Origin of the sequence: Streptomyces sp. NPDC056361 (assembly GCF_042262805.1) — a bacterium.
Lineage (GTDB): Bacteria > Actinomycetota > Actinomycetes > Streptomycetales > Streptomycetaceae > Streptomyces.
In genome coordinates, this window is record NZ_JBHJQI010000022.1 from 1 (window position 1) to 55,441 (window position 55,441).

Consider the following 55,441-nt stretch of genomic DNA (forward strand, 5'->3'; position numbering starts at 1 on the left):
CTCCCCGTGGGGCCCGGAGGCCGCGCTGCTGCCCGGGGCCACGGGCGCCGCGACGGGCGCGGTGACCGAGGCCGTGCGCGGTCTCACGCCGCTGCCGGCCCGTCCTCCGGGGCGGCGGGCGCACGCCCGGGTGCGGGCGCCCCGCGCGGGCGGCGACCGGACGCAGGGGCGCGGGTTCCTGGCGAAGGCCGCCGCGGTGACCGCCGCGCTGACGGCGCTCGGGGCGCTGCTGGGGCTCGTACGGGACCAGATCCTGGCGGGGTACTTCGGGGCGGGGGCCGAGACCGACGCGTTCCTGGTGGCGTGGACGGTGCCGGAGTTCGCGTCGACGCTGCTGATCGAGGACGCGATGGCGCTGATCCTGGTGCCGGCGTTCTCCCGTGCCCTGGCCCGGCGTTCGGGGGGCCCGTTCGGCGACCCGGTGCGGGCGCTCGTGCGGGGCACGCTGCCCCGGCTGACCCTGGCCGTGGGGGCCGCCGCCGCGCTCCTCGTCGTGGCGGCGCCGCTGCTGGTGTCGGCGCTCGCGCCGGGGCTGCCCGATCCGGGGCTCGCGGTCGACTGCACGCGGCTCACCGGGACGTGCGTGCTGTCGTTCGCGCTGGTGGGGTACTGCTCGGCCGCGCTGCGCGCGCACGGCTGCTTCGTGCCCCCGGCGACCATCTACGTGGCGTACAACGTCGGCATCATCGGCACGATCCTGCTGCTGCGCCAGCCGTGGGGGGTGCGCTCCGCCGCCGCCGGGGTCGCGGTCGGCGGCGTGCTGATGGTCCTCGTGCAGGCGCCGTCGCTGCTGCGCGAGCTGCGGGTCCGTCCGGTGCCGATGCGGGAGCCCGGGGCGCTCGCGTCCGGCGACTCGGGCGAGGGCCGGATCGTGCTGCTCGGTCTGATCGCGCCCGTCGTCGCGTTCTCGCTGTGCCGCCAGTCCCAGACCCTGATCGAGCGCTTCCTCGCGTCCCCGCTGCCCGCCGGCGCCATCTCGCATCTGAACTACGCGCAGAAGGTCGCCCAGATGCCGATGATCCTGTCCCTGATGCTGTGCACGGTCAGCTTCCCGGTGGTGGCCCGCGCGCTCGCCGCGGGCGACACCGAGGCGGCCCGCCGCCGGGTCGAGCGGGATCTGCTGATGGCCGCCGTCGTGGTGCTCGCCGGCGCCTCCACGGTGATCGCCGCCGCCCCCCGGATCGTCGAACTCCTCTTCGAGCGAGGAGAGTTCGGCGCCGCCGACACCACGTCCACCGCCGCCGTCATGCGGGTCTACGCGCTCGGGCTGCTCGGCCAGACGATGGTCGGCGCCCTCGTCCGCTGCTACTTCTCCGCCGCCCGCCCGCTCTGGTACCCGGCCGCCTCCATGGCCGCGGGCCTCGCCACGACCGCCGCCGCGGGCGTCCCCGGCGCCCACTACTGGGGTGCGGTGGGCATCGCCGCCGCCAACGCCCTCGGGATCACCCTGACCGCCGTCCTGCTGCTGCGCGGCGCCCACCGGCAGGCCGTCCCGGTCCGCGTCGACCGGCTCGGCGAGGGTCTTCTCCGGCTCGCCGCCGCCGGCGCGTGGGCCACCGGCGTCGGCTGGCTCTGCCAGCTCGCGATCGGCCCCGCCGCCCTCGCCGTCGCCGCCGCCTGCCTGGCCGTCTGCGGCGTCTTCCTGCTCTTCCTCGCCTGCGCCCCCAAGGCGCCCGAGATTCCGCCCCTGCCCCGCTCCGCCTCCCGGAGGACCCCCCATGCCCGCCGCCACCGCGCTGCGCCGTCTGCTGCCGAAGCCGCCCCTGTGGGTGAAGCCGCCCCTGTGGGTGGCGATGTACCACTCGATCACGGACGCCGGTGACGACCCGTACCGGGTGACCGTCTCCCCCGTGCGCTTCGCCCGGCAACTGCACTGGCTGGGCGACCGGGGGCTGCGCGGGGTCTCGGTGCGGGAGCTGCTCGCCGCCACCGCCGCCGGGCGCGCCAAGGGCCTCGTCGGCCTCACCTTCGACGACGGGTACGCGGACTTCCTCGACTCGGCGCTGCCGTTGCTGCGCCGGCACGGCTTCACGGCGACGGTCTACGTCCTGCCGGGCCGGCTCGGCGGCGAGAACGGCTGGGACGCCGCCGGGCCGCGCAAGTCGCTGCTGACCGAGGACGAGATCCTGCGGATCGCCGACGCCGGCATGGAGATCGGCTCGCACGGCCTGACGCACGTCTCCCTCACCGAGGCCGACGACGCGGTGCTCGCCGCCGAGACCCGCCGGAGCCGCGAGCTCCTGGAGGAGATGACCGGCGCGCCGGTGGAGGGCTTCTGCTACCCGTACGGGCAGGTCGACCCGCGCGCTATCCACGCCGTGCGCAAGGCCGGATACCGCTACGCCTGCGCGATCGACCCGGGCCGGCACACCGGGACGTACGCCCTGCCCCGCGTCCACATCGGCGAGGACGACACCTCGTTGCGGCTCACCGCCAAGCGCGTCCTGCACCCGCTGCGCCGCCGCCACCCCGCCGACCTGGTCCCCGCCCGGCAGGACCCCACCGCGGTCGGTGCGCGGTGAAGGTCCTGCACGTCATCACCGGGCTCGGCATCGGCGGCGCCGAGCAGCAGCTGCGGCTGCTGCTCCGCCACCTCCCGGTCAGCAGCGGGGTGGTGACGCTCACCAACCCCGGCGCGGTCGCCGCGGGCATCGAGGCGGACGGCACCCCCGTCACCCATCTGGGCATGACCGGGAACCGCGACCTCGGGGCGCTGCCCCGGCTCGCCCGCATCGTCCGCCAGGGCCGCTACGACCTCGTCCACACCCACCTGTACCGGGCGTGCGTGTACGGCAGGACGGCGGCCAGGATCGCCGGGGTCCGCCGGGTGATCGCCACCGAGCACTCGCTCGGCGAGACGCAGATCGAGGGCCGGCCGCTCTCCGCGGGCACCCGCGCCCTGTACCTCGCGTCCGAGCGGCTCGGCACGTCCACGGTCGCCGTCTCGCCCAGCGTGGCCCGCCGACTGGCCGACTGGGGCGTGCCCCGGGACCGCATCCGGGTGGTGCCCAACGGCATCGAGACGGACCGCTTCGCCTTCGACGCGGGCGCCCGCCGCCTCGCCCGGCGCGCCCTCGGCATCCCCGAGGACGCCTATGTGGTGGGCGGGGTGGGGCGGCTCACGCCGGGGAAGCGGTTCGACCGACTGGTGCGGGCGGTGGCGTCGGTGCCGGAGGCGCGGCTGCTGCTCGTCGGCGAGGGCGGGCACCGGGCGGAGCTGCTGCGGGTGGCGGGCGAGTGCGGGGCCGCCGCCCGGGTGCTGCTCGCCGGGGCCTGCGCGGACCCGCCGACCGCCGCCTCGACCGGCCCCTCGCTGCCCGGGCTGCTCGCCGCGATGGACGTCTTCGTGTCGACCTCCCCCGACGAGACGTTCGGGCTCGCCGTCGTCGAGGCGCTCGCCGCCGGCCTGCCCGTGCTGTACGTGGCCTGCCCGGCGATCGACGACCTGCCGCCGGACGCGGCACCGGGCGCGCGCCGGATCGGCGAGTCCGTGCCCGAGCTGATCTCCGCGCTGCGCGGCATCCGCGACGCCCGGCTCGCCCGGCTGCCCGCGCCGGCGGCCGCCCGCCACTACGACATCGCGCACAGCGCCCGGCAGTTGATGTCCCTCTACGACCAGTCCGTCCACGGCACCCCCTCCCCCGCGAAGTGAGAGAGCCCGCACCCATGAAGACCAACCCACCCCGTTCCTTCCTCCCCGGCGGCCTGCGGTCCCCCGGCCGCTGGGCGGTCCTGCCCGCCGCCGTCCTCGCCGGGGCGGCCCTCGGCGGCGGCTACGGGGTCCTGAAGGCCCCGCAGTACGCGGCGACCAGCTACGTCATCGTCGTACCGGCCGAGAAGTCGGACCCGGCGGCGGCGCTCGGCTTCGCCCAGGCGTACGGACGGGTCGCCACCGACATCGCGGTGACCGGCGACGCCCAGGTGTGGGCCGGGGTCACCGCCGACACCCTGCGCAGGAACGTGCAGGCGGCGACCTCCCCGGACGCCCCGATGATCTCGATCACGGCCCGCGCCGAGCAGCCCTCGAAGGCGGTGTCCATGGCCGACGGCGTGGCCCGGGCACTGGTCCTGAACAGCACGCACGTCGCGGGCAGCACCGGCGTGAAGGTCGTCCAGTTCTCCCGCGCCACCAAGCCCATCGCCCCGGTCTCCCCCTCCGCGCCGCTCTCCGCGCTCGTCGGCGGCTGTGCGGGCGGACTCCTGGGCGGTCTGGTCCTCCTGGTCCGCCCGAAGCGCGGCGCCACCCGCGGCGAGGCGCGGCACTCCCGCCAGGCCCCCGTCGCGTCCGCCCCGGTGCCCGCCCCGGCGGCCGCCACGCACCAGCCGGAGGCGGTGTGACCCCGAGAGCCCTGCGGACCGAGGTCTGCCGCGACGAGGAGGCCTTCGGCCGCCTGACGGCCGAGTGGACGGCCTTGTACGGCCGCTGCTCCTCGGCGACCCCCTTCCAGTCCCACTCCTGGCTGCACTCCTGGTGGCTCTCGTACGGCCGTCCCGGCGCGCTGCGGGTGGTGCTCGTACGGCGGGACGACGGCGGACTCGTCGCCGCCGCACCCCTGATGCGGGCCCGCGGACCGCTGCCCGTCCTCACCCAGCTCGGCGGCACCATCACCGACTTCACGGACGTCCTCCTCGACGACGACTGCCCCGAGGCCGTGCCGGCCCTGGCCCGCGGGCTCGCCCGGGCCGCCCGGGGCGCGGTCATCGACCTGCGGGAGGTGCGGCCCGGGGCGGCCAGCGAACGCGTCTTCGCGCACTGGCGCGGACCGCGCCGGCGGCTGCCCGACTCGCTGTGCCTGGAGCTGCCCGCCGTCCCCATGGAAGGGCTGCTCGAACGGATCCCCTCCGGGAAGGCCCAGCGGGTCCGCGCCAAGCTCCGCAAGCTGGACGCTCTCGGCATCGACACCCACATCGTCACCGGGGAGGAGGTCCCGGCCGCCCTCGACCGGCTCCTCACGCTCCACCGGCTCCAGTGGCAGGGCCGCGGGGTGACCGCCGAGCACACCAGCAGCCGGTTCGCCCAACACCTCACCCGGGCCGTGCGACCCATGGTCGAGCGCGGCGACGCGATGGTCACCGAGTTCCGGCTCGCCGGGGACGTGGTCGCCGCCGACCTCACCCTCATGTCCCCGCGGCTCGCCGGCGGCTACCTGTACGGCGCCGACCCGGCCCTGCGCGCCCGCAAGGTCGACGTCGCCGCCATGCTCCTCCGCCACGGCGCCGCCGAGACGAGCGCCGGCGGCCGCACCACCCTCAGCATGCTGCGGGGCAGCGAGTCGTACAAGCAGCACTGGCGCCCCGAGCCCGTACGCAACCGGCGCCTCCTCCTCACCGGCCGCGGCACGGCCCCGCTGCTCTGGCTCCGCGCCGGCGCCGCCGACGCCCGCCGCTGGGCCGCCGGACAGGCCCGCAGCCACGCCTGGATCCGCCGCGCCCTCGACCGGCTCCCCGGCCGTGCGCCGCACGGCGGCGGCGGATGAGCTCCACCACCGCCGTGCGCTCCGGTCAGAAGGGCCAGACCCCCTTCAGCGCGTCCTTCCAGTCGAGATCGGCCTCGTCCTTCCACGAGCCCTCCGGCACACAGACCGGCCCACCGATCCAACCCTCCAACCACGAACCGAGGTTCACGGTCCAGCAGGTCGGCTTGGGCTCGGGCTTCGGTTCCGGCTTGGGCTCGGGCTTGGGTTCCGGCTTCGGCTCGGGCTTGGGCTCGGGCTTGGGTTCCGGCTTCGGTTCCGGCTTGGGTTCCGGCTTCGGCTCGGGCTTGGGCTCGGGCTTGGGCTCGGGCTTGGGCTCGGGCTTCGGTTCCGGCTTGGGCTCAGGCTTCGGCTCGGGCTTGGGTTCCGGCTTCGGTTCCGGCTTGGGCTCAGGCTTCGGCTCGGGCTTGGGTTCCGGCTTCGGTTCCGGCTTGGGCTCAGGCTTCGGCTCAGGGACCGTCGGGTCAGTCGGGTCCACCGGATCGGTCGGGTCCGTCGGGTCCGTCGGGTCCGTCGGGTCCACCGGATCGGTCGGGTCCACCGGATCCGTCGGGAGTTCCGGTTCGGTCGCTCCGTACAGCATCTGGCGGAAGACGAGCGAGGACTGCGGATTGTCGTCGCATTGCCAGACGCCGTGCGGGCAGTAATCGGTGATCGTGTGGTACAGCGGTTTGTGCTGCCGCATCCATTCCAGCATGCGCCGCATGTAGGTGGGGTTGTCGCCGTTCCGGAAGAGCCCCCATTCGGGATAGGAGATCTGCTTTCCGTGCTCGGCGGCGAAATCGACCTGCTTCTGGAGTCCGTAGGGCTCGCTGACGTGCTGGTCGAAGCTCATTCCCGGGGGCTGGTCGTACGAGTCCATGCCGATGATGTCGACGACGTCGTCACCCGGGTAGCACTCGGTCCACGGGATCGCGTCGCGGCCGCGGCTCGGGTTGAAGTCGAAGCGGAACTCCTGGCCCGGTACGGACCGCATCGTGGCGACGATCCGGTTCCAGTACTTCTTCCAGGCGGTGGGGTCGGGGGCGCACCGGTGGGTGTAGGTGGTGCCGTTCATCTCCCAGCCGAGGACGACGACGGTGTCGGCGGCGTTCAGTCCGACGAGCCGTTCGGCGAGGGTCTTGAAGTGGTGGTCGTAGTAGCCGGCGGCGCCGAGCTGGAGCTGGCGGCGGACCTCGTGGTCGGAGACGCCGGCCTCGTTCCGTTCGAGCATGGGCACGTTGAGGACGAAGAGGCGGTCGGCCTTCTCGTTGCGCCAGTCGGCCCAGGCGTCGAGGAAGCCGGGGGGCCCCTCGATGCTGCTCCACCGCTCGCCGGGGAGGTAGGTGTGGCCGACGCGGAGTTCGTGGCCGCCGAGCCACCGCTGCAGCTGCCCGATGCGGGCGACCCCGAGCGCGCCCGAGTCGAGGAAGGCCCCCATGGCGCCGGCGAGCGTCGGCGTGGGGTCCTTCGCCGTGGCGGAGTCGGCGGCGCGGGCGGGGGACGAGAGGACGACTGAGCCCGTGGCGAGGAGACCGGCGGTGAACACCCCCAGCCACGCTCTCGAGGTTCTCCGGTATGCAGCTGCCATGGTTGCTCCTTAGCGCCGTTCGCTTTTTGATGATCCGTCAATCCGATGTTCCGAAAGTATTCCTAATGAGCCGACCGTGAACTCGGCTTCCCTCTGATCGGTAGTCCATTAGAGGATTTCATCGCCCAGTTGGGGCACCCGAGAGGAAGGGCATGCCGTGCTGCGCCAGAGTTTCGACACCCGTGTCCCCGCCGTCCTGGTGCGGCTCGACCGGAATCCCTTTCATCACGGCACCCTCGGCGCCGCGCGCTCGCTGGGACGGGCGGGAATTCCGGTCCATGCCGTCATCGAATCGAGCACCAGTCCGGTCACCCGCTCCCGCTATCTCCGTTCGGCCCGGGCCCGCCCCGTGGCGACCTCCGCCGCCGAGCTGGCGGGGCTGCTGAAGCGGATGGCCGGCGAGATCACCGACAGCCCGTCAGAACCCGTACTGCCCGTGCCGCTGGACGACGTCAGCGCCCTCGCGCTGGCCCGCCACCGCGACGAACTCGGCCCGCGCTTCCTGCTGCCCGAGCAGACCGAGCGGCAGTTGCTCCGGGTCGCGGACAAGGGGGCGCTCGCCGAGACCTGTGCGGCCCTGGGCCTGCCGCACCCGCGGACCGAACTGCCCGCCGGCGCCGACGAGGCCGCCGCCATGGCGTGGTCGCTCGGCCTGCCGGTGATCGCCAAGTGGAGCCGGCCGTGGCTGCTGCCGGCCGGCGGCGGGCTGCGCAGCACCACGATCGTGCGGTCGCTGGCGGAGGTACGGGAGCTGTACGCCCGCACCCCGGAGGCGGGCAGCCGGCTGCTGCTCCAGGAACTCCTCCCGGCGGGCCGCGACCTGGACTGGTTCTTCCACGGGTACGTGGACTCCGGGGGCCGCTGCACGACCGGGGCGTCGGGCCGCAAGGAGCGGTCCTGGCCGGACGGGGCGGGACTCACCGCCGTGGGCCGCTGGGCGGTGAACCCGGCCGTCGAGCGGACCGCCCGCGAGCTCCTCGACGCGCTCGGCTACCGGGGCGTGTGCGATCTGGACTTCCGGCTCGACCGGGCGACCGGCGCGTACCACCTGCTCGACTTCAACCCCCGGCCCGGCGCCCAGTTCCGGCTGTTCGCCGACGCGGACGGCCTGGACGTGGTCCGGGCGCTCCACCTCGACCTCACCGGGCGTCCGGTGCCGCCGCACACCCCCGCGTACGGCCGCCGGTTCCTGGTCGAGAACTACACGGTGCTCTCGCTCCTGGCCTCGCCGCACCGCCGGTACGCGGCCGAGCCGGGGGCCGCGCGGCAGCGGACCGAGTTCGCCTGGTGGGCGGCCGACGACCCGGGGCCCGCGCTCTCCATGGGCCGCGCCTGGGCCGCCCACCTGCTGCGCAGGGCGCTGACCGCGCTCCGCGGCCTGTTCGGGGCGGGACGTACTCCTCCGCCGGGCACCGCGTCGGCGCCGGCGCCCCGCGCCTCCTCCCACCAGCTCACCCCACGATGAAGGCGGAAGGCACGATGTCGAAGTCGTCGAAGCCGATGTACGACCTGGTGGTCGTCGGGGCCGGACCCTACGGTCTGTCCGTGGCCGCGCACGCGGCGGCCCGCGGACTGGACCTCCGGACCTTCGGCCGCTCGATGGAGTCCTGGCACGCCATGCCCTCGGGCATGTTCCTGAAGTCGGAGCCGTGGGCCTCCCACCTCTCCGACCCGGGGGGCGCGTACGGACTCGACGCCTACGCCGCCACCCGGGGCGTCCGCGCCACCCACGGCGTGCCGCTGCCGGTCGACTTCTTCGCCGCGTACGGCGACTGGTTCGCCCGGCAGGCCGTGCCGGCGCTCGACGAGCGCCTGATCGCGTCGGTGGCCCCCGGCCCCGGTGGGTTCGAACTGCGGACCGAGGACGGCGAGGCCCTCCGCGCCCGGACGGTGGCGCTCGCCGTCGGCGTCCTGCCGTTCATGGAGATCCCCGGCCCGCTGCGCGGACTCCCCCGGCGGTACGTCACCCACTCCAGCCACCACGGCGAACTCGACGGCTTCGCCGGCCGGGACGTCACGGTCGTCGGGGCCGGCCAGGCCGCCCTGGAGACCGCCGCGCTCCTCACGGAGCGGGGCGCCGCCACCGTGCGGATCGTCGCCCGCGCGGACCGGCTGCGCTGGAACACCCTGCCCCCGGCCCTCGACCGCGGACTGTGGCCCTCGCTGCGCGCCCCGCACACGGGCCTCGGCTGCGGCTGGAAGAACAAGCTGTACGCGGACACCCCGGGCGTCTTCCGGCGACTGCCGGCCGCCACCCGCGAGCGGATCTTCGACTCGGCGCTCGGGCCGGCGGGCGCCTGGTGGCTCCGCGAGCGGTTCGCGGCGATCGGGGACGTACGCCTCGGGCAGCGGATCACCTCGGCCGCGGTGACCGGCGACGAGCGGCTGCGGATCGACGTCGCCGGGCCCGAGGGGACGACGGTCCTGGAGACCGACCACGTCGTCGCGGCCACCGGCTTCACCCCCAGCCTGGACCGGGCCGGCGTGCTCTCCCCCGCGCTGCGCGGCGCCCTGCGCACGGTCGGCGCGGGCGGCGCGCCGGAGGTCGGCGGCCTCTTCGAGTCGTCGTGGCCCGGCCTCTTCCTCGCCGGACTGCTCACCGCCCCTTCGTACGGCCCGTCGATGCGGTTCGTCCTCGGCGCCGAGTACACGGCGGGGCGCCTGGTGAAGGGCGTGCGGCAGCGGCTGCGGACGGGTGCCCCGGGCGGGGCGGTGGGCCTGCCGCGTACGGGCGGGAAGGCGCCGGTCACGGCATGACCGAGGGCCGGCCCCGGGGAGCGGACGCTCTCCGGGGCCGACCCCGTGCCTGCGCGGTGCCGTGGGGTCAGGCGTTGACGCAGATGTTGCCGGCGGCCGGGTTCAGCGCGCCGATGACGTTCACGCTGTTGCCGCAGACGTTGATCGGGATGTGGATCGGGACCTGGACGACGTTGCCGGACAGGACACCCGGCGAACCGATCGCCACACCGTGCGCGTCCGCGTCCGCGAAGGCCGGCGACGCCGCACCCATGGCCATGACGATTCCGGCGATGACGGCCGCAGCCTTCTTACAGTTCATTTCGTCTGGATCCTTTCTTCGGCGGAATGCATTTCCGCAGCACACAAGACAACGAACACACCTCGAAAAGGAAACCGAAACGTCGGGGGAGTTTCCTCTTTCACCCCATTGCCCGCACGAACAGGGCCGGAGGGGAACGTCACCGTTCCCTCCGGCCCTGTTTCGCGCGATGCGGATCAGCCGTTGTAGGCACCGTTGCCAGAGAGCACCGGGATGTCCTCGACGATGTGCGACAGCGGCTCGTCGCCCTTGGCCTGGGTCGAGTTCTCGGCGCACTGCTGGTTCTGCGGGGAGGACAGGACGTTGATGTCCTGGACCGCGACCGGGACGAGGATGCCGACGACCGAGCCGACGTTGCCCTTGACCGGGGCACCGAGGCAGAGCTTGTTCAGCGAGCCCTGGACGGCCGAGAACTGCGGGCTCATGTCACCGGTGGTCTTCGAGTTGCCGAAGGACTGGTGCGCGCCGTTGCCCGAGAGCGAGGTCGTGCCGCCGTCGTCGGCGATGGCGAGCGCCGGGGAGGCCGCCGCAGCAGAAGCGCCGACAACAGAGGCCGTAACAGCCGCAGCCGCCATAATCTTCTTGATCACGGTGATTCCGTTCCTGTTCCCACCAATCGACCTGATTGATGCGACGGGATCAACTGCGCCCGGTGGCTTTGGTTCCGGCACTTCACCCGTTCGACTGGGCCCGCGTTTCGCGCTGCCGAGTGCGCTCCGCCAAGGGGGTGACACCGCGGAACCCTTGCGTCCGGGGGCAGTTGATCAGGCAGCTCCCTGCACGGAGCCGGTTCTAGAAGGGAACTCCCGTGATCAAGAAGGTTATGGCCACTGCGGCCGCAGCCGTCTCCATCGTCGGCGCCACCGCCGCCGTGGCCTCCCCCGCGCTCGCCATCGCCAACGACGGCGGCACCACGTCGCTCTCGGGCAACGGCGCGCACCAGGAGTACGGCAACTCCGCCACCTACGGCAACATGAGCCCGCAGTTCGCACTCGTCCAGGGCTCCCTGAACAAGCCGTGCGTGGGCCTGCCGGCCAAGGTCAACGCCGGTTCGCTGATCGGTGCCATCCCGATCGCGGTCCAGGACATCAACGTCCTGTCCTCCCCGCAGAACCAGCAGTGCACCGAGAACTCCACGCAGGCCAAGGGTGACGAGGCGCTCTCGCACATCCTGGACGACATCCCGGTCCTGTCGGGCAACGGCGTCGGCAACAACTGACGTTCCGCGCTTCGCGCGTCGGCGTTCACACGTCAGGGGCCGCCCTCCGGGGCGGCCCCTTTCGCGCTGTCACCAGGTCGGCCACACCGGCGCGGCCATCAGGCGCTCCCACTCGCGGTCCGGCACGCCGGGGACCGTGCGCCCCGCCTGCGTCCACTGGGCCACCAGGGCGGAATACACCGGGAATGGCGTGCGGTCGGGAGGGGGTGCCTCACTCACATATCGGCTCTTCGGAATGAAGGCCATCCGTTCCCATTTTCCGGGATCCGGCGCCATCTTCGCTCCTTCCGCTGCGATTCCCGCATCATTCCACAGGCGCCGCAGGAGAGTGATTCGCCCTGTTCATGTCGCGTCGCGTACCTGTGTGCGAGCGGGGTCGAAATAGCGTGCGGGCATGAAATTCCCGCGTTCCCGGGGGCTGCGCCGCGCACTGCTCGCCTCGGCGGCCCTCACGGCTCTCGCCGCGCTCGCGCCCGGCGCCCTCGCCGTCGTCCCGTCCGACCTGCCCTCCCCCGAGCAGGGGCTGAACCTCCTGGTCGTCGGCATCGACAGCCGCAAGGGCGTCACCGAGGAGGAGAAGGAACGCTTCCGCCTGGGCGGGCAGGAGTGCGACTGCACCGACGTGATCATGCTGGTGCACGTGTCCGCGGCGAACGACCGGGTCAGCGTCGTGAGCCTGCCGCGCGACTCACTCGCCGCCTTCCCCGACCAGCACCGCGACCGGCGGACCGGAAAGCTGCACGCCGCCCACCCCGCGAAGATCAACAACGCCTGGGCGGAGGGCGGCCCCGCCTTCACGGTGCAGACCGTCGAGTCGATGACCGGGCTGCCCGTCCACCGCTACCTGGAGATCGACTTCCGGCGCTTCATGGACACCGTCGACCGCGTCGACGGCGGAGTCCCCGTCTGTACGGTCGAGCCGCTCGAGGACCCGGTCACCGGCATCGACCTGCAGCCCGGTACCAAGCGGGTCGCCGGCGGCGAGGCGCTCCAGTACGTGCGGTCGCGGCGGGCCGACGGGCAGATGGACTTCGGGCGGATCCAGAAGCAGCAGAAGTTCGTGGTGAACACCCTGGAGCGGCTCCGCGAGGGCGTCCTGGACGACCCGGCGGCGTTGGAGGCGTTCGCCGGGACCCTGCGCGGCACCGCCGCCGTCGAGCGGGGCGTCTCGACGAGGGAGCTGCTGACGCTCGCCGCCCGTCTGAAGGACCTGCCTCCGGACCGGATGGAGTTCTCGACCGTGCCCGTACGGGGTTTCAACCCGGACATCGCCGGGGTCGGGTCGACGCTCGCGTGGGACGAGGAAGGGGCCGCGGAGGTCTTCGGGCGGCTGCGCGAGGACCGTCCGCTGCCCGCGGCCGGGGCCGTGGCGCCGAGCGAGATCCCGGTGGGCGCGTACCGGCCCGCGCCGGGTTCCTCGCTCATCTGCCCGTAGTCCGTCCGGTGGACTTGCCGGAACCTCCGGGCCACCGACCAGTTGATCAGCACGGCTCGCCACTCAGCGGGCCAGGATCCGAAAGGCCTGAACAATGAAGAAGCTCTTGGCGACGGCTGCTGTGGCCGCGTCCGTTCTCGGCGCGACGGCGGCGGGTGCCGGTCAGGCGCTGGCGATCGCCGACGACGGCGGCACCACCTCGCTGTCGGGCAACGGCGCCCACCAGGAGTTCGGCAACTCCAGCACCCACGGCGACATGAGCCCGCAGTTCGCGCTCGTCCAGGGCTCCCTGAACAAGCCGTGCGTGGGCCTGCCGGCCAAGGTCAACGCCGGTTCGCTGATCGGCCTGATCCCGATCGCGGTCCAGGACGTCAACGTCCTGTCCTCCCCGCAGAACCAGCAGTGCACCGAGAACTCCACCCAGGCCAAGGGTGACGAGCCGCTGTCGCACATCCTCAGCGACATCCCCGTGCTGTCCGGCAACGGCGCCGGCAACAGCTGAGCAACGCCGCTCGGCGACGGTGCGGCCCCGCCGCCCCTCCTCGGAGGGGTGGCGGGGCCGTCCCCGTTCCGCGCCGGGGTCAGAGCGCCCGGCGCAGTTCGGCCGGGTCCGTGACCGGGGCGTCGCAGGTGAAGTGACGGCAGACGTACGCGGCGGGTCGTCCGGCCACCAGCGGACGGTCCTTCAGGAGCGGGAACTCCTCGCTGTCGGGGGTGCCGGTGGCGACGACCGCGCCGGGGGCGGTGGCCAGGAGCGCGGTACGGCGCAGCTCCTGGAAGGCCTCGTCGCCGGGGGCGCCGACCACCGCGATCTCGCGGGGCCCGTCGAGGAGGGCCTCGGCGACGGCGAGTCCCCAGCCGATGAAGCGGGGCGCGCGCGGGCCGAGGGCCTTGACGACGCCGAGCGCTCCTTCGGCGGCGGCGCGGTGGGCCTCGGAGCCGGTCTGCGCCGCGTAGGAGAGCAGTGCTCCGGCGGCGGCGGTCCAGCCGGACGGGGTGGCGTTGTCGGTGGGGTCCTGGGGGCGCCGGATGAGGGCCTCGGCGTCGTGGGCCGTGTCGTACAGCGCGCCGCCCTCGGCGACGAAGCGGTCGAGGACGAGGTCCAGGAGGAAGCCGGCGAACTCCAGCCAGGCGCCTTCGCCGGTGACGGCGGCGAGGGCGAGGAACCCCTCGGCGACGTCGGCGTAGTCCTCCAGGACCCCGGCGTTGGTGCCGGCCCGGCCGTCCTTCGAGGTGCGGGTGAGCCGGGCCTGCTCGTCCATGTGGACCCGGACGAGCAGGTCGGCGGCCTCGGTGGCGCGCTCGACGAGGTCGGGGCGGTCGAAGAGGGCGCCGGTCTCGGCGAGGGCGGCGATGGCGAGGCCGTTCCAGGCGGCGACGACCTTGTCGTCGCGGCCGGGGCGGGCGCGCTCCTCGCGGGCGGCGAGGAGCCGGGCCGCGATCGACGCGATCCGGTCGGCGTCGGCCGGGCCCGCCTCCTGGGGGAGCTGGAGGACGGAGCTGCCGTGCTCGAAGGTGCCGTCCTCGGTGACGCCGTAGTGGGCGGCGGCGAGGGCGGCGTCGTCCGCGCCGAGGACCTCGGCGAGCTGCCCGGGGGTCCACACGTAGTAGGCGCCCTCGACGTGCTTGCCGGTGCCGTCGTCAGAGTCGGCGTCGAGGGCGGAGGCGAAGCCGCCCTCGGGGGTGCGGAGTTCGCGGACGAGGAAGTCGGCGGTCTCCAGGGCGACCCGGCGGGCCAGGTCGCTGCCGGTGGCCTTCCACAGGTGGGCGTAGGCGCGGCAGAGCAGGGCGTTGTCGTACAGCATCTTCTCGAAGTGGGGGACGACCCAGGCGCGGTCGACGGCGTAGCGGGCGAAGCCGCCGCCGAGCTGGTCGTAGATGCCGCCGCGGGCCATCGCCTCGCAGGTGTCGACGGCCATCTGGAGGGCGCCCTCGGAGCCCGTACGGGCGTGGTGGCGGAGCAGGAACTCCAGGGCCATCGACGGCGGGAACTTGGGGGCGCCGCCGAAGCCGCCGCGGGTGGCGTCGTACTCGCGGGTGAGGCCGAGGAGGGCCTGGGCGAGCTCCTCCTCGCCGGGGACGCCGTCGCCGCCGTAGGCGAGGGAGCGGCCGGCGAGGTCCTTGACGATCCGGTCGGCGACCTCGCCGACCTCCTCGCGGCGGCCGGTCCAGGCGTCCCGGACGCCTTCGAGGACCTCGGGGAAGGAGGGCATGCCGTGGCGGGGCTCGGGCGGGAAGTACGTACCGAAGTAGAAGGGGGCGGCGTCGGGGGTGAGGAAGACGGTCATCGGCCAGCCGCCCTGGCCGGTGGCGGCCTGGACGGCCTCCATGTAGACGGCGTCGACGTCGGGGCGTTCCTCGCGGTCGACCTTGACCGCGACGAAGTGCTCGTTGACCAGGGCGGCGGTGGCGTCGTCCTCGAAGGACTCGTGCGCCATGACGTGACACCAGTGGCAGGAGCTGTACCCGACGCTGAGCAGGACGGGGACGTCGCGGCGACGGGCCTCCTCGAAGGCCTCGGCCGACCACGGCCACCAGTCGACCGGGTTGTCGGCGTGCTGCAGGAGGTACGGGGAGGTCTCATGGGCCAGTCGGTTCGGCATGGGCCCATCCTGCCGCAGCCGTCTCCTCCTTTCTCCGCTCTCTCGCGCCGACGCGCGCCGCGCAGGACACTGGGCCCGGACGACTCGGGGCCGGGTTCGCCGGCGCGCGCGGAGGGGGACGCACATGCGGGAGAGTCATCGGGCCGTGGCCGAGCGGCTGTTGGAGCGGCTGGTCGCGGAGGAGATACGGGGCTCGGGCGGGCGGGCCGGCGTCCTGCCGTCCGCCGAGGTGCTGCTCGCGCGGGGCCGGGCGGCGCTGGAGTCGATGGCGGCGGACGCGGCGGCGGAGTACGCGGCGTTCCTGGCGGCCCTGGAGGCCTCGGAGGTGCCGACGGGGACGCCGGGTGTCGGGCGGCGGCGGTGGGCGGATCGTTTCACCGGGCCCGCGGTGAGCGCTCCGGCGCTGGTCGCCGGGGTCGCGGCGGCCGCCGCTGTCGGCGCGGACCTGGCGCTCGGCACGGCGACGGGGACGGCGTTCGGCGCGGGCGCGGTGGTGGCGGTGGCCGGCGCGGCGGCGACCGTGCTGAAGGTGACGGCCGGGCCCCGGCCGATCGCCTCCGGTGAATTGCCCGCCGCTGTGGACGAGTTGAGGGCGGAGTGGCTGACCGCCCTGGAGAAGCGGGGCGTGCGGCCGTTCCTGGAGCGGCAGCGGGCGGCCGCCCCGCCGGACGTCACCGTGACGGTGCCGCGGCAGGTGCGGGGCGACCGGCTGAGGGGCGCCGACCGGAGTGCGGCGGCCCGGCGGCGCGCCGTACTGGAGCGGTCGTTCGGCCATCTGCCGGACCCGGGCGGGGTGTTCGCGGGGCGGCGGGAGGAGCTGGCCCGGATCACGCGGTGGGTGCAGGCGGGGCGGGCGTCGGCGGTGACCCGGCCGACGGTGGTGCTGCTGCACGGCGAGCCGGGAGCCGGGCGGACGGCGCTCGCGGTGCGGGCGGCCCACGCGCTGCGGGACCAATTCCGCGGGGCGTGCGTGGTGGACCTGCGGGGCGCCGCGACCGGCGAGCGGCCGGTGTCGACCCGCGAGGCACTGCTCCACCTGCTGAACCGGCTGGGCGCGCCGCGCGACCGGCTGCTGTTCCGGGAGGGCTCGACGGCCGACCAACAGGTGGCGCGGCTGGCGGAGTTGTACCAGCGGCAGCTGACCGGGGTGCCGGTGACGGTGATCCTGGACGACGCCGTGGACGCGGCCCAGGTGCGGGCGCTGTTGCCGGAGCGCTCCGACAGCCTGGTCCTGGTGACCTGCCGGGAGCCGCTGGACCTGGGCCCCGACGTACCGGCCGAGGTGCACGCGCTGCCGGTGGCGGCACTGGACGCGGCCGGGGCGGAGGAACTGCTGCGGGCCGCGGCGGGGGCGCCCGACCCGGGGCCGTACGACGCGGCCGCCGCCGAGCGGATCCGGGAGCTGTGCGGCGGGCTCCCGCTGGCGCTGCGGGTGACGGGCTCCCAGCTCGGGCGGCGCGCGATGGACGAGCTCGCGGAGCTGCTCGCGCGTCCGGGGTGGGAGGCCGATCCCGTCGGGCGCGCCCTGTCCGCGCGCTACCACGCCGGTCTCGGCGACGACGCCCGGCGGCTGCTCCGGCGGCTCGCGCTGGCCGGGCGGGCGTCGCTGGGGGCGGCCGCGGCGGGGGCGCTGCTCGACGCGGACGGGCCGGAGGGGGCGCGGCTGCTGCGGGAGCTGGCCGACGCGGGGCTGCTCGACCACGTGCGGGGCGAGCGGTACCGGCTGCACGACGCGGTGCGCGGTTTCGCTGCGGTCCGGCTCCTGGACGAGGAGGACGCGACGGAGGTCGCGGCCGCGCAGGAGCGGCTGATCCGCAACTACGCGGAGCTGGCGGACGCGGTGATCCGGATGGTCGACGGCAAGATGTCGACGCGCGCCGACCGGTTCGACGGGCACGGCTTCGGGTCCCTGGAGGCGGCCCTGAGCTGGCTCGACGAGGAGACCAGTTTCATCACGGCGGCGCTGCGGCACGCGGAGGGCGTCGACCAGCAGACCGTCCTGGGGCTGCTGGGCGCGCTGTGCGACTACTGCCTGCTGCGCGGCGACCTCTACCGGCTCGGCGAGATCAACGAGCTGGCCGAGTCCGTCGGGCAGGGCCAGCTGTCCCGCTCGGTGCAGTGGCGGACCGGCATCGCGGCCCGGCAGCTCGGCGAGCTCGACAAGGCGCGGACGACGCTCACGTCCGTCGTCTCGCTCTACCAGGAGGCCCGGCAGGACCCGGGGGCGGCGCTCGCGCTCTGCTCGCTCGGCATCACCCTGCACCACCAGGGGCGGCTCGCGGAGGCGGCGGCGCGGCTGCGGGAGGCGCTCGCCCTCCAGGAGCCTGCGGAGCTCGCCGCCGACCGGGGGTGGACGCTGCACGCGCTCGCCGCCGTGGAGCGGGACCGGGGGAACCTGGCGGAGGCGGCGACCCTGCTCGACCGGTCGCTGGCCCTGCACCGGGAGCACGAGTCCCCGCACGGCGAGGCTTGGGCGCATTTCCAGCGGGGCCAGGTGCTGCTGCTGCGGGGCGACGTGGCGGGTGCCGAGGGCGAGCTGCGGGGCGCCCTCGACGGCTACGGGCGCATCCACGACGGGCGCGGCGAGGCGTGGGCACTGACCCAGCTCGCCCGGGCGCGGCTGGCGGCCGGGGACGCGGAGCCGGCGGTCGAGGAGCTGCGCGGGGCGCTCGCCCGGCACCGCGAGCAGGAGGACGCGCGGGGCGAGGCGTGGACGCTCTACCACCTGGGGCACGCCCTGGAGGAGCGCGGCGACCGTGACGAGGCGGTGCGGGAGCTGGGCCGGGCCCGGACGATGTTCTCCCGGATGCGGGACGTGTACGGCCTGGCCAGTGCCCGGCACCACTCGGGCCGGGTCACCCGGGACCAGCTCGCGGCCCGCACGGGCGGGCTGCGCAACTCGGGCTTCGCCCGGCAGCTCCTGGTGGACGCGCGGGCGGACTTCCACCGGATCGGGGTGGCCCACGGGGAGGCCTGGACGTGCCTGGAGCTCGCGATCATCGACGCGGGCAACGCGCGCGTGCCGCAGGCGCTGGGCCTGTGCGACGAGGCGCGCGCCCTGTTCGGCACGTACGGCGACCTGCGGGGCGCCGACTGGGCCCGCTTCCTGCGCTGCACCCTGCTGCCCCACGCGGCTCCGGGCGCCCCGGAGCCGGGGACGGCGTCGGCCCGCGAGGAGCTGGCCGCGCTGGTCGCCGACCGGCATCCGGCCCGTGACCCGCGGCTCGACGACTGCGCCGAGGCCTACGCCGTCGTGCTCGGCCGGGGCGTCCCCGCGTCGGCGCCCTGGCAGGCCTGGGACCTGGGCATGGTGCCGAACCGGCACGCCCGTGAGGTGCTGGGGGTGCCGGGGGCTTAGGGCCTGTCCGGAAAGTAGAGCCGTCTGCCGCGAGCCAGGTGGGACTTCCGGACAGGGCCTGGGGCGGGCCTCGTCGGGCCGGGGTCGGCCCGGTCGGGAGGGCGCGCCCCGCGGGGCCGCACGGAACCGCCCCCCGTCCCGTACCGGTGGGGTACGGGACGGGGGGCGGTGCGGTCACTTGGCGGAGGTGCCCGTCGGCGTGGCCGGGGTGGTCCCCTCGGCGGCCGGGTCGGGGGCCTCCTCGAAGGAGACCTTGCCCATGTGCCGGTTCATCGACTTCATCAGCATCCAGACCGCGAGGGCCAGGGCCGCGAAGACGACGAAGCCGAGGACGCCGGGGGTCACCTTGTTCTTGTCCAGCTCTTCGGCGGCGAAGGGGACAAGCTGGGTCAGTGCCAGGTGTGCGCTCATGTCAGGCATTGTCGCGGATGCCCGCGAAGAGATCTTCCTCGGGGAGGGAGGTCGGGACCAGCGCCTTGCTGAGCTCGTACTCCTCCGTCGGCCAGACCTCCTTCTGGATCTCCAGCGGGACCCGGAACCAGCCGCCGTCGGGGTCGATCTGGGTGCGGTGGGCGATCAGGGCCTTGTCGCGGGTCTCGAAGAAGTCGGCGCAGGGCACGAAGGTGGTCAGCGTGCGGGGCTTGCGCTCGAACTCCTTCATGCGGTCGATCCACTCCGCGTAGGGGGACTCCAGGCCGCGGCCGATGAGCGCCTCGTGGAGGGCGGTGGTGCGGGGGAGGTTGAAGCCCTGGTTGTAGTAGAGCTTCAGGGGCTGCCAGACCGGGCCGAACTCGGCCTCCGGGTACTTCTCCGCGTCGGCCGCGCCGTCGAAGGCCACCATCGTGATCTTGTGGGTCATGATGTGGTCGGGGTGCGGGTAGCCGCCGTTCTCGTCGTAGGTCGTGACGACCTGTGGACGGAAGGAGCGGATCTTGCGGACCAGCGCGCCGGCGGCCGTGTCCACGTCCTCCAGGGCGAAGCAGCCCTCCGGCAGCGGGGGCAGCGGGTCACCCTCGGGCAGGCCCGAGTCGACGAAGCCGAGCCACTCCTGGGAGACGCCGAGGATCGCGCGGGCCTCGTCCATCTCCTTGCGGCGGACCTCGTGGATGTTCTCCTCGATGTAGGGGTCGCCCTGAAGCTGGGGGTTCAGGACCGAGCCGCGCTCGCCGCCCGTGCACGTCACCACGATGACGTCCACCCCCTCGGACACGTACTTGGCCATCGTCGCCGCACCCTTGCTCGACTCGTCGTCGGGGTGGGCGTGAACGGCCATCAGTCGCAGCTGCTCAGTCAAGACTCGATCCTCAGTGATTCGACGCGGAGCCAGGTTCTCTATAGTGACGGAATCGGGGGAGCGAAAATTCCGCCACCCCCGGCTTCGAGAGGATCGATCATGAGCGCGGTGCGAGAGCAGCTGCCCGAGGGGCGCTACGGGCGCTCCGCGGACGAGCGGGCCGACCGCAAGCTCAGGATCATCGGCGCCGTGCTCGGCGTCCTCTTCCTCGCGCTGATGGGCTGGTTCGGCTGGTACTACGTCGTCGACAACAAGATCAGCGCCGAGATGATCAAGTTCGACGTGGTGAGCGACACCGAGGTCCAGGTCCACCTGGAGGTCCGCAAGGACGAGGGCGTCGAGGGCGTCTGCACCCTGCGCTCCCGCGCCGAGGACGGGGCCGAGGTGGCCCGCAAGGACGTCCGGATCGACGACCCCGCCACCCGGGTCGACACCGTCGTCTCGCTCCGCACCACCGCCCGTGCGACCAGCGCCGAACTGATCGGGTGTACGGCGCCGTAGCGGTGGGTAGGGACCGGGTGACGAGTCCCGGCGGGTCACCACCGTGACCTGGGGTGACGCCATCTTGATGGTTTATGTCCTCCCGCTTTTCGCCACTCATTGTTAGGCTCGTGCTTTCGCCCACCCGGGACGCCATGCATTCCGCGTAGGGCGATGCTTTGTATTCCCAGTACCTACGAGGAGCACCCGTGACCCAGACCAGCGACAACGTCACCTGGCTCACCCAGGAGGCGTACAACAAGCTCAAGGACGAGCTTGAGTACCTGTCTGGTCCCGCGCGTACCGAGATCACCGTCAAGATCGCCGCGGCACGCGAAGAGGGCGACCTGCGCGAGAACGGCGGGTACCACGCGGCCAAGGAGGAGCAGGGCAAGCAGGAGCTCCGCATCCGCCAGCTCACCCAGCTGCTCCAGCACGCCAAGGTCGGCGAGGCCCCGGCGGACGACGGCATCGTCGAGCCCGGCATGGTCGTGACGATCGCCTTCGACGGCGACGAGGACGACACGATGACCTTCCTGCTCGCCTCCCGCGAGTACGCGAGCGACGACATCGAGACGTACTCGCCGCAGTCGCCGCTCGGCGTCGGCGTCAACGGCAAGAAGGCCGGTGACGACGCGGAGTACGAGCTGCCGAACGGCAAGAAGGCCACGGTGAAGATCCTCAGCGCCAAGCCGTACACCGGCTGATCCGCACTCCTTCCACGAAGGGCCGGCCCCCCATCGGGGCCGGCCCTTCGTGCTGCATGCACATGCAATGATGCGGCCTGACGTCGCGTCACACACGTCACGTCACGTCACACGTCTGCAGGGGGGATGGACGAGGTGCTGGGACCGCTGCGCGAGGGCGCGCCACGACAGATCGGACCGTACGAGGTGCTCGCCCGGCTCGGCGCCGGCGGCATGGGCGAGGTGTTCCTCGGGCGGGCCGCCGAACCGGCCGAGACGCGGGGCGGGGCCGGGCCGGACGCCGAGTCGGGGGGCGGGACCGGGCCGGACGTCGAGTCGGGGGCCGGCGTCGGGTCCGGGTCCGGGTCCGGCGTCGGGTCCGGGGCCCGGGCCGCCGGCGCCGGCCGGCCGGTGACCGGTGTCTTCGTCGCCGTGAAGACCGTCCGGCGCGACGTGGCCGGGGACCCGGCCTTCCGGGACCGCTTCCGGCGCGAGATCAGGATCGCCGGGCTCGTCGACAGCCCGTACGCGGCCGCGCCCGTCGGCGGCGACGCCGACGCGGAAGTGCCCTGGCTGGCCACCGCGTACGTGCCCGGGCCCAGCCTCGCCCAGGCCGTGCGGCGCGGCGGCGTGCTGCCCGCCGCCGCCGTGCGGGCGCTCGGCGCGGACGTCGCCCGGGCCCTGGCCGACCTGCACCGGGCCGAGGTCCTGCACCGGGACCTCAAGCCCGGCAACGTCATGCTCTCCGTCGACGGCCCCCGCCTCATCGACTTCGGCATCGCCCGCAGCAACACCGCCACCACCATGACCGCCACCGGATTGATGGTCGGCACGCCGTCCTTCATGTCCCCGGAGCACGTGGCCGGGGCCCGGCACGTGACCGCCGCGTCCGACGTCTTCTGCCTCGGCTCGCTCCTCTGCTACGCGGCGACCGGCGAGGACCCGTTCGGCGACGGACCACTGGCCGCCGTCCTCCACCGCGTCTCGCAGGCCGAGGCCGACCTGAGCCGGGTGCCGGACGAGCTGCGCGGGACCGTCGCCGCCTGCCTGGCCCTCGACCCGGAGGCCCGGCCGACGCCCGAGCGGCTCGCGGAGCTGCTCGCGCCCGGCGCCCCGGCGAAGGTCTTCCCGTGGCCGGAGGCCGTACGCGACCACATCGGCGAGTACGGGCGGGAGCTCGCCCAGCTGGTGGCCTCGGGCGGGCCCCTCCTGGAGGCGGCCCCCGCGTCCGGGCCGGTCGTCAACCCGGCCTTCCCCGGCCTGCACTCCGTACCCACGCTCGGGCCGGTCGCCCGCCCCGACGCGCCCCTCGGCCCGCCGCGCCGACGCCGGGGGCGGCTCTTGGCCGCCGCGCTGGCCCTGGCCGTCGTGGCCGGCGGCATCGGCACGTACCTCCTGTGGCCGGAGCCGGGGAAGCCGCAGGCCCCCGCCAAGGCCGCCCCGCCCGCCGGACCCCGCGTCCCGGGCGTCGACGACCGGGGCCTCGCCGACGCCTCCGGGGTCGTCCCGCAGAACGCCGCCCAGCGGCCGGCGGGCTGGAAGTCCTGGCACACCAAGCTGACCGCCCCGGCGTTCGGCTGCTCGGCCGGCGACAAGGTGCTGGTGTGCCGGACGACGGACGGGCGGTACGAGGCGCTGGACCCGGCGAGCGGGAAGAAGCTGTGGGACGTCGCGCGGGCGAAGGACACGCCCGGCGAGACGTACATCAGCCCCACCGGATACCCCTTCACGGCCGGGGAGGCCACGCGCCCCACGGTCCACGACGGGACGGTCGTCCTCGTCTCCGGCGCGTCGCTCCAGGCCCGTGACGCGCGCACGGGAGCGGTGCGCTGGAAGAAGCCGGCCATGGGGCCGCAGGGCTTCTGGGTCACACGGCCCGTCGTCGCCGACGGAATGGTCTTCGCGGCCACGGAGGTGACGCGCGACGTGACCTCCACCCGCTCCGCGCTGACGGCGTTCTCCCTGGCAGACGGGCGGGAACTCTGGTCGAAGGAACTCACCAACGAGGTGATCTCCTCCGCCGAGCGCCAGTCGTACGAACCGGTCGCCTACGCCCGGGGCGTCGTCTACGCCCTCAGCCAGGGCGGGCTCGTGGCGTACGACGGGAAGCAGGGCACGCTGCTCGGACAGGTCGACCCGGACGCCAAGGCGTGCCACGAGCTCAAGGTGTCGGGCACGTCGGCGTACTGCGCCGAAGCCGGATACGGCACCGACTCCGGCACGGACCTGCACCTGCTCGACGCCCGTACCCTCGCCACGAAGGCGTCGCTGCCCGGCCCGCTCGGCAAGGCCGCGCCCACGGCGGTCGGCCCGCACGCCGTCGTGGCCTGGGACAAGGGCCTGCGGATCCTCGACCCGCGCACCGGCGAGACGCTCGCCTCCTTCCCGCTCAAGGCGGCCCCGGCCGGCCTGGCCCAGAGCTGGTCCACCCCGCTGCTCGCGGGCGACCGGGTCGTGTACGCCGACTACTCGTCGCTCTACTCCGTGCGGCTCGCCGCCGACGGCAAGCCGGGCGGGATCGAGGTCACGCCGGTGCCCGGAGCGCCGGGACCGCGCGCCGAGGAGGACAACTACGACCCGAACTACGGCGAGTTCATCCACAAGCAGATCAGGCAGCCGGAGGTGCTGCCCGTGGGCGGGATCGCGTACGTCATCTTCGACAAGGGCGTCGTCGCGGCCGTCGAACTCCCCGGCGAGAAGGAGTAGTCCGGTGCTGGAAGCGATGCCCGCCGGGCAGCCCCCGCGTCTCGTCGGCCCCTACCGGCTGCTCGCCCGCATCGGCGCGGGCGGCATGGGCGAAGTGCACCTCGCGTGCCCGGCGGACGCGCCGACGGCCGACCCGTACCGGATGGTCGCGGTGAAGACCGTACGGGAGGAGCTGGAGGTCGACGCGGACTTCCGGACGCGGTTCCGGCGGGAGATCGCGGCGGCGCGGACGGTGGACGGGCCCGGGGTGGCGCGACTCGTGGACGCGGACGCCGACGCGCCCTCGCCGTGGCTGGCGACGGAGTACGTGCCGGGGCCGTCGCTCGCGGAGGCCGTCGTACGGTCCGGGGCGCTGCCCGTGGCCGCCGTGCGGGCCCTCGGGGCCGCGCTCGCCGGGGCGCTGGCCGCGGTGCACGGGGTGGAGGTGCTGCACCGGGACCTCAAGCCGGCGAACGTGCTGCTCGGCGCGGCCGGGCCGAAGCTCATCGACTTCGGCATCGCGCAGGCCTTCGAGGCGACGGCGCTGACGTCGACCGGACTCGTGGTGGGCTCGCCCGGGTTCATGTCGCCGGAGCACCTGGTGGGAAGCCGGGCCGTGGTGCCGGCCTCCGACGTGTTCTGCCTGGGCGCGGTGCTCGCGTTCGCGGCGAGCGGCCGAGGGCCGTTCCACGACGACGAGATGGCCGCGGTGATCTACCGGATCAGCCGGGCCGAGGCCGAACTGGCCGGCGTGCCCGACGAGTTGCGTCCGGTGGTGGAGCGCTGCCTGCGGCTCGACCCGGCCGAGCGGCCGTCGGCGGCGGAGCTGGTCGCGCTCCTCGGCGGCGAGGAGGCGCCCGAGGTCTTCCCCTGGCCCGGTGGGGTGCTGTCGCTGCTCGCCGGGTACGGGGAGGCGGCCCGGAGCGTCGGGGAGGCGGCGGCCTCCGGCGCGGGCGTGGCGGACCTGCCGACGCTCGGCCCGGTGGTCCCGTACTCCCCCACCGCCATGACCGACCGGCCGGTGGTCCCGGCCGCCCCTGTCCGGCGCCGCCCCTGGGGCGCGGTCGTGGCGGGCGCGGTGGCGGTGGCCGTGGTGGCGACGGTGGGCGTGGTGCTCGTGAACCGGGGCGGCGGGGAGGGCGGTACGTCCACCGGCGGGGCCGCCGGGTCACCGCCCGGGACCAGTACCGGACCCGGCACCTCGGCCCCCGTCGCGTTGAGTCGGGTCGTCCTGCCGTACGGCTCCGCTGGCCACACCAACGACTTCGGCAAGGCCGGCACCGACCGCTCCCACCGCCCGGCCGGCTGGGCGCCCTGGACCGCCGAGGTGGATCCGGGGGTCGGCGCCTGCGCCCTCTCGCCGAAGGTGCTGGTGTGCCCCGGCAACGCCGGGGCGGTGACCGGACTCGGCGCGGCGGACGGCAAGCAGATGTGGAAGGTGCCCGCCCAGGAGGGGAGCGACCTCAGCGGACCCAAGTACCCGGCGATCGTCGACGACGCCGTGTACGTGACGGACATGAACGGGGTCGCCGTCTACGGGCTCGCCGACGGCAAGGCGCAGGGCCGGATCCCGGGGCCGGAGGGCGACTGGGGCATCAAGCACACCGATCTCGTCGACGGCGTCCTGTACTCGACGTACTTCGGCATCCGGAAGGAAGGCACCGGGCTCGTCACCGCCGTACGGCTCAAGGACCGCAAGCAGCTGTGGAGCGCGCCGCTCGACGGGGTGCCGGAGGAACTCGTCGTGGGCGCGGGGAAGGTGCTCGTCGCGTTCGGCTCGGACGAGTCGGTGGCGTTCGACGCCGGCACGGGCCGGGACCCGATCCGGGTGAGGGAGGGCTGCGGCACCTTCGCGATGCACGAGAAGAGCGGGAGCGTCCTCTGCGCGGGGCGCGCGGACGGGGCGGTCGCGGTCCTCGACGCCCGCACGCTGAAGCCGCTGCGCACCCTGGGCGGCGGCGGGGGCACGGCCACGGCCGGGCCGGCCGTGCGCGCGGACGGCCTCGTCGCGCTGGTCGACGGCACCGGGGACCTGGTCACGTACGACCTGAGGACCGGGCGGGAGCGGTGGCGGGCGGACGCCGGGGCCTCGACAGACCGGGTGTACTTCGCCGGGGACCGGGTCGTGGCCGTGTCGGAGGACCGGGTGGTGACCTATCCGGCGTCCGGGCCCGCCACCGGCGACGACATCGGCGAGTACCGGCCCAACCCCCCGGACGACGCCCCCACTCCGCAGTCGGGCGGGGACGCGCTGGCCGCCGGAGGGGCGGTCTTCCTCGCCCTCCCCGACGGCCTCGTCCTCTCCGGTTACCTCCCCTGACCCGCTCGGGCGGGGGAGGCCGGGGCTCACACCGTCGCCGAGCGGTACTTCCGCACCGACAGGCCGCGGAAGACCGCGACGATCAGGACCGACCAGATGATCGACGCCCAGACCGCGTGCTGCATCGGCCAGGCGTCGGACTGGACGACGCCGGGGTTGCCGAAGAGTTCGCGGCAGGCCTGGACGGTGGCGCTGAAGGGGTTCCATTCGGCGATCGGGCGGATCCAGGAGGCCATCATGCTGGGGTCGACGAAGGCGTTGGACACGAAGGTGACCGGGAAGAGCCAGATCAGGCCGCCGGAGGTGGCGGCCTCGGGGGTGCGGACCGAGAGGCCGATGAGGGCGCCGATCCACGAGAAGGCGTAGCCGAGGAGGAGGAGCAGGGCGAAGGCGCCGAGGGCCTTGGGGATGCCGTTGTGGATGCGCCAGCCGACCAGGAGGCCGACGATCGCGAGGACCACGACGGTCAGCGCGGTCTGGACGAGGTCGGCGAGGGTGCGGCCGGTGAGGACGGCGCCGCGGGCCATCGGCAGCGAGCGGAAGCGGTCGACGAGGCCCTTGTGCATGTCGTCGGCGATCCCGGCGCCCGCTCCGGCGGTGGCGAAGGTGACGGTCTGGGCGAAGATGCCGGCCATCAGGAACTCGCGGTAGACCGCGGGGTCCGTGTTGCCGCCGACGCTCATCGAGCCGCCGAAGACGTAGCTGAAGAGGACGACGAACATCACGGGCTGGATGAGCCCGAAGATGACCATCTCCGGGATCCGGGTCATCCGGATCAGGTTGCGCTTGGTGACGACCAGCGAGTCGTTGATCGACTGGGCGATGCCTCCGCGCGGCTTCGGGGCCGCGGAGGGGGTGTCGGTCAGGGAGGTCACGAGGCCTTCTCCTTCCGGTCCTTCCGGCTCCTGCCGGCGGCGTCCGCCGCGCCGACCTCCTCCTCTTCGCCGCGCTCGGCCGCGTGGCCGGTGAGGGCGAGGAAGACGTCGTCGAGGGTGGGGCGGCGCAGGCCGATGTCGTCGATCTCGACGCCGATGGCGTCCAGGTCCCGGATGACCTCGGCGAGCAGCTTGGCGCCGCCGGCGACGGGGACGGTGAGCTTGCGGATGTGGTCCTCCACGGACACCTCGCCGTGGCCGGGGCCGGCGATGCCGTAGCGGGCGAGGACCTCCCGGGCGCCGTCGATCATCTCGGGCTGCTGGACGACGACCTCGACGCGCTCGCCGCCTGTCTGGGCCTTGAGCTGGTCGGCGGTGCCGCGGGCGATGGCCTTGCCGTGGTCGATGACGCAGATGTCGTGGGCGAGGTGGTCGGCCTCCTCCAGGTACTGGGTGGTGAGGAGCAGGGTCGTACCGCCCGCGACGAGCTCCTTGATGACGTCCCAGAGGGCCTGCCGGTTGCGGGGGTCGAGTCCGGTGGTCGGTTCGTCCATGAACATGACCGGCGGGGAGACGACGAGGGCCGCTGCGAGGTCGAGGCGGCGGCGCATGCCGCCGGAGTACGTCTTGGCGGGGCGGTCGGCGGCGTCGGCGAGGTCGAACCGGTCCAGGAGTTCGCCGGCCCGCTCCTTCGCCGCCTTCGCCTTCATCTGGTAGAGCCGGCCGACCATCTGGAGGTTCTCGCGGCCGGTGAGGTACTCGTCGACGGCCGCGAACTGGCCGGACAGGCCGATCGAGCGGCGGACCTCGTTGGGGTGCTTGAGGACGTCGATGCCGGCGACGAGGGCCCGGCCGCTGTCGGGCTGGAGCAGCGTCGTCAGGACGCGCACGGCGGTGGTCTTTCCCGCGCCGTTCGGGCCGAGCAGGCCGAGGACGGTGCCCTCGGGCACGTCGAGGTCGACGCCGTCCAGTGCTCGTACGTCTCCGAAGGTCTTCACCAGACCCTCGGCGTAGATCGCGCCTGGCATAGGAATTCTCCCGGGGAGATTCGGGCGTTTCCGTCCGATCCTAGGCGCGCGGGGCGCACCGTGCCCAGTGAATTCGTGACCGGCGTCACACGATCACCGGGGGGTGTGCGGAGGGGAGGGGTACGGGTCAGCCGAGGACCGTGTACCCGGCGTCCCTGAGCGCGTCCTCGACCTCCCGGCAGTGCTCCGGGCCCTTGGTCTCCAGGTGCAGCTCGACCTCCGCCTCGGTCAGGCCGAGGCGGGGATCGGTGCGCACGTGGCCGACGTCCAGGACGTTCGCGTCGACCACGGTCAGGACGGCGAGCAGGGTCGCGAGCGCGCCCGGCCGGTCGGTCACGCGCAGCCGCAGGCTGAGGTAGCGGCCGCCGGCGGCCATGCCGTGCCGCAGGATGCGCTGGAGGAGCAGCGGGTCGACGTTGCCGCCGGACAGGACCGCGACCACCGGCCCCTGGAAGGCCTTCGGGTCGGCGAGCAGGGCGGCCACCGGGCTGGCTCCTGCCGGTTCGACGACCAGTTTCGCCCGCTCCAGGCAGAGCAGCAGGGCGGAGGAGAGGGCGTCCTCGGAGACCGTGCGGACCTCGTCCACGTACTCCTGGACCAGCGCGAACGGCACGTCGCCGGGCCGTCCCACCTTGATCCCGTCCGCCATCGTCACCGGCGACTCGATCACCACCGGATGCCCGGCGGCCAGCGAGGGCGGGTAGGCGGCCGCGCCCTCCGCCTGGACGCCGATCACCTTCACGTCCGGGCGCAGCGACTTCACGGCGAGCCCGACGCCGGCCGCGAGACCGCCGCCGCCGATGCCCACCAGGATCGTCCTGACCTCGGGGCACTGCTCCAGGATCTCCAGGCCGACGGTGCCCTGGCCCGCGATGACGTCGGGGTGGTCGAAGGGGTGGATGAAGACCGCGCCGGTCTCCTGGGCGTACCGCTCCGCCGCCGCGAGCGTCTCGTCGACCACGTGGCCGTGCAGCCGGACGTCGGCGCCGTACTCCCGGGTCGCCGCGACCTTCGGCAGCGGGGCGCCGACCGGCATGAACACCGTCGCGTGCACGCCGAGCAGCTTCGACGCGAGCGCGACGCCCTGCGCGTGGTTGCCCGCCGAGGCGGCGACGACCCCGGCCGCCCGCTCCTCGGGGCGCAGGCCGGCGATCCGCACGTACGCCCCGCGCAGCTTGAAGGAGCCCGTCCGCTGGAGGTTCTCGCACTTGAACTGGACCGGTGCCCCCACCAGGGACGTCAGATGGCGGCTGCCCTCCATGGCGGTCACCCGGGACACCCCGGACAGCATCTTCTGCGCACCGCGCACGTCGTCCAGCATCAGATGGTGCAAGGGGTATCGCGTACGGAAGCTCATGACATCAAGTCTCGCAGCTCACGGCCCTGGTGGCCGCCCGGGCGACAGGTGCGTCAGCGGGTTTGCGCAGCCCCGGTACGGACCCCGTCGGGGCCGCGTACTCTGTCCCCCACACCGACCACCCCCGCAGAGAGAGACCCACAGCCATGCCCACATCTCAGGACATGACGACTGAGTTCGACCCCGGTCTCCTCGACGCCCTCCAGCACCAGGTGGCCGTCTTCGCCCGCCGGGCCGAGCAGACCCGCCTCGGCGGTACGGGACAGCTCCGCAACTCCATGGACCGGGCCGCCTACCTCCTGCTCAACAGGCTGGACCAGGAAGGCCCGATGGGCGTCAAGGCGCTCGCGGCGGGCATGGGGATCGACTCGTCCACGGTCACCCGGCAGGTCGCGCCGCTCGTCGACACCGGCCTCGTCAAGCGCACCTCGCACCCGGAGGACGGGCGCGCGGTCGTGCTCCAGCTGTCGCCGCGCGGCCTCGCCCGCCTGGAGGAGGTCCGCTCCTCGCGCCGCCAGCTGATGGTCGAGGTGACCGAGGGCTGGACGCCGGACGAGCGGGAGTCCTTCTGCACGCTCCTCACCCGCTTCAACACCGCTTTGTCCGCACGGCAGTCGGGGCACGCGGTCCACGGCTCCGCGGGTCAGACGGGGCCCGTGGGCCAGGCTCTTCCGGCGGCGGAGACCGCGGCCGGGTCGGGGGCCGAAAGCGGTACCGAGGGCGGGGCCGGGGCCGAGTAGGCGTCGATGCGGGGCCGGGCGGGGCCCGGGGACCGGACCGAGTGGGTACCGACCCCTTGACCCCGTCCGCCCGCTGTCCTCATATGAGGACGTGGGACAGCAGCCGAGCGGGCGTGATCGCGAACGTGCCTACCGCACCCGGGAGTTCGACGCGTTCGTGGCCGGGGCGGCGGGCCGGCTGCTGCACACCGCGACCCTGCTCACCGCCGAGACCCGCGCCCGCAACCCGTACGCCCAGGGGCTGCTGACCGCCGCGCTCGCGCACACGTACGCGGTGTGGGGCCGGCTGCACGACGAGGACCCGTACGACCTCACCCGCCGCGACCTCGTCGCCCGCTTCGCGCGCACCGCCTGGCGCCACCACGGCGGGCACGGCGGGGTGCTCTCCGTCCTCACCCCGCAGGAACGGCTCGTCGTCGTCCTCCGACTGTACGAGGGCGTGGCCGAGGAGCAGGTCGCGGCCCTGCTCGGCCTCTCCGAGGCGCGCGTCCGGGCCGTCTGCGCCCGCTCCGTCACCACGCTCCGGGCCGCCGCGAAGCGGCCCGCGCCGAGGGCCGCCGCGCGGCCCGGCACCGGGACCACGGGAGCCGCCGCGTGAGCCGCCACGAGGACAAGGAGGCGGCGGTCCGCCGGCTGCTCGACACCCCGCACCCACCGGTGCCCGGCGACCTGTCGCTGCGGGCCGCCGCGCGCGGGGCCCGACTCCGCCGCCGCGCCCTCGGCGTGCGCCGGGCGCTGTGGACGGCGTGCGCGCTCGCCGCGCTGGCGTTCCTGGTGTGGGCGTCGCTGACCCGTCCCTGGGAGGCCCCGCCGGCGCAGACGACACCACCGCTCGAAGGCTGGTGACGGGGGCAGGCCAGTACGGATACCGACGGAAAGCGACGGACGGCGACGGACGGCAACGGGTGCCGACGGACAGCGAAGGGCGGCGTACGGACCGCCGTACGGAAGCGATGCGGACGCCGCCCGGACTGCGGAGGGCCCGGACGTCCTCGCGGGTGTCCGGGCCCTCCGTGGGACGGCCGGCCGTCCGGACGACTAGCCGAGCGCCTGGCGCAGGTCCGCGAGGAGGTCGTCGACGTTCTCGATGCCGACGGACAGGCGGACGAGGTCGGCCGGGACCTCCAGGGCGGAGCCGGCGACGCTCGCGTGCGTCATGCGGCCGGGGTGCTCGATGAGCGACTCGACGCCGCCGAGGGACTCGCCCAGGGTGAAGAGCTGCGCGCGGTTGCAGACCTCGACCGCCGCCTCCTCGCCGCCCTCCACGCGGAAGGAGATCATGCCGCCGAAGGAGCGCATCTGCTTGGCCGCGACCTCGTGGCCCGGGTGCTCCGGGAGGCCCGGGTAGAGGACCTGGGTGACCTTCGGGTGCTGGGTCAGCATCTCGACGATCTTCGCCGCGTTCTCGCTGTGGCGGTCCATGCGCACGGCGAGGGTCTTGATGCCGCGGAGCACGATCCACGAGTCGAAGGGCCCGGCGACCGCGCCCATCGCGTTCTGGTGGTAGGCGAGCTCCTCGCCGAGCGCCTCGTCGGCCGTCACCAGGGCGCCGCCGACGACGTCGGAGTGTCCGCCCATGTACTTGGTGAGCGAGTGCACGACGACGTCCGCGCCGAGCGCCAGCGGCTGCTGGAGGTACGGCGAGGCGAAGGTGTTGTCGACGACGAGCTTCACGCCGGCCTGGCGGGCGACGCCCGCGACGGCCTCGATGTCGGTGATGCCGAGGAGCGGGTTCGACGGGGTCTCGACCCAGATCAGCTTCGTGCGGTCGTTGACGGCGTCCCGCACCGACTCGACGTCGGAGGTGTCCGCCACCGAGAAGTCGACGCCCCAGCGCTGCACGACCTTGGCGAAGAGCCGGAAGGTGCCGCCGTAGGCGTCGTTCGGGATGACGACGTGGTCGCCGGGCGCGAGGAGCGTGCGCAGCAGGCAGTCCTCGGCGGCCAGGCCCGAGGCGAAGGCCAGGCCGCGCCGGCCGCCCTCCAGGGCCGCCAGGTTCTCCTCCAGCGCGGTGCGCGTGGGGTTGGCGCTGCGGCTGTACTCGTATCCGCCGCGCAGCCCGCCCACGCCGTCCTGCTTGTAGGTGGACACCTGGTAGATGGGCGGGACGACCGCGCCGGTCAGCGGGTCGGCGGTGTTGCCCGCATGGATAGCGCGGGTCTCGAAGCTCTGATGGGTGTGCTGGTCGCTCATGAGTCAGGAGCGTAGTCCTGCGCACACCCCTGCGCCTCGATCGTCTCATCGGGTGTCCTGGACAATGGACACATGGAGATTCTCTGGTTCCTGATCGCGCTCGGACTGCTGTTCGGCGTCCTCGGCCCCTACGTGCTGCGCCGCCGCGGCGGCGGCGGGATCAAGGTGGTCGCGCCGGGGGCACCGGACGCGGCGGACCCGGCGGCGTACGGGTTCATCCGGCAGGAGGACCAGGACGTCCGGCTCCCGGGCGCGGACGACGACCTGCTCGACGTGCTCCACGTCGTCCAGGCCACCCAGGACTGGCGGGCGGCGGCGCAGCTGCTCGCCGGCACCGACAAGGAGGGCGAGGTGCGCTGGCAGCGCGTCCAGGCCTTCGCGGGCGCCGCCTCCCTCGAACTCCAGGAGAGGCCGGGTGTCGGCGGCGCGTGGCTGCGGGCGTGGCGGGCCGACGCGCCCAAGGACCCGGGCGGCGCGGCCGTGCACGCCGAGTTCCTGGTGCAGCAGGCCTGGCGCTCCTCGTCGGCCGGGACCGACGACTTCCGGATCATCCTCGAAGAGGCGCGGAAGGTGTGCGGCGAGGCCGCGCTGCTCGCGCCCGGCGACCCCGTGCCGTACATCGTGGAGCTGGCCGTGGCCCGCGGACTCGGTTACAGCCACGAGCAGTTCGACCAGGTGTGGGCGAAGGTCATCGACCGGGCGCCGGAGCACATGGGCGCCCACCTGGCGGCGCTGCACTACTGGTGCGAGAAGTGGCACGGCTCCCGCGAGGAGGCCGACCACTTCGCGACGACGGCCGCCGCCCGTGCCCCGCGCGGCTCGCTGCTCGCCGCGCTGCCGCTCTTCGCCGTGCACGAGCACGTGCCCGAGGTCGTCCTCGTCCAGGACTTCTTCCGTACGGCGGTCGTGTCCAAGGCGCTCGACGGCGCGCTGTACGCGGTCCACTCGGCCCGCCACGACGACCCGATGCTCGCGCACGTCCGCCACCTGCTCGTCTGGTTCCTGGTGCGGGCCGAGCGCTGGGCCGAGGCCATGCACCAGCTGGTCCGGGTCGACGGTCACGTGGGCGCGGTGCCGTGGACGCTGAGCGCGGACCCGGCGGAGATGTACACGCTCTTCCGGAACCTGGCGGTCGCCGGTTACGAGGCGAACGGCGGGAGCCCGGCAACGCTGCCGCGGTAGACCCTGCGTGGGGTGGGCTGGGGTGGAGTGGGCTGGGGGCTCGGGTGAGGGTGGGGGCGTGGACGGTGGTCGTCGCGGTAGGACATACTCCGCCCCCACCGTTCATATGATCATCACGCTGTTCCCGTGGGGGGAATCTGCCCGATGGGCGCAACTCCGCGCGCGCTGCGCGCCCTCGTCCTGATCGCCGGCTTCCATCTGCTCGGCCTCGCCCTGCTCGCCGCGCTCGGCGCCGTGGACTGGGCGGCCTACCGGTGGGCGCCGGCCGGCTGGGCGCTCAAGATCTACGTCGTCAGCGCCCTGCTCGCGGTGCCCGTCGTCCGCGGCATGCTCGTACTGCGGACGCCCCGCGACGAAGGGGTCGCCGGCGTCCCCGTCACCGACGCCGACGAGCCCCGGCTCTGGGCGGCCGTACGGGAACTCGCCGAGCGGGTCGGCACCCGCGCGCCCGACGAGATCTGGCTCACCGCCGACGTGAACGCGGCCGTCACCGAGGAGGCCCGCCTCCTCGGACTCCTCGGCGGCACCCGCCGCCTCTACCTCGGCCTCCCCCTCGTCGCCGGCCTCACCGAGGCCCAGCTGCGCGCCGTGCTCGCCCACGAACTCGGGCACTACGGGAACTCCGACACCCGGCTCTCCGGGATCACCGAACGCTGCCGCGTCCATGTCGCCCGCACCGTCGACCGCTTCGAGGAGAAGTCCGGCGCCACCGTCGCCAAGGAGCGCGCCCGGCAGGAGAGGAAGTCCGCCAAGCGGGTCGCCCGGGGCAAGTCCGCCCGCGAGGTCGACACCACCGGCGTCGGCTTCACCTACCGCGCGATGGCCCGGATCTACACCGCCTACGGCCGCTTCTGCATGCGCGCCACCCAGAGCGGCTCCCGCCGCCAGGAGCTCGCCGCCGACCTCGCCGCCGCCCGCATCGCCGGCCGCGACGCCACCGCCTCCGCGCTGCGCGCGCTCCCGGCCCTCGACTCCGCGCACGAGTTCTACCTCGGCGCCTACGCCACGCTCGGCGTCGAGTTCGGCATGCTGCCGCCGCGCGGGGAGGTCTTCGGCGGGGTGCGCCGGCTCCTCGACGCCCGCGCCGACGAACTCGCCGGGACGTGGGCGGCCCTGCCCACCGAACCCGCCTCCCCGTACGACTCCCACCCTCCCGCCGCCGAACGCGTCGCCCTCCTCGAAGCCCTGCCCGACGACGGGCGCGGCGCCGAGGAGACCCGCCCCGCGTTCGACCTCTTCACCTCCCCCGAGGCGGTGCTCGTCGACGTCGAGGAGGCCACCCTGGCCCCGGAGGCCCTGCTGATGCGCCGCCTCGACTGGCCCGACCTCGTCCACGAGTCGATGACCGCGCGGTACGTCCTGGACACGGAACCGGTACGCGCCGCGCTGCGGCCGACGGGCGAACCCTCCTGTGAACCCGCCTCCCTCCTCGACGACTTCCTCGACGCCGTCGACGCGGGCACGGCCTGGGACGTGGTCGCCCGGCTGCCGATGTCCGCGGAGGCCGACGCCGCGACCGGCCGCGCGGCCCGCGAGTTCGCCCGCTCCTCGCTGCGGCGCGAACTCGCCCGCCTCACGACGACCGTCCTCGCCACGGACGGCCGCGCCCGCTGGCAGCTCTCCTGGTCGGAACCCGCCTCCCTCCACATCCCCGACGGCTACGCCGACGCCCTCCCCGCCGCCCTGGACGCGGCGATCACCGACCAGCCGGACACCGCACCACTGCGCACGCTGCTCAAGGGCTGACCACCGGGCGCAGCTCGCCGACCCGGCCCGGCCCGGCCCCGTTTCCGCATGGCCCCGCCGCCCCTAAGCCCTCTCCCCCTCCCCCTTCCTCTCCCTCACCCTCTCCCCGAACGAGACCTCGTGATCATCCTTCTCTGGGTCGTCCTGACCCCTCTCGCCCTCGGCCTGCTCGCCCTCGGCCTCCTCTTCACGACGGCCGTCGTACGCGGCTTCGCGAAGGGTGCGCGCGCGGACCCCGACGCCGCCGGGACGGCAGCTCGCGCCACGGCGCTCGGACTCCTCGGCGCCGAGCGGCAGCACACCGAGCTGGCCGCCCCGCTGCCGCCGGCGGTCGCGGTGGCGGTCGCGGCCGCGCCGGCGGGCGAGTGGGAGCCGGCCGCCGAGCTGCTCGACGCGGCCGCGGCGGCCCGCGACTGGGAGCGCCGCAGCTTCCTCTGCGAGCAGTTCGCGGACCTGGCCGCGGAGGACGACGGATGGCTGCGGGCGTGGGAGGAGGCGCGGCCGGGAGATCCCGGCGCGGCGCTGGTGCGGGCGCGCGGGACGGTGTTCCTGGCGTGGAAGGTACGGGGCTCGGGGCGGGCGGCGGACACCACGCAGGAGCAGTTCGAGGGCTTCCGCCGCGTACTGGCCCGGTCCCGCGAGGAGCATGTGCGGGCCGTGGCACTGGCCCCGGTCGACGACCCGTCCCCGTACGTGGGCGAGATCTGGACGGCGATCGGCCTCGGACTGCCGCACGACGAGGTGCGGCGGGTCTGGCGGGAGATCGCCGACCGGGCCCCGCAGCACTACGAGGCCGCGTTCTCGGCGCTCCAGTACTGGTGCGCCAAGTGGTGCGGTTCCGCCGAGTCGGCGCGGGCCTTCGCCGTACGGGCAGCGGCCGGGGCACCGCCCGGGAGTCTGATGACGGCCTTCCCGCTGATCGCCCACTTCGAGCACGACGAGTCGGACTCGACCGACGTGGACCGCACCCCGGAGATGTTCGCCGCCGTGGACGCCGCCCTCGCCGACGTGGCCGCCGCCGACCCCGCCCATCCGCGCCTGCCGGAGGTCCGGCACCTCCTCGCTTACTACCTGTACCTGCAGGATCGGTGGGACGAGGCGCTGGTGCAGTTCCGGCTCGTCGACGGGTACGTGGGCGCGCTGCCCTGGCGGTACAAGGGCGACCCCGCGGCGGAGTTCTGCCGGATGCGCGACGAGTCCGCGCGGTACGCGGGGGCCGGCTAGGGGGGCGCGGCGGGCGGCGCGGCGCGTGGAGGTCGAGCGGGGCGGCGCGGCGCGTGGAGGTCGAGCCGGGTGGGGCGGGGCGGGTGGGCGGGGCGGAGCAGGCCGCCCGGGCCGGGGCGGGCCGGGCCCCCGGGGAATCCCTTCCCGGTCGTAGGCGTTGTGTCCACTGCCGACCGTCGAGGAGAGATGCAGCATGTTCCTGTCCCGCACCCCCGTCCTCCCCACCCCCGAGCAGGCCCTGCGCGGCCGTCCCGAGCCGGAGTTCTCCGTCCCGGAGCGCCACACCGTCCTCGGCAACGCGCTCCTCGGCCCCTACCCGGAGGGCCTGGAGGTCGCCGACTTCGCCCTGGGCTGCTTCTGGGGCGCCGAGCGCAAGTTCTGGCAGACCGAGGGCGTCTGGACGACCCTCGTCGGCTACCAGGGCGGGCACACGCCCAACCCGGTGTACGAGGAGGTCTGCTCCGGCCTCACCGGGCACACCGAGGTCGTCCGCGTCGTCTTCGACCCCGCGAAGGTCTCGTACGAGTCCCTCCTCAAGCTGTTCTGGGAGTCCCACGACCCCACCCAGGGCTTCCGCCAGGGCAACGACGTGGGCACCCAGTACCGCTCCGCGATCTACACCCACTCCCCCGCCCAGGCCGAGCAGGCCGCCGCCTCCCGCGACGCCTACCAGCGCGTCCTCACCGGCTCCGGCTACGGCGAGATCACCACCCACGTCCTCCCGGCCGACGACACCCGCCCCTTCTACCCCGCCGAGGCCTACCACCAGCAGTACCTGGACAAGAACCCGGCCGGCTACTGCGGCATCGGCGGCACGGGCGTCTCGTGCCCGATCGGCGTGGCGAAGGCCGACGGCTGAGCGCTTCCCGTCAGGACCGGCCGCCGCCGCAGGTCGCCGTCGAGCACCAGCGGCGGCGGCCGGTGGTGTCGTGGAAGAGCCACCCGCAGTCGTCGCTGGGGCATGCCCTGAGGGTGAGGCGGCGGGGGTCGGCGAGGAGGTCGGCGGCGGCACGGGCGGTGGCCAGGAGGGGGAGGGCCAGGCCCGTGGAGGCCGGCAGGCGCCAGTGGGCGAGGCCGTCGTCGCCGAGCTCCAGGACCGCCGCGCGGGCGGCCGCCTCGGCCGTGCGGGCGACCGTGCGGAAGGCACGGGGGTCCGCCGGGTCGGTGAGGCAGCGGTAGAGGGCGGTGCGGAAGGCCTTGGCCTCCGCGAGCGCCTCGGCGGCTTCGGCGGGCCGGGCGCGGGCGGTGTCGAGGAGCCGGTCGACGAGCGGGTCGGCGGCGAGGTCCTGGTGGCCGGCCCAGACGGCGAGGGTGCGGTAGGTGCGGAGCCAGTCGGAGCCGGGGACGGCCGGGGCGCGGTGCCAGCCCGCGTAGGTGTTGCAGAACTCCAGGGCCGGATGCCCGCTGGTGGACCAGGGCAGCCACTCGTCGCGGACGCGGACCGCGTAGAGCGGGGCCGGCGGGCGGTCGAGCCGGGCGTCGGCGGTCAGGATGCGCTCGTGGAGCGTGGTGAGGGCGGGGCCGGGCTCGATGCCGAGTTCGTCGACGAGGTGGTCGCGGGTGGCGCGGTGGAGGTCCAGCGCCTCGGTCTGCCGCCCGGCCCGGTAGAGGGCGGTCATGTGGGCGGCCACCAGCCTTTCCCTGCCGGGGTGTTCGCCGGCGAGCGGGGCGAGGTCGGCGAGGACGCGCTCGTGGAGGCCCATGGACAGCTGGGTCTCGGCGCGCTGTTCGAGGGCGGTCAGGCGCAGTTCGGCGAGCCGGCCGCCGAGCCGGTCCCGCTGGTGCGCGTCGAGGGTGTCGGCGAGGAGGGGTCCGCTCCAGAGCGCGAGGGCCCTGTCGTGGCACCGGACCTGCTCGCCGGGGTCGCCCGCCACGGCGGCCCGGCCGACGAGGTCCAGGAACTCCCGGACGTCCACGGTGTGCGCGGAGCAGTCGATCGCGTAGCCGTCGTGCCGCGTCTCCACGGTCACGCCGTACGGCTTGAGCGCGGCCCTCAGCCGCCCGACGTACGTGTGCAGGGTGGCGCGTGCGGCGGCGGGCGGGCTGCCGTTCCACAGGAGGTCGGCGAGCCGGTCGGTGGGGACGGGGCTTCCCGCGTCCAGGAGGAGCATCCCGAGCAGACAGCGCTCCTGCCGGCGGCCGCCGAGCCGCACGCGCTGCCCTTCGTGGCGTGCCTCGAAGGGTCCGAGCAGGATGAATTCCATGGTGCCGGTCACCCTAAGGGGTGCCCCGGAGGCGTGGTCAGGATGTGGTCAGGACGTACGGGGAGGCTGGCGCCCGTTCACGTTCTCCCTCACCGAGGAGTTGTCTTGAAGCGACGTATTCTCGTGTCCCTGACGGCCGTCGGCGCCGTGCTGGCGCTGTCCGCTCCGGCCGGAGCCGCCGATGTCCGTGCCGGTGCCGCTGCCGCTGCCGCTGCCGACGGAGGCTGGGAGCCCGCGCCCTCCCCGTCCTGGTCCTACCCGGCCGGTGCGCGCTGCGACTTCGCCGTCCAGGGTTCGCCCGTGGTCGACGAGGTCGTGCGGCGCACCCTCGCCGCCTACGAGGACGGCACGAAGGTCTTCGAGTACAAGGGCGATCTGGTGGTGCGCGTCGTCAACTCCGCGACCGGTGCCTCCTACGACGCGGACGCGGGCGGACGCGCGGTCGTGGTGGTCCGCCCCGACCGCTCCCAGTCCTGGTACGTCGTCGGACCCGTCCTCGCGGGCTTCGGCGAGGCCGGCGGGAACGTGCCGCGCGGCCTCTACACGGTCGACGGCGCCTACAGCCTGGACGTCTCCCCGACCGGCTACAAGACGCTGACCCTCGCCCACGGAACGATCGACTCCCTCTGCGCGAAGGTGTCCTGACCGGGCGCACGGCCCCTCACTCGTCGGCCGGGACGCTCAGGGCGCGCAGCGCCGCCGCGGTGGCGGCCGCCTCGTACCCCTCGGGCACGCCGTCGACCAGCAGGACGTCGCCGGGCATGTGGCGGGTGCGCAGCGGTATGAGCGCCTGGTAGGCCTCGGAGGCGTACCAGGCGCTCGCCTCTTCGTACGTCGGGAAGCCGATGATCACGAGGGCGCCCGGCCAGCTGCCCTCGCGGACCTCGCGGGTGCGCGCGCCGTGGACGAGGAAGTGGCCGCCGAAGGGGTCGAGGGTGGCCTGGATGCGCTCCATGTAGGTGAAGACCTCCTCGTCGAGGACGGGCTTCGGGTGCAGGTTTCCGATGGCGTATGCGGTCATGACGCAAGAGTGCCGGGGCATGCCGTGCGGGGTCGATTACCCCGGACGTCATGCCCCGGCTGTCGTGGCCCGGTGTGACCGGTGTGACCGGTGTGACCGGTGTGACCGGTGTGACCGGTGTCAGATCGTCGAGGCGTCGATGACGAAGCGGTAGCGGACGTCGCTCGCGATGACGCGTTCGTAGGCCTCGTTGATCTTGTCCGCGGCGATGACCTCGATCTCGGCGCCCAGACCGTGGGTGGCGCAGAAGTCGAGCATCTCCTGGGTCTCGGCGATGCCGCCGATCATCGAGCCGGCGAGGGTCTTGCGGCCGCCGATGAGGGAGAAGAGGTTGAGGGCGACGGGCTCCTCGGGGGCGCCGACGTTGACGAGGGCGCCGTCCGTCTTGACCAGGCCGAGGTAGGCGCCGAAGTCGAGGGGGGCGGAGACGGTGGAGATGACGAGGTCGAAGGTGCCGGCGAGGGCGGCGAAGGTCTCCGGGTCGCCGGTCGCGTGGTAGTGGTCGGCGCCCAGCTTCAGGGCTTCCTCCCGCTTCTTGAGCGACCGGCTGAGGACGGTGACCTCGGCGCCGAGCGCGTGGGCGATCTTGACGCCCATGTGGCCGAGGCCGCCGAGGCCGACGATGGCGACCTTCTTGCCGGGGCCGGCCTGCCAGTGGGCGAGCGGCGAGTAGAGGGTGATGCCGGCGCAGAGCAGCGGGGCGGCCTCGTCGAGGCCGATGCCGTCGGGGATGCGGAGGGTGTAGTTCTCGTCGACGACGATGTGGGTGGAGTAGCCGCCGTAGGTCGGCTCGCCGTTCTCGTCGCGCCCGTTGTAGGTGGCGGTGCCGCCCCGGGAGCAGTACTGCTCCAGGCCGCGCAGGCAGTGGTCGCACTCCCGGCAGGAGTCGACGAAGCAGCCGACGCCGACCCGGTCGCCGACCCGGAACTTCGTGACGCCGGGGCCGACCTCGGCGACGACGCCGGCGATCTCGTGGCCGGGGACCATCGGGTAGATGCCCTTGCCCCAGCCGTCGCGCGCCTGGTGGATGTCGGAGTGGCAGATGCCGGTGTACTCGATGGCGATGAGGACGTCGTGCCGGCCGACGGGCCGGCGGGGCACCGTGGTGCGCTCCAGCGGGGCGTGGGCGGCGGGGGCGGCGTAGGCGGGGACGGTGGTCACGTGCGTGGTCATGCCGTCGAGCCTGCCTGACGCGGCGGGCCGTACCCAGCCACCTGTCCTGCCTACGTCCGCCGTGCCTACCACTGGTGGGGTCAGGAACGTACGTCCGCCGGACGCCCGGGTCGCCGATAATCGGGTCGTATGGACCTCAGTGCCGAACTCGGCGAATTCCTGCGCTCCCGGCGGGCCCGGCTGAAACCCCAGGACGTGGCGCTGCCCGACTCCGGGCGGCACCGCCGGGTGCCGGGGCTGCGCCGTGAGGAGCTGGCGCAGCTGGCCGGGGTGTCGGTGGCGTACTACACCCGGCTCGAACAGGGCAACGGCCGCAACGTGTCCCTGGAGGTCCTCGACGCGATCGCGCGGGCCCTGCGGCTGAGCGGGGCCGAGCGGGACCACCTCACCCGCCTGGCCAAGCCCGCGCCGGGGCGCAGGCGGCCATCCCGGCCGCAGCGTCTGCGGCCGGGCGTGCAGCAGCTGATGGACGCGATGACGGGGGTGCCCGCGTACGTCGTGGGGCGGCGGACGGACGTCCTCGGGTCGAACCGCATGGCCGCCGCGCTGTTCGGCGACGTGACCGCGCTGCCGCCGGAGGAGCGCAACATCGCCCGGCTGCTGTTCCTGGGCGACAACTGCCGGGACCTGTTCGTCGACTGGGAGCAGAAGGCGTGCGAGGTCGTGAGCCATCTGCGGGTGGACGCGGGCCGTCATCCGGACGATCCGCTGCTGTCGGCGCTGGTCGGCGAGTTGTCGGTGAAGAGCGAGCCGTTCCGGAACCTGTGGGCGGCACACCACGTGAAGGACAAGGGCCACGGTGCCAAGCGGCTGCACCATCCGCTGGTGGGCGAGCTGACGCTGTGGTGCGAGACGCTCGTGGTGGCCGACGACCAGGAGCAGTACCTGGTCACCTTCCACGCGGAGCCGGGGTCGCCCTCGGAGGAGTCGCTGCGGCTGCTGGCCGCCTGGGGCGCGGACGAGCGGGCGGACGCACGCTGACGGAAGTGCGGGAACGGGAACGACCGGAGCCCTCCCGGGAGCGGGAGCGGGAGCGGGAAACGACCGGAGCCCCCCCGGGAACGGGAACGGCCCCCTCCCGGTGCCGGGAAGGGGCCGTCGTGCCGCGCGTGGGGGTCAGGCCTCCGAGCCGGCCTTCCACTCCGCCCAGCTCATGTTCCAGCCGTTGAGGCCGTTGTCGGGCTTGATCGTCTTGTCGTCGGAGTTCTTGACGATCACGACGTCGCCGACGATCGAGTGGTCGAAGAGCCAGGCGGCCATCTGGTTGGGGTCGCCGGCGCCCTTGACGTCGGCGAGGCCGACGCAGCCGTGGCTGGTGTTCACGGAGCCGAAGATCGACCGCGCGCCCCAGTAGTTGCCGTGGATGAAGGTGCCGGAGGTGGACAGGCGCATGGCGTGCGGCACGTCCTTGATGTCGTACTCGCCCTTGCCGTCGTCGTCGGTGAAGCCGACGGTGGCGCCGTTCATCCGGGTCTCCTTGAACTTCTCGGAGATCACCATCTGGCCGTTGTAGGTGGTGTTGTCCGGGGAGCCGGCGGAGATCGGGATGGTCTTGATCGTCTTGCCGTCCTGGGTGACCGTCATGGTCTTGGTGGCGACGTCGACGGTCGAGACCTGGTTGCGGCCGATCCTGAAGGTGACGGTCTTCTGCTGGACGCCGAAGACGCCGTCGGCGCCCTCGACGCCGTCGAGGTCCAGCTTCAGCGTGACGGTCGAGCCCTCGGTCCAGTACTGGTCGGGGCGGAAGTCGAGGCGCGTCGAGTTGAACCAGTGTCCGACGACCTCCTGGCCGGAGCTGGAGGAGACGCTGATGCCGCCCTGGACGGCCTTCTTGTCGGTGATCGCCTTGTTGAAGTTGATCGAGACGGGCATGCCGACGCCGACGGTCGAGCCGTCCTCGGGGGTGAAGTTCCCGATGAAGCTGTTGGCCTGCGAGACCGTGGTGAAGGAGGCGTTCTCGTGGGCCTCCAGGCCGGCCGCGTCGGTGGCGGTGGCGGCGATCTTGTAGACCGTGGCGCGCTTGAGCGGGCCGGAGGGCTTCCAGCTGAGCCCGTCGGCCGCTATGTCGCCCTCGACGGCGGTGCCCTCGGCGGAGGTCATGGTGACCTGCGTGAGCTTGCCCTCGGTGACGGTGACCTTGGCGTCGTTGTTGATGGAGGCGTTCTGCGCGCCGTTCTTCGGCGAGATGGTGATCTGCGCCTTGGAGGTCTTCTGCGCGGCCGCCTCGTCGACCTGGGCCTGTGACGGTGGCGTGGAGGATCCGGAGGCGCTGCCGTCCTTGTCGCCGTTGCACGCCGAGAGCACCAGCACGCCGCCGAGCACGGCGGCCGCTGCGGCCAGGCTCTTGCGGCGCTTGCCGTCCGTCATCACACGCTTCTCCATCGTCGCCGATTCCCTGCCGGATCTTGCTTCATCTATGTGAATACCCATGACACCCCGTCCGGTTCCGTAACCGAACGGTTTGTGGGGAACACCACTGATCGACACGCACGAACGGAGCGTCCGGTTCCCGGGTGCCCCGAACCGCCCCCGAACCGTCCGGGGACCGTGCACGGGAAAGGCCCCGGGACACCGTCCCAGGGCCTTCGGTCAGGGCGTCCACCGGCGGCGCTGCGGCCGGTGCCCACCCCTACGGCTGGTCGTCGTCGTCTTCCTCGTCCCCATCTTCCTCGCCGAGGTCCCACTCCAGTGCATCGGGGTCGTACTCGATCTCCTCGGTGCTCCAGGAGGCCTGGACCATCTCGATGCCGGGGACGTCGCGGATGAGGTCGAAGGGCTCGACGAGGTGGGCGAGGGCCTCGGCGCTGTCCTCGGCCGCGGCGGCGCGGGCCTGCACCCGCTCCTCCTCGGGCATGAACTCGTCGCCGTCGATCCGGGCCTTCGCGGCGTCGACCAGTTCGGCCGGTCCGTCGATCTCCAGGACCACATCGACGCGAAGGCGTACATAGCGTGCTGTGTCAGAAGTGCTCATGGGTCGGAGCGTAGGGGCCCGGGGGGTCTCGGCTTTCCCGCGACCCGCTGTGTTCATTAGCATCGGCGCACCGACCAATTCGCGGTTTCCGCAAGGGGGATCGAAATTTCCGTGTCCGCCGCCCGACGCCCACTGCTGACCGCCACCGCCGCGGGGACGCTGCTGTGCGCCCTGTGGTTCGTGCCGTCCGCGAACGCCACCGACGAGCAGGGCGGGGTCCGGGTCGGGGTGAGTCAGGACGGCCCCGTCGCCGACGGGCGCCTGGCGGAGACCGGCCGGCTGGACACCACCCCGTACGTCCTGGGCGGTACGGGCTTCCTGGGGGTCGGCGCGGGCTTCGTGGCGCTGGCGATGCGGCGGCGCGGCCGGGCCTTCTGAGCACGTTCCCCGACGCGTTCCTCAGCACGTTCCCCGGCGCGTTCCCGATACGGGCGCGCGCGTTCCCGATACGGGCGAGGGCCCGCTCCCGGAATCCCGGGGGCGGGCCCTCGACGCGTGACGGCGGGCGTCGCGCGGATGGTCGTTACGCGAGCGGGCCGGTGACCGGCTCGACGGCGGCGACGAGCCGGCCTTCGCGGACGAAGGCGTCGGCGGCGGCCAGGTCCGGGGCGAGGAAGCGGTCCGGGCCGGGGCCCTCGACGCCGGCGGCGCGCAGCGCGTCGATGGCGGCCTGCGAGGCGGGCGCCGGGGTGAGGCCCGCGCGGAGCTCGATGCCGCGGGTGGCGGCGTACATCTCGACGGCGATGATCCGGTTGAGGTTGCCGATCGCGGTGCGCAGCTTGCGGGCGGCGGACCAGCCCATGGAGACGTGGTCCTCCTGCATGGCGGAGGACGGGATGGAGTCGGCGGAGGCCGGGACGGCGAGCCGCTTCATCTCGCTGACCAGGGCGGCCTGCGTGTACTGGGCGATCATGAGGCCCGAGTCGACGCCGGCGTCGTCCGCGAGGAACGGCGGCAGGCCGTGCGAGCGGTTCTTGTCGAGGAGCCGGTCGGTGCGGCGCTCGGCGATGGAGCCGAGGTCGGCGGCGGCGATGGCGAGGAAGTCGAGGACGTACGCGACCGGGGCGCCGTGGAAGTTGCCGTTGGAGCGGACCTGGCCGTCGGGCAGGACCACCGGGTTGTCGACGGCGGCGGCGAGCTCGCGCTCGGCGACGAGCAGGGCGTGGGCCATGGTGTCGCGGCCGGCGCCGGCGACCTGCGGGGCGCAGCGCACGGAGTAGGCGTCCTGGACGCGGGGGGCTTCGCCGGCCTGGGCGTGGCCGGTGAGGCCGGAGCCCTTGAGGACGGCGAGCATGTTGGCGGCGGAGGCGGCCTGGCCGGGGTGCGGGCGGATCGCGTGCAGCTCGGGTTCGAGGACCTTCTCGGTGCCGAGGAGGGCTTCGAGGGAGAGCGCGGCGGTGATGTCGGCCGACTTGTAGAGGGTGTCGAGGTCGGCGAGGGCCATGACCAGCATGCCGAGCATGCCGTCGGTGCCGTTGAGGAGGGCGAGGCCCTCCTTCTCCTTGAGTTCGACGGGCGCGATGCCGGCGGCGGCGAGCAGCTCGCCGGCGGGCTTGACGACGCCGTCGGGGCCCTCGGCGTCGCCTTCGCCCATCAGGGTCAGGGCGCAGTGGGACAGCGGGGCGAGGTCGCCGGAGCAGCCGAGGGAGCCGTACTCGTGCACGACCGGGGTGATGCCGGCGTTGAGGACGTCGGCCATGGTCTGGGCGACCTCGGGGCGGACGCCGGTGTGGCCGGAGGCCACGGTCTTCAGGCGCAGGAACATCAGCGCGCGGACGACCTCGCGCTCGACGCGCGGGCCCATGCCGGCGGCGTGCGAGCGGACGATGTTGCGCTGGAGCTGGGCACGGAGCTCGTGGCTGATGTGCCGGGTGGCGAGGGCGCCGAACCCGGTCGAGACCCCGTAGACGGGCTCGGGCTTGGCGGCGAGGGCGTCCACGATCTCCCGGGCGGCGGCCAGCGCGGCCACCGCGTCGGTCGACAGCTCGACGCGGGCGCCGTGGCGGGCGACGTCGATGACGTCCTGCGGGGTCGTGCCGGACGTGCCGAGGACGACGACTGTCTGCATATCCATATTCAGCACCCTACGGATTGAAGACCGACATGTCACTAGGGGAATGTGTCACTGTCCCGACACGGCGGGGACCCTTACCGGTCAGTCGCCCCCGGTGGTGTGTCCGGCCGGGCCCCCGACGGGGGTTCCACCGTGGGCGCGTCGCGGAAGCGGCGGCGGTCGCGGGCACCGGGCGGGGCGTCGGCGAGCCGGATGACGGTGCCGTCGCGGCCGGCGACGACGGGCTTGGCGGAGCGGTCGGCCTTGGCCTGGTACTGGGCGGCGTCGGCGAGCCGGAAGAGGCGGCGGGCGGACTTGAGGGGGCCGATGGGGTCGCCGGTGGAGGCCACGCCGCAGGCGACGCCCTCGCCGAGTTCCAGTTCGGCCGCGCGCACGCAGAGCTCCTCGGCGACGCCCACGACCTCGTCCGCCGTGGGGCCGACCGCGAGGAGGCAGAACTCGTCGCCGCCCAGCCGGGCCGCGAGGGCGCCGGGGAGCCGGGCGCCGCAGCGGGAGAGGACGGAGCCGAAGCGTTCGAGGAGGCGGTCGCCGACGGCGTGGCCGTGGGTGTCGTTGACGCGCTTGAGGCCGTTGAGGTCGCAGACCACCAGACTGACGACGGAGCCGTCCACCCGGTAGCGCTCGATGGCCTCGTCGAGCCGGGTGTCGACGGCCCGCCGGTTGGCGAGCCCGGTGAGCGGGTCGGTGAAGGCCAGCTTGCGCACCTCCTCCAGGCGCTCGGCCTGGGCGATGCCGGCCGCGACGACCGCCGCGAGGACGGTCGCGAAGTCGGCGTCCGCCCGGGTGAAAGGTTTCGCCTCCGGTGGGCGCGCCACGTACAGCTCGCCCCAGGCCCGCCCGTGCAGCACGATCGGGGCCACCACGCAGCAGCCCCTACCCCGCCTGCGGAGGCCGAGGACGCGGCCGGTGGGGACCCGGTCGGCGGCGGTCTCCACCCAGGAGTCCGGCTCGCCGCCGCCCGCCCACTGGTCGTGCAGGAACTCGGTGATCTCGGGGAACTGGTGCACCGGATACGTCTCCGAGTCCGGGAACTCCTCCTCGCCCACGGCCCGCGCCCCCGCGTTCACGAGGACCTTCAGCCGGCCGTGGTCCCGCTGCCAGACGGACAGGGCCGCGAACGTGCCGTCGAGCCCGTCGCAGGCCCCGAGCGCCGCCGCCCGCCAGAACTCTCGCGGAGTGTGCGCCGCCGCCATCCCCTGCGCCAGCGCCACTACGGCCCGCAGCCGTACATCCTCTCCCATTCCTCCAGCTTAGGGAGGTTTGACCCGTTTTCACCTTCGAGACGTCACCGTACGTGACATTCGAGGAAAATCGGAGGGACGCGAACGGCCTACTCGCCCGGCCAGTTCGGCTTGCGCTTCTCGTTGAAGGCCGCGACGCCCTCCGCCCGGTCGCCCGAGAAGGCCACCGAACGCCACGCCGCGTCCTCGACCTCCAGGCCCGCCCGCAGGTCCAGGCCCTGACCGAGCCGCATCGCCTTCTTCGCGGCGCGCAGCCCGACCGGCGAGTTGGCCGCGATCCGGCCCGCCAGCTCCAGCGCCGCCGTCCGCGCGTCCTCCTCCAGGACGTCGACGAGGCCCAGCTCGCGGGCCTCCGCGGCCTCCACCCGGCGGGCCGTGAAGACCAGCTCGGCGGCGCGCGCCGCGCCCACCCGGCGCGGGAGCAGCTGCGTACCGCCGCCGCCCGGGATGACGCCCACGGAGACCTCGGGGAGGCCGACCACGGCGGTCGCGTCGGCCACGATCACGTCGCAGGCGAGCGCCAGCTCGAAGCCGCCGCCGAGGGCGAAGCCGTGCACGGCCGCGACGGTCGGCATCGGCAGCTCCAGGACGCCGGTGTAGGCGGCGCGGGCGGTCGGCCGCTGGCGGACCAGCTCGGCGTCGGTGAAGGAGTTGCGCTCCTTGAGGTCGGCGCCGACGCAGAACGCCCGGTCGTTCGACGAGGTCAGCACGGTGACGCGGACCGACGGGTCGGCGGCGAGCGCCTCGCAGGCGGCGCCGAGGGAGCGGGCCATCTCGGAGGAGACGGCGTTCATCGCCTTGGGCCGGTCGAGGACGAGCTCGGCGACGTGCCCGCTCCCGTCCTTCCGGACCACCACGAACTCACCAAAACGCTGCTCGGACATGACCGCACACCCTCCCGACCAAGACCCGCCCGTTAACGGCTGTTAACCGGCGTTCACCGGGGAGATCCTAAGTCGGGCGGCGGGTCAGGAGCCAGGGCTCGATGACGCCGAGGCCTCGGACCGGGCGCTGCCACATCGGTTGGAGGGCGAAGCGGTAGCGCGCGGCCTCGCGGCCCTCCTTCTCGGCGCGGATCGCCTCCTCGGCGGCCGCCGTCTCGGAGGCGGGGGCCTCGCGGGTCCTGGACAGCTCCTCCGCGAACGCGCCGTCGACGAGGACGGCGTCCTTCGGAGCTATCGAGGTGAGGCGGCTGGCGAGGTTCACGGTGGTGCCGAAGACGTCGCCCATCCGGGTCGTGACGGTGCCGAAGGCGATGCCGACCCGGAGCGCGGGCATCGTCTCGTCGTGGCTGAGGGTCTCGATGAGCCGCAGCGCGATCTCGGCGGCCGTGCCGGCGTCGTCGGCGGCGTACAGCACCTCGTCGCCGAGGGTCTTGATGAGCCGGCCGCCGTGCGCGGCGACGAGGTCGGCGCAGGTCGTCTCGAAGGCCTCGACGAGCTCGCCGAGCTCCTCCTCCTCCAGGCGGCGGGTGAGCCGGGTGAAGCCGACGAGGTCCGCGAAGCCGACCGCGAGCCGCCGGTCGACCATCTCCTCGTCGTCGGCGGCCTGCACGACCCGGCCGGTGGCGGCGGCGAGCTGCCTGCGCCACACGTAGATCAGGAACTCCTCCAGTTCGGGCAGGAGCAGCTCGACCAGCGGGTACGTGACCTCCGTGCGGGTCATGCCGGGCTCGGGCGGCTCGGTGAGGCCCTCCAGGAAGGAGTCGATCTGCCATTCGGCCAGCCGGGCGGTCGTCTGCCCGGTGGAGCGGGCGACCTGCACGGCCATGGGCTCGCTGAGCAGTCCGGCCTCGACGAGGCCGGCGAGCCGGCGCAGGGCCAGCACGTCGGCCTCGGTGAGCGCCTTGGCCTGGCCGATGTCGGCGAAGCCCATGGCGCGCCAGAAGCGGGAGGCGAGCTCCATGGAGACGCCGGCGGTGCGGGCGGCCTGGAAGGGCGTGTAGCGGCGGTCGGCGCCGAGGATGAGCTGTTCCAGGCGGATGGCGAGGGGGTCGTCACTCGGCTCGGCCGTGTGGTCGACCTCGTGGTGAGGCGTGGGGTACGTGGGAGGCTCGGGCGCGCCGCCCTCGTTCTCGTCGTCGACGGTCACCGGCCGCCTCCTGCCCGTTCCCTGCCCACTTGCCCTGCCGATCTGTCGCCTGGATCGCGGTCCACGATACGACAGGTGTGCGCTGGCTCACGCCGGAACGCCCACCCGGCGGTACGGGCGGCCCTCCGGGTGCACCGCCCCCGGAGGGCGCGGCGCGCGTCCGGGGGTGCGCCCGCCCTCGCCCCGACTCCGCCCGACAGGCCCTGGGGCCTGTGGTCAGGCCGGCGTGCGGAGGTGGACGATGTCGCCGGCGCCCACCGCCTCGGTGCCGCCGCCCTCGGTGGCGACGACGAGCCGCCCGTCGCCGTCGACGGCGACGGCCTCGCCCTCCAGCATGCGTTCGCCGGGGAGGTCGGCGCGGACGCGGCGGCCGAGGGTGGCGCAGCCGGCGGCGTAGGCGGCCTGGAGGCCGGACGCGGCGGGGTCGCCGTCGGCCCGCACCCAGTCGCCGTACCACTGGCCGAGGGAGCGCAGGACGGCCCTCAGGAGGGTGTCGCGGTCCGTGGTGGCGGCCTCGGCGAGGAGGAGGGAGCCCGCGGCGGGGACGGGGAGTTCGTCCGCTCGGAGGGTGACGTTGATGCCGAGGCCGACGACGATGCCGTCCTCGCCGGCCCGCTCGGCGAGGATGCCGCCGGTCTTGCGTTCCTCGCCCGCGACGGAAACCAGCAGGTCGTTGGGCCACTTGAGGGACATGTCGACGCCGGCGGCCTTCGCGAGGCCGGTCGCGGCGGCCACGCCGGTGAGCAGCGGGAGCCAGCCCCAGCGGTGGACCGGCACCTCGGGCTTGAGGAGGACGGAGAGGAAGAGTCCGGAGCGGGCGGGCGCCGTCCAGCTGCGGTCGAGGCGGCCGCGGCCCGAGGTCTGCTCCTCGGCGACGAGGACCGCCCCTTCGGGCAGCTCGTCGGCGCGTGCGGCGAGGTCGCTGTTGGTGGAGCCGGTGGTGGTGACCACGTCGAGCGAGGTCCACGGGCCGTCGGGCGTCACGAGCGCTCGGCGCAGTGCGGGGGCGTTCAGCGGGGGCCGGTCGAGGTCGGACCAGGGTCCGCCGGAGCCTTGGGAGGACGTCATGCAAGCCAGAGTAGGTGTGGCAAAGACCGCAGTGCCGAACCGTATCGGCGTCGATACGCTACGGGTCAGTAGGCCAGCAGTAGCCCATTCGTAGTCAACGAACCCCCCGTGACCAGGCAGGGAGCCGCATCCCGATGTCCGAGCCGGCAGAGCAGTACGAGATCGACATTCACACGACCGCAGGCAAGATCGCGGACCTCAAGCGCCGTATCGACGAGGCCACTCACGCCGGCTCGGAGCGCGCGGTGGAGAAGCAGCACGCGAAGGGCAAGCTGACCGCGCGCGAGCGGATCGCCCTGCTGCTCGACGAAGGGTCGTTCGTCGAGCTCGACGAGCTGGCCCGGCACCGGTCGACCAACTTCGGCCTGGAGAAGAACCGCCCGTACGGCGACGGTGTCGTCACCGGCTACGGCACGGTCGACGGGCGCCCGGTCGCCGTCTTCTCGCAGGACTTCACCGTCTTCGGCGGCGCGCTCGGCGAGACGTACGGCCAGAAGATCATCAAGGTGATGGACTTCGCGCTGAAGACCGGCTGCCCGGTCGTCGGCATCAACGACTCCGGCGGCGCCCGCATCCAGGAGGGCGTGAGCGCGCTCGGCATGTACGGCGAGATCTTCCGCCGCAACACCCACGCGTCCGGCGTGATCCCGCAGATCTCGCTGATCGTCGGCCCGTGCGCGGGCGGCGCGGTGTACTCCCCCGCGATCACCGACTTCACCGTGATGGTGGATCAGACCTCCCACATGTTCATCACGGGGCCCGACGTCATCAAGACGGTGACCGGCGAGGACGTGGGCTTCGAGGAGCTGGGCGGCGCCCGGACGCACAACTCGACCTCGGGCGTGGCGCATCACATGTCGGGGGACGAGAAGGACGCGATCGAGTACGTGAAGTCGCTCCTGTCGTACCTTCCGTCGAACAACCTCTCCGAGCCGCCGGCCTTCCCCGAGGTCGCGGAGACCGTGGTGACGGACGAGGACCGCGAGCTCGACACGCTGATCCCGGACTCGGCGAACCAGCCGTACGACATGCACAAGGTCATCGAGCACGTCCTGGACGACGGCGAGTTCCTGGAGACGCAGGCGCTGTTCGCGCCGAACATCGTGACGGGCTTCGGCCGCGTCGAGGGCTTCCCGGTCGGCGTGGTCGCCAACCAGCCGATGCAGTTCGCGGGCTGCCTCGACATCAACGCGTCCGAGAAGGCCGCGCGGTTCGTGCGCACCTGCGACGCGTTCAACATCCCGGTCCTGACCTTCGTGGACGTCCCCGGCTTCCTGCCGGGCGTGGACCAGGAGTACGGCGGCATCATCCGGCGCGGCGCGAAGCTGATCTACGCGTACGCCGAGGCGACCGTCCCGCTGATCACCGTCATCACCCGGAAGGCCTTCGGCGGCGCGTACGACGTCATGGGCTCCAAGCACCTGGGCGCGGACCTGAACCTGGCGTGGCCGACGGCGCAGATCGCGGTCATGGGCGCGCAGGGCGCCGTCAACATCCTGCACCGCCGCACCATCGCCGAGTCGGAGGACCAGGAGTCGGAGCGGGCGCGGCTGATGCAGGAGTACGAGGACGCCCTGCTGAACCCGTACATCGCCGCCGAGCGCGGTTACGTCGACGGGGTGATCCTGCCGTCCGACACGCGCCCGCAGATCGTGAAGGGGCTGCGTCAGCTGCGGACGAAGCGGGAATCCCTTCCTCCGAAGAAGCACGGCAACATCCCGCTGTAGGCCCCGTACGAGCGCTGAAGGAGCCGTTGTGATCAAGGTCGTACGAGGAAACCCGACGCCCGAGGAGCTGGCCGCCGCACTGGCGGTCGTTCAAGCCCGGGCCGCGGCCACGGCGGCGGCGTCCGCCGAGGGCGCCGGTCCGGCCGTGCCGGAGGGCTGGTCGGATCCCTCCCGCATCGCGCGGACGGTACGGCACCGGCCGGGCCCGCGGGCCTGGGCCAGGTCGTACTGGCCCGTCTAGCCGACACATGACGAGAGGCCGGACCCCGTGTGCGGGGGGTCCGGCCTCTCGCGCGCGTCCGGCCCCTCGCGTCCGGCCGTCCGGCCTCTCGCGTCCGGCCGTCCGGCGTCACGTACGGCGGAGGAAGAGGCCGGTCAGGACGGCTCCGGCGGCGACGACCGCGGCGTTGACGAGGACCGCGAGGCCGATGCCGTCGAGGAGGACGGGGGCGGTGACGACGACGGCGCTCATGATCGGCGTGCCCATGGTGATGCCGATCTGCTGGGTCATCGTCGCGAGCCCGGTCGCCGCCCCCTGCTCGCCGTCGGGGATGCCGGAGGTGGCGGTGACCATGAAGCCGACGATCGCGAGCATGTTGCCGACACCGCCGGCGAAGGTCGCGGCGAGCAGCAGCCAGAGGCCGCCCCGGTCGTCGCCGAGCCCGTACAGGGAGAGGGTCGCGGCGGCCTGGAGGAGTCCGCCGGAGACGAGGGCGCCGCGGGCGCCGAAGCGGCCGATGAACCGGGAGGCGGTCACCCCGCCGAGGATCGTGCCGGCGCCGAGGACGCCGAAGGAGAGCCCGGCGGCCAGTGGCGAGAAGCCCAGGACGTCCTGGAGGTAGAGCGTCATCAGGAAGACCAGGGAGGTCTCGGTGACGAAGGCGACGAGCCCGGCGAGGTTGCCCCAGACGACCGTGCGGCGCTTCAGGACGTGGAGCGGGACGAGGGGCGAGGCGGCCCGGCGCTCGGCGAGGCCGAAGGCGGCGAGGAGGACGGCTCCGGCGGCCAGGGCGAGGAGCGCGACGGGGTCGGCCCAGCCGTGCTCGCCGGCGACGGTCAGGCCGTAGACGAGGGCGAGGAGCCCGCCGGTGACGGTGATCGCGCCGGGCACGTCGAGGCGGGGGCGGACGGCCGGGCGGCTCTCCGCGAGGACGGCGGGGGCGACGAGGAGGACGGCGAGGGCGACCGGCACGTTGACGAGGAAGGCCCAGCGCCAGGAGAGCAGGTCGGTGAGGACGCCGCCGAGGATCGCGCCGGTGGTGAAGCCCGCGGACATCAGGGCGCCGTTGAGGCCGAGCGCCCTGGCGCGCAGCGGGCCCTCGGGGAAGGACGCGGTGAGCAGGGCGAGCCCGGCGGGGGTCACGGCGGCGGTGGCGAGGCCCTGGGCGACGCGGGCGGCCATCAGCGTCCCTGGGCCGGTGGCGAGGCCGCCGGCGAGCGAGGAGAGGCCGAGGAGGGCCATGCCGCCGAGGAAGAGGCGGCGGCGGCCGACGAGGTCGGCGACGCGCCCGAAGAGGAGGGTGAAGCCGGCGGCGGCGAGGGCGAAGGCGGTGGCGATCCACTGGAGGCCGCCGAGGGTGAAGCCGAGTCCCTGGCCGATGACGGGCAGGGCGACGTTCAGGATCGAGAAGTCGACGGCCAGCATGAACTGGGCGAGGAGGAGGACGACCAGGACGAGCCGCATCCGGCCGGTCATGCGGTCGGCGGCGGGTCCCGTGGCGGGTTCGGTGGGCGCGGGGAGATCCAGGGCAACCATGCGTACGACCCCTTAATGGGAGGCTGGTTCCGTTAAGATGTCCCGTACCGTAGCAGAGTCGATGGCGTTAATGGAACTGGAGCCCCATTTGAACGAGAGCCGACCGGCCACGCCCGGCACCCTGCGCCCCGGCGGCCGCACCGCCAAGGTCCGGAGGGCAGTCCTCGACGCCACCCTGGACGCCCTCGCCGACACCGGATTCCACGCCCTGAACATGGACCGGATCGCCGCGAGCGCAGGCGTCGGCAAGACCACCGTCTACCGCCGCTGGACCTCCCCCACCGGCCTGGTCGGCGACCTCCTGCACGACATGGCGGAGCAGTCCCTGCCCGCCGCCGACACCGGCACCCTCGCCGGCGACCTCCGGGCCAACGCCGAACTCGTCCGCGCCACCCTCACCGACCCCCGGATGGGCGCCGTCTTCAGCGCCGTCATCGCCGCGGCGGCCTGCGACGAGGAGTGCGCCCGCGCCCTCGCCGGCTTCTACCGGACCCGGCTCGCCGAATGGACCCCGGCCGTCGCCAAGGGAGCGGCCCGCGGCGAGATCCCGGCCGGGACCGACCCCGTCGAACTGCTCCGGGCCGTCTCCGCGCCGCTCTACTACCGCTTCGCGGTCACCCACGAGGAACTCACCGCGGGCGTGGCCGAACGGGCCGCGACGGCGGCGCTCGCGGCCGCCCGCGCCGGCGTCTTCGTCCGCGAATAGTCCTTCGGCAGGGGGGCGCCTGAGTATCCGTACTCAGGCGCCCCGCGAGCCCCGGCCGGAGGATCGGGGCATGCTGTGGTCCGACCCGAAGAACCAGCCGCCGAAGTTCCTGCGCGACATGCAGGCGATGCTCCGCCGCACCGGTGTGATCCTGGCACTGGCGATGGTGGTGGCGATGGCCGTCGTCAGCGCGCGATGAGCCGGTGAGCGGCGCCGGTTCGGCGGGAACGAACGCGCGGCACTGACTACGCTGCCCCCATGACTGCTGACCCGCGCCGTGTCGTCCTCGCCTCCGCCTCCCCCGCCCGCCTCGGCCTGCTCCGCCAGGCCGGGCTCGCCCCCGAGGTGATCGTGAGCGGCGTCGACGAGGACAAGGTCCACGCCCCGACCCCGGCCGAGCTCGCGCTCGCGCTCGCCGAGGCGAAGGCCGCCCATGTGGCCGCCAGGCCCGAGGTGTTCGGCGCGCTCGTCATCGGCTGCGACTCGGTCCTCGAACTCGACAAGCAGGCCCTCGGCAAGCCGGCCGACGCCGAGGAGGCCACCGCCCGCTGGAAGGCGATGCGCGGCCGCGTCGGCATCCTCCAGACCGGTCACTGCGTGTACGACACGGCCGCCAAGCGGTACGAGTCGGCGACCGCCTCCACCGTCGTGCGCTTCGGCGAACCGACGGACGCGGAGATCGCGGCGTACGTGGCGAGCGGCGAACCGCTGCACGTGGCGGGCGCGTTCACCCTGGACGGCCGCTCGGCGCCGTTCATCGACGGCATCGACGGCGACCCGGGCAACGTGATCGGCCTGTCGCTGCCGCTGCTGCGCAGGCTGCTCAAGAAGCTGGACGTCGAGATCACCGACCTCTGGGCCTGAACCGCCGTACGGGGACCC

The 55,441-nt window shown here is 73.7% G+C and carries 51 protein-coding genes; 30 read left to right on the plus strand and 21 right to left on the minus strand.

The genetic code is table 11. The features are described 5' to 3' along the window. The first annotated feature begins 61 nt into the window (after positions 1 to 61). The 5 genes from murJ to ACFCY7_RS09790 are packed head-to-tail and all read left to right on the plus strand — an operon-like array spanning position 62 to position 5,477. Positions 62 to 1,822, plus strand: a complete 1,761-nt coding sequence (gene murJ, locus ACFCY7_RS09770) for a murein biosynthesis integral membrane protein MurJ (protein WP_376483084.1) — start codon at positions 62 to 64, stop codon at positions 1,820 to 1,822. Continuing rightward, entirely contained in the window at positions 1,719 to 2,522 is an 804-nt protein-coding gene (locus ACFCY7_RS09775) for a polysaccharide deacetylase family protein (protein ID WP_376482966.1), read from the plus strand. Before murJ ends, ACFCY7_RS09775 begins: the two co-directional genes overlap by 104 nt. After that, positions 2,519 to 3,652: a glycosyltransferase gene (locus tag ACFCY7_RS09780; protein ID WP_376482969.1), complete on the plus strand. Its 1,134-nt coding sequence runs from the start codon at positions 2,519 to 2,521 to the stop codon at positions 3,650 to 3,652. Before ACFCY7_RS09775 ends, ACFCY7_RS09780 begins: the two co-directional genes overlap by 4 nt. Before the next feature lie 14 nt (positions 3,653 to 3,666). Next, the gene (locus ACFCY7_RS09785) at positions 3,667 to 4,338 is read left to right on the plus strand and encodes a lipopolysaccharide biosynthesis protein (RefSeq protein ID WP_376482970.1); all 672 of its coding nucleotides are present in this window, start codon (positions 3,667 to 3,669) and stop codon (positions 4,336 to 4,338) included. Further along, a complete protein-coding gene (locus tag ACFCY7_RS09790) occupies positions 4,335 to 5,477 on the plus strand; it encodes a GNAT family N-acetyltransferase (protein WP_376482972.1) in 1,143 nt (380 codons plus the stop codon). Before ACFCY7_RS09785 ends, ACFCY7_RS09790 begins: the two co-directional genes overlap by 4 nt. Positions 5,478 to 5,502: 25 nt before the next feature. Here the strand turns inward: ACFCY7_RS09790 and ACFCY7_RS09795 are convergent, their stop codons facing one another. Continuing rightward, positions 5,503 to 7,044 carry a glycoside hydrolase family 26 protein gene (locus ACFCY7_RS09795; protein WP_376482973.1) on the minus strand — a complete coding sequence of 514 codons (1,542 nt, stop codon included), beginning with the start codon at positions 7,042 to 7,044 and terminating at the stop codon, positions 5,503 to 5,505. Positions 7,045 to 7,201: 157 nt separating this feature from the next. On the opposite strand from ACFCY7_RS09795, the gene ACFCY7_RS09800 reads away from it, so the two are divergent. Together ACFCY7_RS09800 and ACFCY7_RS09805 are read left to right on the plus strand one after the other, a co-directional pair. Continuing rightward, the gene (locus ACFCY7_RS09800) at positions 7,202 to 8,509 is read left to right on the plus strand and encodes an ATP-grasp domain-containing protein (protein ID WP_376482974.1); all 1,308 of its coding nucleotides are present in this window, start codon (positions 7,202 to 7,204) and stop codon (positions 8,507 to 8,509) included. A 35-nt stretch (positions 8,510 to 8,544) separates the two neighbouring features. Continuing rightward, on the plus strand, positions 8,545 to 9,801 hold the full coding sequence (locus ACFCY7_RS09805; protein WP_376483086.1) for an FAD-dependent oxidoreductase: 1,257 nt from the start codon (positions 8,545 to 8,547) through the stop codon (positions 9,799 to 9,801). Between the two features lie 67 nt (positions 9,802 to 9,868). On the opposite strand, the gene ACFCY7_RS09810 is transcribed toward ACFCY7_RS09805, so the two are convergent. Continuing rightward, the gene (locus ACFCY7_RS09810; RefSeq protein ID WP_376482975.1) at positions 9,869 to 10,102 is read right to left on the minus strand and encodes a chaplin; all 234 of its coding nucleotides are present in this window, start codon (positions 10,100 to 10,102) and stop codon (positions 9,869 to 9,871) included. 176 nt (positions 10,103 to 10,278) lie between these two features. Then, positions 10,279 to 10,692, minus strand: coding sequence for a rodlin (locus ACFCY7_RS09815; protein WP_376482977.1), 414 nt, complete (start codon positions 10,690 to 10,692; stop codon positions 10,279 to 10,281). 218 nt (positions 10,693 to 10,910) lie between these two features. Between ACFCY7_RS09815 and ACFCY7_RS09820 the strand changes: the two genes are divergently transcribed. The 3 genes from ACFCY7_RS09820 to ACFCY7_RS09830 all read left to right on the plus strand — a co-directional run bounded on the left by ACFCY7_RS09820 (position 10,911) and on the right by ACFCY7_RS09830 (position 13,258). Continuing rightward, positions 10,911 to 11,321 (plus strand): rodlin, encoded by a 411-nt coding sequence (locus ACFCY7_RS09820; RefSeq protein ID WP_376482978.1) that lies wholly within the window; start codon positions 10,911 to 10,913, stop codon positions 11,319 to 11,321. A gap of 394 nt (positions 11,322 to 11,715) precedes the next feature. Then, on the plus strand, positions 11,716 to 12,756 hold the full coding sequence (locus ACFCY7_RS09825) for an LCP family protein (protein ID WP_376482980.1): 1,041 nt from the start codon (positions 11,716 to 11,718) through the stop codon (positions 12,754 to 12,756). 94 nt (positions 12,757 to 12,850) lie between these two features. After that, positions 12,851 to 13,258: a rodlin gene (locus ACFCY7_RS09830; RefSeq protein WP_376482981.1), complete on the plus strand. Its 408-nt coding sequence runs from the start codon at positions 12,851 to 12,853 to the stop codon at positions 13,256 to 13,258. Between the two features lie 79 nt (positions 13,259 to 13,337). On the opposite strand, the gene ACFCY7_RS09835 is transcribed toward ACFCY7_RS09830, so the two are convergent. After that, positions 13,338 to 15,359, minus strand: a complete 2,022-nt coding sequence (locus tag ACFCY7_RS09835; RefSeq protein WP_376482983.1) for a thioredoxin domain-containing protein — start codon at positions 15,357 to 15,359, stop codon at positions 13,338 to 13,340. A 124-nt stretch (positions 15,360 to 15,483) separates the two neighbouring features. Between ACFCY7_RS09835 and ACFCY7_RS09840 the strand changes: the two genes are divergently transcribed. After that, complete coding sequence (locus ACFCY7_RS09840; protein ID WP_376482985.1) at positions 15,484 to 18,717, plus strand: tetratricopeptide repeat protein; 3,234 nt, start codon at positions 15,484 to 15,486, stop codon at positions 18,715 to 18,717. A 174-nt stretch (positions 18,718 to 18,891) separates the two neighbouring features. Here the strand turns inward: ACFCY7_RS09840 and ACFCY7_RS09845 are convergent, their stop codons facing one another. After that, positions 18,892 to 19,137, minus strand: a complete 246-nt coding sequence (locus ACFCY7_RS09845; protein WP_376482987.1) for a hypothetical protein — start codon at positions 19,135 to 19,137, stop codon at positions 18,892 to 18,894. Further along, positions 19,130 to 20,011, minus strand: coding sequence for a mycothiol conjugate amidase Mca (gene mca / locus ACFCY7_RS09850; protein WP_376482988.1), 882 nt, complete (start codon positions 20,009 to 20,011; stop codon positions 19,130 to 19,132). Before mca ends, ACFCY7_RS09845 begins: the two co-directional genes overlap by 8 nt. A 99-nt stretch (positions 20,012 to 20,110) precedes the next feature. Between mca and ACFCY7_RS09855 the strand changes: the two genes are divergently transcribed. From ACFCY7_RS09855 to ACFCY7_RS09870, 4 genes are all read left to right on the plus strand, one after another. Further along, a complete protein-coding gene (locus ACFCY7_RS09855; RefSeq protein ID WP_376482990.1) occupies positions 20,111 to 20,512 on the plus strand; it encodes a DUF4307 domain-containing protein in 402 nt (133 codons plus the stop codon). 188 nt (positions 20,513 to 20,700) lie between these two features. Then, the gene (gene greA, locus ACFCY7_RS09860; protein ID WP_376482992.1) at positions 20,701 to 21,198 is read left to right on the plus strand and encodes a transcription elongation factor GreA; all 498 of its coding nucleotides are present in this window, start codon (positions 20,701 to 20,703) and stop codon (positions 21,196 to 21,198) included. A gap of 126 nt (positions 21,199 to 21,324) precedes the next feature. Continuing rightward, positions 21,325 to 23,883, plus strand: coding sequence for a PQQ-binding-like beta-propeller repeat protein (locus ACFCY7_RS09865; RefSeq protein ID WP_376482993.1), 2,559 nt, complete (start codon positions 21,325 to 21,327; stop codon positions 23,881 to 23,883). Positions 23,884 to 23,887: 4 nt separating this feature from the next. Continuing rightward, a complete protein-coding gene (locus ACFCY7_RS09870; RefSeq protein ID WP_376482995.1) occupies positions 23,888 to 26,182 on the plus strand; it encodes a protein kinase in 2,295 nt (764 codons plus the stop codon). 26 nt (positions 26,183 to 26,208) lie between these two features. Here ACFCY7_RS09870 and ACFCY7_RS09875 read toward each other — a convergent pair whose 3' ends face one another. The 3 genes from ACFCY7_RS09875 to ilvA form a co-directional block, all read right to left on the minus strand. Next, the gene (locus ACFCY7_RS09875; RefSeq protein WP_376482998.1) at positions 26,209 to 27,057 is read right to left on the minus strand and encodes an ABC transporter permease; all 849 of its coding nucleotides are present in this window, start codon (positions 27,055 to 27,057) and stop codon (positions 26,209 to 26,211) included. Continuing rightward, positions 27,054 to 28,085: an ATP-binding cassette domain-containing protein gene (locus tag ACFCY7_RS09880; protein WP_376483000.1), complete on the minus strand. Its 1,032-nt coding sequence runs from the start codon at positions 28,083 to 28,085 to the stop codon at positions 27,054 to 27,056. The genes ACFCY7_RS09875 and ACFCY7_RS09880 overlap by 4 nt, the downstream gene beginning before the upstream one ends. A 127-nt stretch (positions 28,086 to 28,212) precedes the next feature. Beyond that, positions 28,213 to 29,442 (minus strand): threonine ammonia-lyase, encoded by a 1,230-nt coding sequence (gene ilvA, locus ACFCY7_RS09885; RefSeq protein WP_376483002.1) that lies wholly within the window; start codon positions 29,440 to 29,442, stop codon positions 28,213 to 28,215. A 146-nt stretch (positions 29,443 to 29,588) separates the two neighbouring features. Here ilvA and ACFCY7_RS09890 point away from each other — a divergent pair, with 146 nt between their 5' ends. The 3 genes from ACFCY7_RS09890 (at position 29,589) to ACFCY7_RS09900 (ending at position 31,028) form a co-directional block, all read left to right on the plus strand. Then, entirely contained in the window at positions 29,589 to 30,182 is a 594-nt protein-coding gene (locus tag ACFCY7_RS09890; protein WP_376483004.1) for a MarR family winged helix-turn-helix transcriptional regulator, read from the plus strand. Between the two features lie 91 nt (positions 30,183 to 30,273). After that, entirely contained in the window at positions 30,274 to 30,780 is a 507-nt protein-coding gene (locus tag ACFCY7_RS09895) for a sigma factor-like helix-turn-helix DNA-binding protein (RefSeq protein WP_376483006.1), read from the plus strand. Then, the gene (locus ACFCY7_RS09900; RefSeq protein ID WP_376483007.1) at positions 30,777 to 31,028 is read left to right on the plus strand and encodes a hypothetical protein; all 252 of its coding nucleotides are present in this window, start codon (positions 30,777 to 30,779) and stop codon (positions 31,026 to 31,028) included. The genes ACFCY7_RS09895 and ACFCY7_RS09900 overlap by 4 nt, the downstream gene beginning before the upstream one ends. 192 nt (positions 31,029 to 31,220) lie before the next feature. Here the strand turns inward: ACFCY7_RS09900 and ACFCY7_RS09905 are convergent, their stop codons facing one another. Beyond that, the gene (locus ACFCY7_RS09905) at positions 31,221 to 32,375 is read right to left on the minus strand and encodes a cystathionine gamma-synthase (protein ID WP_376483009.1); all 1,155 of its coding nucleotides are present in this window, start codon (positions 32,373 to 32,375) and stop codon (positions 31,221 to 31,223) included. Between the two features lie 72 nt (positions 32,376 to 32,447). Here ACFCY7_RS09905 and ACFCY7_RS09910 point away from each other — a divergent pair, with 72 nt between their 5' ends. From ACFCY7_RS09910 to msrA, 4 genes are all read left to right on the plus strand, one after another. Further along, the gene (locus ACFCY7_RS09910; RefSeq protein ID WP_376483011.1) at positions 32,448 to 33,557 is read left to right on the plus strand and encodes a hypothetical protein; all 1,110 of its coding nucleotides are present in this window, start codon (positions 32,448 to 32,450) and stop codon (positions 33,555 to 33,557) included. 144 nt (positions 33,558 to 33,701) lie between these two features. Further along, entirely contained in the window at positions 33,702 to 35,303 is a 1,602-nt protein-coding gene (locus ACFCY7_RS09915; RefSeq protein WP_376483013.1) for a M48 family metallopeptidase, read from the plus strand. Positions 35,304 to 35,423: 120 nt separating this feature from the next. Further along, positions 35,424 to 36,527 carry a hypothetical protein gene (locus ACFCY7_RS09920; protein WP_376483015.1) on the plus strand — a complete coding sequence of 368 codons (1,104 nt, stop codon included), beginning with the start codon at positions 35,424 to 35,426 and terminating at the stop codon, positions 36,525 to 36,527. Between the two features lie 193 nt (positions 36,528 to 36,720). Next, complete coding sequence (gene msrA, locus ACFCY7_RS09925; RefSeq protein ID WP_376483017.1) at positions 36,721 to 37,386, plus strand: peptide-methionine (S)-S-oxide reductase MsrA; 666 nt, start codon at positions 36,721 to 36,723, stop codon at positions 37,384 to 37,386. Positions 37,387 to 37,396: 10 nt separating this feature from the next. On the opposite strand, the gene ACFCY7_RS09930 is transcribed toward msrA, so the two are convergent. Further along, positions 37,397 to 38,731: a BTAD domain-containing putative transcriptional regulator gene (locus ACFCY7_RS09930; RefSeq protein WP_376483019.1), complete on the minus strand. Its 1,335-nt coding sequence runs from the start codon at positions 38,729 to 38,731 to the stop codon at positions 37,397 to 37,399. A 105-nt stretch (positions 38,732 to 38,836) separates the two neighbouring features. Between ACFCY7_RS09930 and ACFCY7_RS09935 the strand changes: the two genes are divergently transcribed. Then, positions 38,837 to 39,376: a hypothetical protein gene (locus ACFCY7_RS09935; RefSeq protein ID WP_376483021.1), complete on the plus strand. Its 540-nt coding sequence runs from the start codon at positions 38,837 to 38,839 to the stop codon at positions 39,374 to 39,376. A gap of 16 nt (positions 39,377 to 39,392) precedes the next feature. Here the strand turns inward: ACFCY7_RS09935 and ACFCY7_RS09940 are convergent, their stop codons facing one another. Then, positions 39,393 to 39,752 carry a DUF1330 domain-containing protein gene (locus ACFCY7_RS09940; protein ID WP_376483022.1) on the minus strand — a complete coding sequence of 120 codons (360 nt, stop codon included), beginning with the start codon at positions 39,750 to 39,752 and terminating at the stop codon, positions 39,393 to 39,395. Between the two features lie 120 nt (positions 39,753 to 39,872). Then, positions 39,873 to 40,925 carry an NAD(P)-dependent alcohol dehydrogenase gene (locus ACFCY7_RS09945; protein ID WP_376483024.1) on the minus strand — a complete coding sequence of 351 codons (1,053 nt, stop codon included), beginning with the start codon at positions 40,923 to 40,925 and terminating at the stop codon, positions 39,873 to 39,875. A gap of 129 nt (positions 40,926 to 41,054) precedes the next feature. On the opposite strand from ACFCY7_RS09945, the gene ACFCY7_RS09950 reads away from it, so the two are divergent. Next, positions 41,055 to 41,906, plus strand: a complete 852-nt coding sequence (locus ACFCY7_RS09950; protein WP_376483026.1) for a helix-turn-helix transcriptional regulator — start codon at positions 41,055 to 41,057, stop codon at positions 41,904 to 41,906. 135 nt (positions 41,907 to 42,041) lie between these two features. Here ACFCY7_RS09950 and ACFCY7_RS09955 read toward each other — a convergent pair whose 3' ends face one another. Together ACFCY7_RS09955 and ACFCY7_RS09960 are read right to left on the minus strand one after the other, a co-directional pair. Then, positions 42,042 to 43,307: an Ig-like domain-containing protein gene (locus ACFCY7_RS09955; protein ID WP_376483028.1), complete on the minus strand. Its 1,266-nt coding sequence runs from the start codon at positions 43,305 to 43,307 to the stop codon at positions 42,042 to 42,044. Between the two features lie 247 nt (positions 43,308 to 43,554). After that, positions 43,555 to 43,896 (minus strand): hypothetical protein, encoded by a 342-nt coding sequence (locus ACFCY7_RS09960; RefSeq protein ID WP_376483030.1) that lies wholly within the window; start codon positions 43,894 to 43,896, stop codon positions 43,555 to 43,557. 111 nt (positions 43,897 to 44,007) lie between these two features. Between ACFCY7_RS09960 and ACFCY7_RS09965 the strand changes: the two genes are divergently transcribed. After that, the gene (locus tag ACFCY7_RS09965) at positions 44,008 to 44,274 is read left to right on the plus strand and encodes a hypothetical protein (protein WP_376483032.1); all 267 of its coding nucleotides are present in this window, start codon (positions 44,008 to 44,010) and stop codon (positions 44,272 to 44,274) included. Between the two features lie 145 nt (positions 44,275 to 44,419). Here the strand turns inward: ACFCY7_RS09965 and hutH are convergent, their stop codons facing one another. From hutH to ACFCY7_RS09990, 5 genes are all read right to left on the minus strand, one after another. Next, a complete protein-coding gene (hutH, locus tag ACFCY7_RS09970; RefSeq protein ID WP_376483088.1) occupies positions 44,420 to 45,964 on the minus strand; it encodes a histidine ammonia-lyase in 1,545 nt (514 codons plus the stop codon). Positions 45,965 to 46,044: 80 nt separating this feature from the next. Then, a complete protein-coding gene (locus ACFCY7_RS09975) occupies positions 46,045 to 47,211 on the minus strand; it encodes a diguanylate cyclase domain-containing protein (RefSeq protein WP_376483034.1) in 1,167 nt (388 codons plus the stop codon). Positions 47,212 to 47,300: 89 nt separating this feature from the next. After that, positions 47,301 to 48,095 carry an enoyl-CoA hydratase/isomerase family protein gene (locus tag ACFCY7_RS09980; RefSeq protein ID WP_367821517.1) on the minus strand — a complete coding sequence of 265 codons (795 nt, stop codon included), beginning with the start codon at positions 48,093 to 48,095 and terminating at the stop codon, positions 47,301 to 47,303. Positions 48,096 to 48,162: 67 nt separating this feature from the next. After that, on the minus strand, positions 48,163 to 49,302 hold the full coding sequence (locus ACFCY7_RS09985) for an adenylate/guanylate cyclase domain-containing protein (protein ID WP_376483036.1): 1,140 nt from the start codon (positions 49,300 to 49,302) through the stop codon (positions 48,163 to 48,165). Positions 49,303 to 49,518: 216 nt separating this feature from the next. Further along, positions 49,519 to 50,370, minus strand: coding sequence for a biotin--[acetyl-CoA-carboxylase] ligase (locus tag ACFCY7_RS09990; protein WP_376483038.1), 852 nt, complete (start codon positions 50,368 to 50,370; stop codon positions 49,519 to 49,521). Between the two features lie 134 nt (positions 50,371 to 50,504). Between ACFCY7_RS09990 and ACFCY7_RS09995 the strand changes: the two genes are divergently transcribed. Both ACFCY7_RS09995 and ACFCY7_RS10000 read left to right on the plus strand, forming a co-directional pair. Then, positions 50,505 to 52,097: an acyl-CoA carboxylase subunit beta gene (locus ACFCY7_RS09995; RefSeq protein WP_376483040.1), complete on the plus strand. Its 1,593-nt coding sequence runs from the start codon at positions 50,505 to 50,507 to the stop codon at positions 52,095 to 52,097. Positions 52,098 to 52,125: 28 nt separating this feature from the next. Beyond that, a complete protein-coding gene (locus tag ACFCY7_RS10000; protein ID WP_367821525.1) occupies positions 52,126 to 52,338 on the plus strand; it encodes an acyl-CoA carboxylase epsilon subunit in 213 nt (70 codons plus the stop codon). Positions 52,339 to 52,446: 108 nt separating this feature from the next. On the opposite strand, the gene ACFCY7_RS10005 is transcribed toward ACFCY7_RS10000, so the two are convergent. Further along, on the minus strand, positions 52,447 to 53,853 hold the full coding sequence (locus ACFCY7_RS10005) for an MFS transporter (protein ID WP_376483042.1): 1,407 nt from the start codon (positions 53,851 to 53,853) through the stop codon (positions 52,447 to 52,449). Between the two features lie 70 nt (positions 53,854 to 53,923). Here ACFCY7_RS10005 and ACFCY7_RS10010 point away from each other — a divergent pair, with 70 nt between their 5' ends. The 3 genes from ACFCY7_RS10010 to ACFCY7_RS10020 all read left to right on the plus strand — a co-directional run bounded on the left by ACFCY7_RS10010 (position 53,924) and on the right by ACFCY7_RS10020 (position 55,423). After that, complete coding sequence (locus tag ACFCY7_RS10010) at positions 53,924 to 54,559, plus strand: TetR/AcrR family transcriptional regulator (RefSeq protein ID WP_376483044.1); 636 nt, start codon at positions 53,924 to 53,926, stop codon at positions 54,557 to 54,559. A 70-nt stretch (positions 54,560 to 54,629) separates the two neighbouring features. Continuing rightward, a complete protein-coding gene (gene mmpB, locus ACFCY7_RS10015; RefSeq protein ID WP_376483046.1) occupies positions 54,630 to 54,758 on the plus strand; it encodes a morphogenic membrane protein MmpB in 129 nt (42 codons plus the stop codon). Positions 54,759 to 54,817: 59 nt separating this feature from the next. Further along, positions 54,818 to 55,423 carry a nucleoside triphosphate pyrophosphatase gene (locus tag ACFCY7_RS10020; RefSeq protein WP_376483048.1) on the plus strand — a complete coding sequence of 202 codons (606 nt, stop codon included), beginning with the start codon at positions 54,818 to 54,820 and terminating at the stop codon, positions 55,421 to 55,423. Positions 55,424 to 55,441: the final 18 nt, after the last annotated feature.

Coding starts and splice junctions, on each gene's coding strand:
- ACFCY7_RS09775 (WP_376482966.1), top strand. CDS start 1,719: ATGCCCGCCGCCACCGCGCTGCGCCGTCTGCTGCCGAAGCCGCCCCTG.
- ACFCY7_RS09785 (WP_376482970.1), top strand. CDS start 3,667: ATGAAGACCAACCCACCCCGTTCCTTCCTCCCCGGCGGCCTGCGGTCC.
- ACFCY7_RS09795 (WP_376482973.1), bottom strand. CDS start 7,044: ATGGCAGCTGCATACCGGAGAACCTCGAGAGCGTGGCTGGGGGTGTTC.
- ACFCY7_RS09805 (WP_376483086.1), top strand. CDS start 8,545: ATGTACGACCTGGTGGTCGTCGGGGCCGGACCCTACGGTCTGTCCGTG.
- ACFCY7_RS09810 (WP_376482975.1), bottom strand. CDS start 10,102: ATGAACTGTAAGAAGGCTGCGGCCGTCATCGCCGGAATCGTCATGGCC.
- ACFCY7_RS09825 (WP_376482980.1), top strand. CDS start 11,716: ATGAAATTCCCGCGTTCCCGGGGGCTGCGCCGCGCACTGCTCGCCTCG.
- ACFCY7_RS09830 (WP_376482981.1), top strand. CDS start 12,851: ATGAAGAAGCTCTTGGCGACGGCTGCTGTGGCCGCGTCCGTTCTCGGC.
- ACFCY7_RS09835 (WP_376482983.1), bottom strand. CDS start 15,359: ATGCCGAACCGACTGGCCCATGAGACCTCCCCGTACCTCCTGCAGCAC.
- ACFCY7_RS09840 (WP_376482985.1), top strand. CDS start 15,484: ATGCGGGAGAGTCATCGGGCCGTGGCCGAGCGGCTGTTGGAGCGGCTG.
- ACFCY7_RS09845 (WP_376482987.1), bottom strand. CDS start 19,137: ATGCCTGACATGAGCGCACACCTGGCACTGACCCAGCTTGTCCCCTTC.
- ACFCY7_RS09855 (WP_376482990.1), top strand. CDS start 20,111: ATGAGCGCGGTGCGAGAGCAGCTGCCCGAGGGGCGCTACGGGCGCTCC.
- ACFCY7_RS09865 (WP_376482993.1), top strand. CDS start 21,325: ATGGACGAGGTGCTGGGACCGCTGCGCGAGGGCGCGCCACGACAGATC.
- ACFCY7_RS09880 (WP_376483000.1), bottom strand. CDS start 28,085: ATGCCAGGCGCGATCTACGCCGAGGGTCTGGTGAAGACCTTCGGAGAC.
- ilvA (WP_376483002.1), bottom strand. CDS start 29,442: ATGAGCTTCCGTACGCGATACCCCTTGCACCATCTGATGCTGGACGAC.
- ACFCY7_RS09890 (WP_376483004.1), top strand. CDS start 29,589: ATGCCCACATCTCAGGACATGACGACTGAGTTCGACCCCGGTCTCCTC.
- ACFCY7_RS09905 (WP_376483009.1), bottom strand. CDS start 32,375: ATGAGCGACCAGCACACCCATCAGAGCTTCGAGACCCGCGCTATCCAT.
- ACFCY7_RS09910 (WP_376483011.1), top strand. CDS start 32,448: ATGGAGATTCTCTGGTTCCTGATCGCGCTCGGACTGCTGTTCGGCGTC.
- ACFCY7_RS09915 (WP_376483013.1), top strand. CDS start 33,702: ATGGGCGCAACTCCGCGCGCGCTGCGCGCCCTCGTCCTGATCGCCGGC.
- msrA (WP_376483017.1), top strand. CDS start 36,721: ATGTTCCTGTCCCGCACCCCCGTCCTCCCCACCCCCGAGCAGGCCCTG.
- ACFCY7_RS09930 (WP_376483019.1), bottom strand. CDS start 38,731: ATGGAATTCATCCTGCTCGGACCCTTCGAGGCACGCCACGAAGGGCAG.
- ACFCY7_RS09940 (WP_376483022.1), bottom strand. CDS start 39,752: ATGACCGCATACGCCATCGGAAACCTGCACCCGAAGCCCGTCCTCGAC.
- ACFCY7_RS09945 (WP_376483024.1), bottom strand. CDS start 40,925: ATGACCACGCACGTGACCACCGTCCCCGCCTACGCCGCCCCCGCCGCC.
- ACFCY7_RS09950 (WP_376483026.1), top strand. CDS start 41,055: ATGGACCTCAGTGCCGAACTCGGCGAATTCCTGCGCTCCCGGCGGGCC.
- ACFCY7_RS09955 (WP_376483028.1), bottom strand. CDS start 43,307: ATGGAGAAGCGTGTGATGACGGACGGCAAGCGCCGCAAGAGCCTGGCC.
- ACFCY7_RS09960 (WP_376483030.1), bottom strand. CDS start 43,896: ATGAGCACTTCTGACACAGCACGCTATGTACGCCTTCGCGTCGATGTG.
- hutH (WP_376483088.1), bottom strand. CDS start 45,964: ATGCAGACAGTCGTCGTCCTCGGCACGTCCGGCACGACCCCGCAGGAC.
- ACFCY7_RS09975 (WP_376483034.1), bottom strand. CDS start 47,211: ATGGGAGAGGATGTACGGCTGCGGGCCGTAGTGGCGCTGGCGCAGGGG.
- ACFCY7_RS09980 (WP_367821517.1), bottom strand. CDS start 48,095: ATGTCCGAGCAGCGTTTTGGTGAGTTCGTGGTGGTCCGGAAGGACGGG.
- ACFCY7_RS09990 (WP_376483038.1), bottom strand. CDS start 50,370: ATGACGTCCTCCCAAGGCTCCGGCGGACCCTGGTCCGACCTCGACCGG.
- ACFCY7_RS09995 (WP_376483040.1), top strand. CDS start 50,505: ATGTCCGAGCCGGCAGAGCAGTACGAGATCGACATTCACACGACCGCA.
- ACFCY7_RS10005 (WP_376483042.1), bottom strand. CDS start 53,853: ATGGTTGCCCTGGATCTCCCCGCGCCCACCGAACCCGCCACGGGACCC.
- ACFCY7_RS10010 (WP_376483044.1), top strand. CDS start 53,924: ATGGAACTGGAGCCCCATTTGAACGAGAGCCGACCGGCCACGCCCGGC.
- mmpB (WP_376483046.1), top strand. CDS start 54,630: ATGCTGTGGTCCGACCCGAAGAACCAGCCGCCGAAGTTCCTGCGCGAC.
- ACFCY7_RS10020 (WP_376483048.1), top strand. CDS start 54,818: ATGACTGCTGACCCGCGCCGTGTCGTCCTCGCCTCCGCCTCCCCCGCC.